Origin of the sequence: Cellulomonas gilvus ATCC 13127 (assembly GCF_000218545.1) — a bacterium.
Taxonomy (GTDB): domain Bacteria; phylum Actinomycetota; class Actinomycetes; order Actinomycetales; family Cellulomonadaceae; genus Cellulomonas; species Cellulomonas gilvus.
The window spans coordinates 114,916-170,598 of the sequence record NC_015671.1; the positions used below are offsets into that span (position 1 = coordinate 114,916).

The following is a 55,683-nucleotide window of genomic DNA, read 5'->3' on the forward strand; positions in this document are numbered from 1 at the left end:
CTCGCTGACCGCGTGGCCCGTGGTCGCCGACGAGCGCGTGCGCGGACGGCGCGTCTCGATCGGCGCGGGCGGGCACGGGGTGGCGGCCACGGTCGACGGCGACGAGCTGGTGCGCGCGCTGGGCGCGACCGTCGCGGACGTCACGCAGGACGCACCCGCCCCCTGACGCGGCACGGGGGCCGCGACCCGTGGTCGCGACCCCCGTGCGTGCTCGTCGGCGTCAGAGCGTCGGCGCCCGGCCGGGCAGCGGCGTGACGATGTGCGACTCGCCCACCGGCGGCACCGCGGAGATCCGCATCTGCGCCCCGTCGATCGGGTAGCGGAACGGCTGCGACCGGCCGACGCAGACCTTGCCCTCCGCGGGGACCTTGGTGGTCACCAGGTAGGTGGTGATCGCCTTGTCCACGCAGCTGGACGTCAGGAACGCGGTGTGGCCCCAGCTGTTGCTGGACAGCAGACGGCTGTTCGGCAGCAGGTCGGCGGCCGCGACCGCACCCGCGTAGTTCGTCGCCGGGTCCCAGTAGTTGCCGACGACGAGCACAGGGTTGGCCGTGACGTGGTCGAACGTGCCGCGGTAGGCGTCCTCGTCGACCGCGGTCCAGGTGCTCGACGCGCACGGGGCCGAGGCCCACGTCCACAGCGGGCCGAAGCCCGGGGCCTTCTTGTCCGCGGCGGCCGCCGCCGACGGCCAGCTCGAGGCGAACCGCGGGTTCAGGCCGTCGGTGCACAGCACCGACTGGAACGCCTCGGGCGAGCTGTCGTACGGGAAGTCGAACGCGCGCGCCAGGCGCTCGGTGCGGGCCTGCGTCGCGGCCTCACGTGCCTCGAACTGCTTGAGGCGCTCGCGGAGCTGCCGCGCGGGGCCGAAGGCCTTCTCGCTCTTCGAGGGCGGGTCGAGCTGCATCGAGCGCAGCGCCCAGATGTCCATGTCGAGCATGTCGGGGCCGTAGTCGGCGTACATCTCGCTGAGGAACATCGAGATGACCAGCGGGTAGTCGATGCGGTAGCCGTCGCCCAGGTCGATCGGCTTCTTCTTGAGCGACGTCGTCATGTCCTTCCAGACCTGCGCCGGCTTGCCGAGGCGGGCGGTGTAGCAGTACTTCTTGCCCGCCGCCGCACACCGCTTGAGCGTCTCCTTGACGGCCTTGGACGCACCCTCACCCGACTTGATGCGCGCCGTCTGCGGGACGTCGGCGGTCGCCGGGCTGCCCTGCCAGCCGTTCGGGTCGAGCACGCCGTCGATCACGATCGCGCGCACGCGGTCGGGGAACATGTTGGCGTAGACGTTGCCCAGGTATGTGCCGTAGGAGAAGCCCAGGTAGGACAGCTGTGCGTCGCCCAGCGTGCGACGCAGCACGTCCATGTCCCGCGCGACGTTCGCGGTCGACATCGACGCCGAGAGCGGCTGGCCGGTGGTCGAGCACTTCTGCCCGAACTTCTTGGCCGACGCGACGAAGTCGGCCTTCTCGATCGTGGTGTCCGGGAACGCCGTCTCGAACGTCGGCAGCAGGTCGTTCGCCTGCTCCCCGAGGTTGTTCCAGCACTTCACGTTGGTGCTGAAGTTCGTGCCGCGCGGGTCGAAGCCGACGACGTCGAACCGCGCCAGGACGGCGGCGGGCAGGAAGTCGGCCGCGTTCGAGGCGATCGAGACGCCCGAGCCGCCGGGTCCGCCGGGGTTGAGGAACAGCGTCCCCACCTTGCGCGACGGGTCGACGACGCGCTGCCGCAGGACCGCGACGCTCGTCGTGGGGCCCGTCGGGTCGTCGTAGTCCAGCGGGAGGTCGACCATGCCGCAGTCGACGCGCGGGCCGACGACGTTCGTACAGTCGAACCAGTCGATCTCCGCGGCTACGGAGTCGACGCGCGCAGCCTCCTCGGGCGACGTCACGTCACCCGCCGTCGCCGCGGGTGCCGCACCGGGTGCGGCGGTGGCCGTGGTCGTGGTCGCGGCCCATGAGACCGCGAGGGCGAGCGCGGTCAGGACCGCTGTCGTGCGTCGTGCGTGCGTGCGTGGTTGCATCCGACACCCCCTGGGTGTGCGCAGCCGTCCGGGCCCCCTGGCCCGACGTCGCCGGTGCGCTGACGCTCACCCTGGCGCGCCGGGCGGCTCGGGCGCAGCAGAACGGCCGGCTGAAGTCGTGAAGATCTGGTGCATCCTGCCGACGCCGGACGCAATGACGGCCTGTCGGCGAGGGCGTGTGGGAGGCGGGCGTTAGCGTCCGGGCCATGCGGTTGCTGCACACCTCCGACTGGCACCTGGGCCGGTCGCTGCACGGGGTCGACCTGCTCGACCACCAGGCGGCGTACCTGGACCACGTGCTCGACGTGGTGCGTGCGGAGCGCGTGGACGCGGTCGTGGTCGCCGGCGACGTGTACGACCGCGCGATCCCGCCCGTCGAGGCCGTCACGCTGCTCTCGGACACGCTCGCGCGGCTCGCGGAGATCACGACCGTCGTGCTCACGTCGGGCAACCACGACTCCGCGACCCGGCTGGGTTTCGGCGCCGGGCTCATGCGGGAGCGCGTGCAGCTGCGCACGCACCTCGCGGGGATCGCCTCGCCCGTGGAGATCCGCGGGGAGGACGACGAGCGGGCGCTCGTGTACGGGCTGCCGTACCTGGACCCGGACACGGTGCGCGGACCGCTCGCGGAGCCCGGTGGCGAGCCCCTCGCACGCTCGCACGAGGCCGTGACGTCCGTGGCGATGGCGCGCGTCCGGGCGGACCTGGCGACGCGCTCGGGTGCCGGTCCCGTGCGGTCGGTGGTCGCGGCGCACGCGTTCGTCGTCGGCGGGCTGACGAGCGAGTCGGAGCGGGACATCCGGGTGGGCGGCGTGGACCACGTGCCCTCCGCAGTGTTCACGGGTGTCGACTACGTCGCGCTCGGCCACCTGCACGGCCCGCAGCGCGTCGCCGGACCGGACGGCACGACGCTGCGCTACTCGGGGTCGCCGCTCGCATACTCGTTCTCCGAGCAGCACCACACCAAGTCGAGCGTCCTGGTGGACCTGGACGCGCGCGGTGTCCGGACCGAGCTGGTCGCTGCGCCCGTGCCGCGCCGGCTCACGGACCTCACCGGACCGCTCGAGGACGTGCTGGGCGCGCTGGGCGAGGCGCACCTGGAGGACTGGGTGCGCGTGGTGGTCACGGACGCGCACCGCCCTGCTGACCTGTACGCGCGCGTCCGCGCGCGGTTCGCGCACGCCCTCGTGGTCCAGCACCGGGCACCCGAGGCCGCAGGCGAGCGCGCGCTGCGCGCGGTGACGTCCGCGCAGGACCCGGTCGAGGTCGCGGGCGACTTCGTCGCGCACGTGACCGGCGCCCGGCCGGACGCGGCCGAGCTCGCGGTGCTGCGTGCCGCGTACGAGCACGTCGCCGATGCCGAGCGGAGCGCCTGATGCAGCTGCACAGCCTCACGCTCCAGGCGATCGGGCCGTTCGCGGCCCGCCACACCGTGGACTTCGCGGCACTCGCCGCGTCGGGCCTGTTCCTGCTCGAGGGGCCCACCGGAGCGGGCAAGTCCACCGTGATCGACGCCGTGGTGTTCGCGCTGTACGGCAAGGTCGCCTCGGCCGACGCGAGCGAGGACCGGCTGCGATCGGCGTACGCAGACCCGGACACCGAGTCGTTCGTGGACCTCACGTTCGAGGTCGGCTCGGGCCGCTACCGCATCCGCCGGGCCCCCGCGTACGACCGGCCCAAGCGGCGTGGTGCGGGCACCGTGAAGCAGCAGGCCTCCGTGCGGCTGTGGCGCCTGGCCGCCGACGACGACGCCGCCGACCCGACCGCGGGTGAGGTGCTCTCGACCCGGCTGGACGAGGTGGGCGCGGAGGTCCAGCGCATCGTGGGCCTGGACCGCAGCCAGTTCGTGCAGACCATCGTGCTGCCGCAGGGCGAGTTCGCGCGGTTCCTGCGCGCCAACCCCGAGGACCGCCGCGGGCTGCTGCAGAAGATCTTCGGCACCGAGGTGTACGAGCGTCTGCAGGCGCGGCTCGCCGAGCTGCGCCGCGAGGCCGAGCGCGCGGGCGGGCAGTCCCGTGCGCTGCTCGACGAGCGCGTGGCGCACCTGGTCGGAGCGGCCGCGCTCACGCCGGACGAGCACGAGACGCTGCGGGCGGCCGTCGCGGCGGTCGCCGGCGGGCCGCGCACGGGTGCGGACGCCCGTGGGCTTGAGCCGGTCGAGCGCGCGGTCGAGGTGCCCCTGGCCGCGCTGGACGCGGCCGCGGGGGTCGCCGAGCAGGCGGCGGCGTCGGCCGCGCAGCGGCACCGGGCGGCCGACGCGCTGCTCGCGCACGAACGCGAAGTCGCCCGGCTCCTGGCGCTGCGGGTCCGGTGGCGCGCCGAGCGCGACGTGCTGGCCCAGGGCGCGGCCGCGCACGCCGAGGGCGTGCAGCGGCTCGAGCTCGCACGCGCGGCGCAGGCCGTGGCACCGCAGCTGCGCGCCGTGGACGCCGCCGTGGTCGCGTCCGACGCCGCGCACAAGGCGCTGACGGCCGCACGCGACCTCGCGCCGACGGACCTGGCGGACCTCGTGCATGAGGACGAGCCCGGACCAGCCCTCGGCGCCCCCGGCGCCATTGCCGACCCGGCGGGTCCTGTCGCCGAGAGCGCCGGACCGGACCTCGCCGCCCTTGCCGGCCCGACGGGTCCGGTCGCGGGGAGCGCCGGACGGGAGCTCGGCGCCCTTGCCGGCCCGGCGGGGCCGGTTGCCGGGGGTGAGTCGGGCACGGCCCGGCGGTACCCGGCCGACGACGCAGGCGGAGTACCCGCGGTGCGGGAGCGGCTCACGTCGGCGCACACGCAGGCCGTGCGGGACGCGGCCGCGCTCGAGCGCACGGTCGAGCTCGAGGCCGGGCTCGGCGCGCTGAGGCTCTCGGTGCGTGAGGCGCGCGGCACGGTCGAGGACCACACCACGGAGATCGCGGCGCACGACGCGTGGCTCGCGGCGCGGCCGGCGCAGGCGACGCTCCTGACCGAACAGCTCGCCACCGCGCGGCAGCTCAGCACGCGGGTCGCGGAGCAGACCCTCGCGGTCCAGGCGGCGCAGCAGCTGGTCGACGCGCACGCCCGGGTGACGGCGCTCGAACCGCGGTGCGCCGACGCGACCGCGCGCGTCGGCGAGCTCACGCGGGCCGCGCGGGATGCGGTGACGCACGAGGCGGCGCTGCGCACCGCGCGCATCGACGGGCTCGCGGGTGAGCTCGCGGGCGGGCTCGTCGCGGGCGACGCGTGCCCCGTGTGCGGGTCGTGCGAGCACCCGGCGCCCGCACGCGTCGCCGCCGACCACGTGACGCCTGAGCAGGTGGACGCCGCCGAGCAGCAGCGCAGGTCCGCCGAGCAGGCGCTGGCCCATGCTCGGGAGGCCCTCGCATCCGTCGAGGCGGACCTGCGCACCGCGCGCGGCCTGACGGACGGCAGCACGCGCGCAGCCGCGGACGACGCGCTCGCGGACGCGCGGACCGCGCTCGACCTGGCGCAGCGCGCTGCGTCCGACGTGGACCGGCTGACCGCCGACCTCGACGCGCACGTCGGGGCCACGCACGCCCGCGAGAGCGCCCGGATCCTCGCGGTGGCCGCACGTGAGGCAGCCGAGCTCGTGGTCGACGCCCGCCAGGCCGAGCTGGTGCGCGCCGAGGCGGAGGTCGAGGCCGCTCGGGCCGGGTACCCGACGGTCGCTGCCCGGCACTCGGCGCTCGTCGAACGTGCCGCGGTCGTCGCCGACCTGCTGGGCGCGTGGGACGCCGTGCGCGAGTCCGGGCGCGATCTGGCACGACGCCGCGCCGAGCTCGGCGCCGCACTCGAGCGCCACGGCTTCGGGGACGACGAGGCCGCACGCGCCGCGACGTTGCCCGACGCGGACGTCGCGGCGCTCGACCGGGCGGTCCGGGAGTACGCCGAGGCGGTGGCGAGGGTGACCGCTGCGCTCGAGGACCCCGACGTGGCCGGTCTGCCCGAGGACGCGACCGCGGACGTCCCGGCCGCGCAGGACCAGGCCGCGCGGGCTGCCGAGGAGGCGCGTCGCCTCTCGGCCGAGGCCGGCGTCGCGCGGTCCCGCGCGACAGCGGCGCTCACCGCGGCCCGGGACGTGCTCGACGCGGCAGCGGCGCACCTGCGTCGCATCGAGGAGGCCGGGCCGGTGCTCCGGCTCGCGGAGCTCACGGGCGGCACGGGCCCGGACAACGAGGCCCGGCTGTCGCTGGCGACCTATGTGCTGGTGCGCCGGTTCGAGGATGTCGTCGCGGCGGCCAACGCGCGCCTGGTCGGGATGTCGGACGGCCGGTACGAGCTGGTGCGCAGCGACCGCAAGGAGGACGTCTCCGCGCGGCGCACGGGCCTGGCGATGCGCGTGGTCGACCACCACACCGAGCAGCAGCGCGACCCGCGCACGCTGTCCGGCGGGGAGACGTTCTACGTCTCGCTGTGCCTGGCGCTGGGGATGGCCGACGTCGTGACGGCGGAGGCGGGCGGGATCGACCTCGGCACGCTGTTCGTCGACGAGGGGTTCGGCTCGCTCGACCCCCACACGCTCGACCAGGTGCTCGGTGAGCTCGACCGACTGCGCGCGGGGGGTCGCGTGGTGGGCGTCGTGTCCCACGTCGAGGCGCTCAAGCAGACGATCGCCGACCGGATCGAGATCCGCCGCACGGCCGCCGGGCCGAGCACGTTGACGGTGCGCGCGGGCTGACCGCGGACACCGACGCGGTCGCGCGCGGTTCGGCCGGGCGTGTGCCGGGTGGGCTACCAGGACCAGCCGCGGGCCGCGAGCTCGACCTCCTGGCGGAAGCGCTCGGCGGGGTCCCCGGGTGCCCAGTGCTCGACCTCGACGCCGGCCAGCAGGCACGCCTCGACCAGCAGCTGGTCGTACGCGCGCTGCGAGGCGATGATCTTCTCCGCCCGCGCGTAGCAGTGCGCGTCGAGCTCGAGGCTGCGCACGTGGTCGGCCACCTTGCCGAGCCGCTCCTGCACCCGCAGCGTGGTGAACGGGTCGTAGGGCGGGTCCTCGTGCCGCCGCAGCCGGTCCGCCCACGTCTCCAACCGGTGGGCCAGGGCCGCACGCCACCGTGGCGCGTCGTCCTCACCCGGGAACAGCGACCACACGAACCCGAACACGAGCGCCGGCGCGACCATGGTGCCGATCATCAGAACCCACGTCATCGGGGTGTCCCTCGTCACGAACCGTTGCCGTCCAGGCTAGGACCGCACCCGGGTCCTGACCAGGTGAATCGGGCGGCGTCCGGCCGCCGGGCGGAAGGCGTCGGTGCCACCTACCGTGAGCGCGTGAGTGCGCGTGGGTGGATGGCCGGGTTCGTGACCGTCGCGGTGCTGGGTGCCGGGGCGGTGGTCGCGGACCGCGTCGCCGCGGACCGCGCCGAGCAGGAGGTGTCCGACGCGATCGTCGCCAACCTCGAGGACGTGCAGGGCGAACCGCAGGTCGACGTCCCCGGCTTCCCGTTCCTGCCGCAGCTGCTGCGCGGCTCGATCGAGGACCTCGACGCCCGGGTGGACGGGGCGACGGTGGGCGGCATCGCGATGACCGACGTCCGCGTCGCCGCACGCGAGACCTCGACGAGCGCGCCGCACGCCATGGGCGAGGCGGTCCTGACGGCCACGGTCCCGACCGCGTCGCTCGAGAAGGCCATCGCCGAGCGCGCGGGCGCCGCGGTCACCGTGACGGTCGACGGGAACCGGCTCGCGATGGCGGGCGACGTGTTCGGGCTCGCGCTCGCGGCCGGGCTGGTGCCCCGCGTCGAGGAGGGCCGGCTGCTCGTGGACGTGGACCGGCTCACGCTCGATGGCGTCCAGGTGGACGTCTCCGCGCTGCCCGAGCAGACCGGAGACCGGCTCACCGACCTCGAGGTGCCGATCGAGGGCCTGCCCGAGGGTCTGACGCTGACCGGTGCAGAGGTGGTCGCGGACGGGCTGCGGGTCACCGCCGCGGGGACCGACGTCGTGCTCCCTGCCAACGCCCCGTGACCACACCCGCATCCCGACCAACCCCGTGCACCCTCGCGGCGGCGCGATCGGACCGCTCCTGCGCGTCCCGACCGCCTGCCGCGTCCTCACCGCGGCGTCAGCGGGCGATCGGTGCTGCGCGGGCCGCTGCGGTCAGACGGTGACGCACGTGTCCAGCGCTGTCTCGAGCGCACTGCGCTCGTCGGGCGTGACGCGCAGCGCGTAGGCGGCCTTCACGCGGATCTGCTGCAACGCGTACCGGCATGCGAAGCCGCTGTTCGGCGGGAGCCACGCGGCGGCGTCCGACGCACCCTTGTCCTGGTTGGTCGGGCCGTCGACGGCCAGCAGGTTCGCCGGGTCGTTGGCGAACTCCAGCCGCAGCGCAGGCGACCAGTCCCGCGCGCCGCTGATCCACGCGTTCTGCAGCGCGACGACGTGGTCGATCTGCACCGCCGCGGAGTCCGCACCGCGGCGGAACGGGGTCCGCGCGCCCGTGTACGGGTCGTCGAGCGTCCCGGACAGGACCGTGCACGCGTCGACGTCCACCACGAGCAGCACGAGGTCGCGCCGCAGCACGTCCTCGCGCGTGCTGCAGCCGTTGCCGTCGACGTCCGCCCACGCCGTGCCGAACCGGTCGCGCTCGTAGTCGTCGGCCGGTGCGGCGGGACCGACCACGAGCGCGCCGAGTGCGGCGCGTCCCGAGGCGAGGTCCACCGCGCGCACGGGGTGGCGCGCGGCGGCGCGCTCGCGCAGCAGCACCGGACCGCCGAGCCCGACCACGAGGGTGAGGACCAGCACCACCCACCAGATCCGCGCACCACCCCGCACCGGGACAGGGTCGTCGTCGGGGCACGGGTGCGGCCGCGCACGTCAGCGCGTTCGCGAGGGTTCGCCCGCCACGCCGGGCTGGGGTCGGATGGGCGTGACCTGAGCGCGTCGGCCTGCCAAGGTGTGCGCATGGATCCGTCGTACGACCTCTGGACCCGCGTCGCGTGCGAGTTCATCGGCACCGCCATCCTCATCATCCTGGGCAACGGCACCGTCGCGAACGTGCACCTCAAGGGCTCCAAGGGGTACCGCGGGGGGTGGTCGCTCATCGCGATGGGCTACGGCTTCGGCGTGATGATCCCGGCGCTCATGTTCGGCGGGATCAGCGGCAACCACATCAACCCGGCGTTCACGGTCGGGCTCGCCGCCTGGGGCCTGTTCCCGTGGGCGGAGGTCGCGCCGTACGTCGTCGCACAGCTGCTGGGCGCCATGGCGGGCCAGCTCGCGATCGTCGCGACGCACAAGCCGTACTACGACCAGACCGACGACCCCGACGACATCCTCGCGACGTTCTCGACCGTCAACGCTGCCCGGTCCCGCCTCAACGGGTTCGCGAACGAGCTGCTCGGCTCGGTGGTGCTGTTCTCCTGCGCGCTCGCGATCGTGCACTCACCGCTCACCGCGAACGAGCCCGGAACCGCGCACCTCGCGCTCGGGTTCCTGGTGTGGGGTCTGGTCGCCGGCCTCGGCGGACCCACCGGGCCCGCGCTCAACCCCGCGCGTGACCTGGGACCGCGCCTGGTGCACGCGATGCTGCCGCTGCGCCACAAGGGCGGCTCGGACTGGGGCTACGCGTGGGTCCCGGTCGCGGCGCCGCTGCTCGCGGGCCTGATCGGCGTCGGCGGCTGGAAGCTGCTCCTAGGCTGAGCGCCCGCGCGGCCAGGCGCGTCAGTCCTGCGGGACCAGCACGAACACCGGGATCACACGGTCGGTCCGCTGCGTGTACGACTCGTAGTCGGGCCACGTCTCGAGCGCCCGCGCCCACCACTCGTCGCGCTCGGCACCCGTCGCCTCGTGCGCCACGTAGTCCTTCTTCGTCGGGCCGTCCTGCAGCTCGACGTGGGGATGCGCGACGAGGTTGTGGTACCAGGCCGGGTGCTCGGGTGCGCCGCCCTTGGACGCGACGACGGCGTACCGGCCCTCGTGCTCGACGCGCATGAGCGCGGTCTTGCGGAGCTTGCCCGAGCGCGCGCCCACGGTGGTCAGGACGATGACGGGCCGCCCGTTGAGCAGCGTGGCCTCGAGGCCGCCCGACTCCTCGTACGTCTCGGCCTGCGTGCGGGCCCAGGCCGACGTGCTCGGTGCGTACTCCCCGGAAAGTGGCATGACCGCGTCAACGACCGGGGCCGCCTCGGGCATTCCCGTGGAGCGGTGAGGCACAATCGTCGGGACCCCGGCGCATCGAGCGCCGGTCGAGTACACGGACGAGGAGCACGCGGATGCACGGCACCGCAGGTTGCGGGGTGGCCACCATGGCCTGCTCAGGCGCACCCGCTGACCGCCGTGCCGACTGACCGTCGTATCTGCTGACCGCCGTACCTGCTGACTGCCGTACCCGCTCACCAGTCCGACGGCCCGGCGCGGCACCACCCGTCCCCGCCCTCGCCGAGCCCCGTGCTCGTGCCTCGTCACCTCCGGCGCGCCCGCGCGCCGCACGCCGCAGACCCGCCCGGGTCCACGGGCGACGGCCGTGTCCCACGACCCGACGTGCCGCCGCGACGTGCCCCGACGAGCCGCGCCCGGCCGGCCCGGCACCCCACCCGGAAGCCCGGAGCCATGGAACCCCTGACCGAGAAGCAGATCCGCGCGTCGTTCGTGAACGCGTCGCGCCGCGAGGCCGCGCAGGCCACCCTCCCCGACCTGACCGCGCTCGGCTGGTCCCGCCTCGACTACGTCGGCTGGCGTGACCGACGCGCACCCCTGCTCGCCTACGCGGTGGTCCCGCTGGACGGCACGCCCACGGGCCTGCTGCTGCGCTCGACCGACGCCAAGCACCGCGTGCGGCGGCGTGCGGTGTGCGCGTGGTGCGAGGACGTCGTCGTGACCGAGGACGTGAGCCTGTACGTCGCGCGCCGCGCGGGAGCCGCCGGGCGGCGCGGGGACACGATCGGGACGCTCATCTGCACCGACTTCATCTGCTCGCGCAACGTGCGCCGGCCACCCACCCGGACCGAGGCGGGCAGCGACCTGGAGCAGGTGCGCGACCAGATGATCGCCCGCCGCATCGAGGGCCTGCGGGAGCGGTCGGCGCGGTTCGTCGCCGAGGTGCTGCGCGACACGGGCGTGGCGCCGACCCCCTGACGTGACCCGGGCGGCCGCACGAGAGCGTCAGCGGCCGCCCGGCGCGTCGGCGGCGAGCGCCTGCGCGCGGAGCAGCACGGCGTCGAGCATCGCCGGGGTCAGCCGCCCGGTGAAGGTGTTCTGCGGGCTCACGTGGAAGCAGCCGAGCAGCGTGAGCGTGCGCTCGCCGCGGGCCACCCGCACCTCGGCCCCGTGCGCGAACCGGGGCGCCGGTCGCGGCACGTCCCAGCCCAGGTCACGCAGCGTCTCGAGCAGCGCGGCCCAGCCGAAGGCGCCGAGCACCACCGCGACCGTGGGGTCGACGAGCTCGATCTCACGCGCGAGGAACGGGGCGCAGGCGCGTCGCTCGTCGGGCGTGGGCTTGTTGGCGGGCGGTGCGCAGCGCACGGGGGCGGTCGCGCGGATCCCCGTGAGCCGCAGCCCGTCGTCGGCGTGCACCGACGTCGGCTGGTTCGCCAGGCCCACGCGGTGCATCGCCGCGAACAGGAAGTCGCCCGAGCGGTCGCCGGTGAACATCCGGCCCGTGCGGTTCGCGCCGTGCGCCGCGGGAGCCAGCCCCACGACGAGGATGCGCGCGCGGGCGTCGCCGAACCCGGGCACCGGACGCGCCCAGTACTCCTGGTCGCGGAACGACGCGCGACGCTCGCGGCCCACCTGCTCCCGCCACGCCACGAGCCGCGGGCAGGCGCGGCACGTCACCACGTCCGCATCGAGGAGCGCCAGTCCGGGCGACCGTGCCGCATCGGGGTCGCCGGGCGGCGCGGCCGGGGTCGTCGGCCCGGGAGGGGGCGCCGGGGTCGTCACTGGAACCGGTCGGGGTCCCCTGCGCCCTCACGGACCACCTCGGGGCTGCCCGACGTCCAGTCGACGACCGTGGTCGGTGTGGTCCCGCAGTCGCCCGCGTCCACCACGGCGTCCAGGTCGTGGTCCAGCTCCTCGCGGATCTGCCACCCCTCGGTCATGGGCCACTCGTGGCCCGGCATGAGCAGCGACGACGAGAGGATCGGCTCGCCCAGCTCACGCACGATCGCGGCGGCCACGGGGTGGTCCGGGATCCGCACGCCCACGGACCGCTTCTTGGCGTGGGCGAGGCGACGCGGCACCTCGGGCGTGGCCTGCAGGATGAACGTGTACGGCCCGGGGGTCGCGGACTTGATCGCGCGGAACGCCGCGTTGTCCAGGTGCACCAGCTGACCCAGCTGCGCGAAGTCCGCGCAGACCAGCGTGAAGTGGTGCCGGTCGTCCAGGTGCCGGAGCCGGCGGATGCGCTCCGCGCCGTCGTGCGAGCCCATCGTCGTGCCCAGCGCGTAGCAGGAGTCCGTGGGGTAGGCGATGACGCCGCCGCCGCGCAGGACCTCCACGGCCTGGGAGATGAGCCGGGGCTGCGGGTCGTGCGGGTGCACGTCCAGGTAGCGGGCCATGCCGTCACCGTAGCGCCGGGTGCCCACGGCCGCGGTCGCAGCGCCCTGACCAGGACTTTCGGCCGTCAGGGCCCCCTGAGTCGCTCCCAGCGCACATTCAGGGTCCGTTCAGGGGGATAACCCCATCGTCAGGGCAGCCCTCCCCCGGGAGGATCGTCGATGTGAACACGCCCGATCCTGCCACCGTCATCGCCTCCGCCCGCGGCCTCGTCAAGACGTACGGCCGCGGTGACACCGCCGTGCACGCACTCGCGGGCATCGACGTCGACTTCGAGCGCGGCAAGCTGACCGCGACCATGGGCCCCTCCGGGTCCGGCAAGTCGACCCTCATGCACTGCATGGCCGGCCTCGACCGCCCGACCGACGGCACGGTCGTCGTCGACGGCGAGGCCGTGTCCGCGATGCCCGAGCGTCGCCTGACCAAGCTGCGCCGCGACCGCCTGGGCTTCGTCTTCCAGGCCTTCAACCTGGTGCCCACCCTCACCGCGCTCGAGAACATCACCCTGCCGCTGGACATCGCCCGGCGGCCCGTGGACCGCGACCACCTCGACGCCGTCGTGCGGGCCGTCGGCCTGCAGGACCGCCTGAGCCACAAGCCCGGCGAGCTGTCCGGTGGTCAGCAGCAGCGCGTGGCCTGCGCGCGCGCCCTGGTCACCCGGCCCGCCGTCGTCTTCGCCGACGAGCCCACCGGCAACCTCGACTCGACGTCCGCGCGCGACGTGCTGGGCTTCCTGCGCCGCAGCGTCGACGAGCTCGGCCAGTCGGTCGTCATGGTCACGCACGACCCCACCGCGGCCTCGTACGCCGACCGCGTGCTGTTCCTCGCCGACGGCCGGATCGTCGACGAGCTGCGCGAGCCCACGCCCGAGCGCGTGCTCGAGCGCCTGGGCGCCCTGACCCGCCGGGTCGAGGACGCCGCGCAGCAGACCGTCGCCGCCTCGGCCGGGCTCGAGGTGCGCTGATGCTGCGCGTCACCCTGCGCGGGGTGCGGGCCCATGCGGTCCGCTTCCTGCTCTCGATCCTGGCCGTGGCGCTCGGCGTCGCGTTCGTCGCGGGCACGTTCAGCCTGCGCACCATGATGTCCAGCACGTTCGACGGCATCGTCGAGGCGTCCGCGCCCGCCGACGCGTACGTCCGTGGCGCCACCGAGGTCGCGGGCGGCGACGACGTGGGTGAGACGCGCAACCCCGTCCCGATCGGGCTCGCCGACGAGGTGTCGGCGCTCGACGGCGTGCGCCTCGCGCTGCCCGACGTGTCCGGCTCCGTGGTGCTCGTCGGGGCGGACGGCACCGCCGTCCAGTCCACGCAGGCGCCGTCCTTCGGCATCGCGTACGACGAGCGCGACCCCAGCCTCACCCTGATCTCCGGGGACATGCCCACGGGCGACGACCAGGTCGCGCTCGAGGAGGCCACGCTCGAGTCGTCCGGACTCGCGATCGGGGACGAGACGCGCCTGGTGATCGGCGGCGACGTCCGGGACGTGACCATCGTCGGCGAGGTCAACGCGGGCGGCCCCATGGCCGGCGCGACGATCGTGCTGCTCGACCCGGCAGCGGCCCAGGCCGTGTTCGCACCCGAGGGCACGGTCGACTCCATCTCCGTGTACGGCGACGAGGGGGTCGAGGAGCAGGCGCTCGCCGACACGATCTCCGCCGCGCTGCCCACGCTCGAGGGCGGTGACGTGGCCTCGGCCGTGACGGGCACCGAGCTGCGGGGCGACCTGCAGTCCGACATCCACGAGATGCTCGGCTTCGTCACCACGTTCCTGCTGATCTTCGCCGTCATCGCGCTGTTCGTCGGCGGCTACATCATCGCCAACACGTTCGCGATGTCCGTGCGTCAGCGGGTCCGGGAGTTCGCGCTGCTGCGCGCCATCGGCGCCTCACCCGCGCAGGTGTTCGGCGTCGTCGTCGGGCAGGCCGCGGTGGTCGGCCTGGTGGGCGCCGCGCTCGGCGTGCTCGGCGGCCTCGGCCTCGTCTCGCTCCTGCGCGTGGTGCTCGCCGGCGTCGGCATGGATCTCGCGTCGGACATCCCGCTCGGCACGTCGACCGTCGTCGGCTGCCTGGTGCTCGGCACGCTCGTGTCCGCGATCGCGTCGGCGTTCCCGGCCCGCACGGCCGCGCTCGTCGCACCCGTGGAGGCCATGCGTGGGGAGATCTCTGTGCGCGAGCGGTCGCTGCGGCTGCGAGCCGTGCTCGGGGGCGCCGTGGTCGCCGCCGGTGCGGCCGGGGTCGTCGCGGCGGCCCTGCGGCCCGACGCGAAGATCGCCGAGTCGATGCTCGGCCTGGGCGCCGCGCTCGTGCTCATCGGCGTCCTGGTCGCCGCGCCCACGCTGGCGCGTGCGGCGATCCGCCTCATGGCCGCGCCGTTCGTCGCGCTGCTCAAGCCCATCGGCAAGCTCGCGCAGGGCAACGTGGTGCGCAACCCGCGCCGCACCGCCAACACCGCGGGTGCGCTGATGATCGGCATGGCGCTCGTCGGGGCCGTGTCCGTGATCGCCGCGACCGCGCAGGCCTCGCTCGCGAGCGTCGTCGAGAGCTCCACGAACGCCGACCTCATCCTGCGGTCCGCCACGTTCGTGATCCCGAAGGGCGCCGTCGACGAGGTCCGCGACCTGCCCGAGGTCGGCAAGGTCGTCGAGATCGCGTTCACCAACGCGGGCGTCTCGCCCGAGCCGGGGGTCGCGCCCACGCCGCAGGACTACGGCGGCGTCCTGTCGCTCGAGCAGGGCGTGCTCGGCAGCACGCTCCTGGTGGAGACCAGCGCGGGCGACACCGACGACCTGGCCGACGACACCGCGCTCCTGAACTCCGACTTCATCGGCGACGGGTGGTCGGTCGGGGACACCGTCAGCATCGTCACCGCGACGGGTTCGCGTGACCTGCGGGTGGCCGGCATCTTCGAGAGCCAGCTGCTCGGGTCCTCCGTGGTGGTCACGCCCCGCGTGCTCGACGAGCTCGCCCCCGGCGAGGCCCAGATGATCGACACCGTCACGCTCGACGCCGCGCCCGGCGTGAGCCAGACCGACCTGCGCTCGGCGGTGACCGCGGCCGTGGCTCCGTTCGTGGTGGTCTCGGTCCAGGACCGGGACCAGTTCGTGGACCAGATCGCCGCGCAGGTGGACCAGCTCCTGGTGATCCTCTACGCGCTGCTCGGGCTGTCGCTCGTGATCGCGGTCCTCGGGATCGTCAACACCCTCGCACTGTCCGTGATCGAGCGGACCCGCGAGATCGGCCTGCTGCGGGCCGTCGGCCTGGGCCGGCTCCAGCTCGCCGGGACCATCACGGTCGAGTCGGTGCTGACCGCGCTGTTCGGGACGCTCGTCGGGCTCGTCGTCGGTGTCGGGCTCGCCTCGGTGCTGCCGTCGATCTACGCCGACGAGGGCCTCGACAAGCTCGTGGTGCCCTGGGGTGGCCTGCTGACCATGGTGATCCTGGCCGTGGTGGTGGGCGTGCTCGCGGCGCTGTGGCCCGCGATCCGGGCGGCGCGCATGCGCGCGCTCGACGCGATCGCCAGCGAGTGACCGCGGCGGTGGGTGGGTCCGACGAGCCCGCCCACCGCGCACGGTCGCGCATGAGACGCGGTGGGGTGGTGGTGCCGGAGGGGGCGCCACCACCCCACCGGGATGTCACCCCCGAGTGGCGCCGCACCGCGGCGCAGCCGATGGTTCTCAGCCTCAGCGGGGTTGCGGCGAACCGGGTCCGTCAGCCCACTTCGGTTGTCGACGCCGTGTCAGTCACTCCCCGGGATGGCGACGTGCCGGGTGTCGGCCCGCGGGACGTCGGTCCATCGGGGGCCGGCCAACGGGGTAGTCAGCGCACGGCGATTCCGGAACTGGGTCTGTCAGCCCAAGCGGGTCGCGGCCCGGTCCGGCGTCCCCGGAGGCTGGCGGATCGGGTCTGTCAGCCGCCCGCGCGGCCCGTCGCGGTCAGGTAGGCCTGCCGGATCACCGCCTCGGCGGGCTTGCCGAACGGGCAGTAGTCGTCGTTGGTCGCCGCGTCGGCCTCGTCGTACAGGTGCGCGGGCCAGTCCCACAGCACGAATCCCTGCACCCACTCCCGGCGCGCACAGGAAGCGAGCATCTCGCGGTACCAGTCCGCCTGCGCCTCGCCGTCGGGCTCGCCGGCCAGACCCCAGTCGTTCGGGAGCGCCGACGAGCCGGTCCTGCTGGGGCAGCCCGCCTCGAGGAAGACGAACGGCTTGCCGTGGGTCGCGACCACGGGCTCGATCCGGTCCAGCTGGTTCTCCCAGTCGCCCAGCGGGTAGTAGCCCGAGGACGAGATGACATCGACCGCGTCCCACCACGTGACGCGGTCCTCCTGGTACTTGTCGCAGTTGTACGTGACCAGGCCGGGGTAGACCTCGCGCACCTGTGCGACCAGGGCGCGCCACTCGTCGGCCCGGCGGTCCGTCTGCACCATCTCGCACCCGACCGAGAACATCTCGCACCCCTCCTCGGCGGCGACCCGGGCGTAGTGGACGACGAACTCGCCGTACGAGCGGAACCAGTCCGACCATTTCGGCTCGCAGGGCACGTCGTGGTCGAAGAAGTTGATGTGCGCACGCCACGTGCCGTCGGCGCAGTTCACCACGGGCTTCAGCAGCACGTGCTGGCCGAGCGCCCGCGCGGCCCGGATCGCGTGCCTGACCTCGTCCTCGGTGACGGTCGGCGCGTCCCGCCAGTGCACGTCCACGGACTGCGCCGTGTCCTGGTACGCCGCGAACGTCACGGCCGTCCAGGTCGTCGCGACCCGGTCCACCATGACCCGCATCGACTCGGCCGCGGCCTCGTCCGTCCACGTCCCGCGCACGCCGGTCCATCCCCAGGTCATCCCGGCGACGTACCCGCCGGGCAGCTCGCCGTCCCGCTCGCCATCCCGTGCCGCGCCCAGACCGTGCACCATGCCACCTACCCCAACCGTCCGCTGTCGCACCCTTGCGACCGGGGCAGCCTAACCCTTACTTCATCCTTTGAAGAAAGTTGCTGACCCGAGCCCGCGACGCCGCCGGGCGGGACACGGCGGGCCGTCCGCGACGTCAGTCGGGCGGGACGCCGCCAGGGGTGTTGTAGGGCGCGCCGCGGCGGTCGCGGAACACGTAGCGCACCGCGGGTGTGGTCGTAGCCGTGGGTGGAGGGGTCTGCCGTGTACGTGTCGGCATGAGGGGCGGCGGCCCGCCGGGCGGCGGTTGCCCTGTATCGCCCGTGGGCGGAGCCGCGCTCCGCGACGGCTCGGTGGATCTCTGCGGTGCTGCTGTGTTCGCGGTCGGGGTGGGCAGCATCGAGGCGCCGGCGCCGGTGTCGGCGTCGAGGTGCGGCGAGGCCGCGACCGGGTCCGGGACGGTCGCTGGTGGGAGGCGTTCGATGTCGAGGTCGAGGCGGTGGACTTCGTGGTGGTGGAAGGTGCAGAGCAGGACGGCGTTGGTCAGGTCGGTGGTGCCGGTGTGGCGGTGCCACCAGGCGATGTGGTGGATCTGGCAGTGGCGTGCGGGTACGGAGCAGCCGTTCCAGGTGCAGTGGCGGTCGCGTGCGGTCACGGCCGTGCGCTGGGCAGGGGTGAACATGCGTCGGGTGCGTCCGACGTCCAGGGGCAGGCCGGCGGCGTTCATCACGGTGCGGGTCATGGCGCAGTCGCACAGGGCGGCGGCGAGCTCGGTCGCGGTGATGGTGGTCCCGTCGTCGGTCGCCGCGGGCGGGACGGCGTGACCGGGCGTCCTGCACGGGTGGGGTGAGGAGCGCTCGCCTGTGCCCGAGACCGCGGGACCGCCATCGGTGAGGTGGCGAGGGTCGCGCACGGGGTCGTTGTCGTCCGATGGCTGACCGGGGTTGGCCGGTATGGCGGGAGTGCTGGCGTCGCTCGAGGTGTCAGAGGCCCTGCGGGCGCCGGTGCGGCGGGCTTGTTGGGTGGTGCGCACGGCGTGCCAGGTCTCGGCTGGCACGAGCAAGGTGATGTGGGCGGCCGGGGCGGACGGGGTGCCATCGGGCAGGTCGACATCTGAGACCGGGTCTGGGTCGGCCGCGCCGGTGACAGCGGCGGCGCCGGGCCGCGGTGACGGCACTTCGAGGTCCTGCGCCTCGACGACCCGACTGGGGCGGTGCCCTGCGGTCAGGGTGTGCTGGGCCAGGGCGGTCAGCGCGTCGGCGCGGGCCTGATCACCCGTGCGGTCCACGTCCGGCCGGTGCCCGGTGGCCTCCAGCGCGCGGGCCAGGACCTGCCCGGCGACCGGGTCCAACCGGCCCCGCAGGAACGTGCCGTCCGGGGCGTGCGACAACGTCAGGAACCGGGCACGGCGCGCGGCCTCCCGCCGGTCCTCGACCCCGTCCGGGTCGTCCTGTGCCGCCAGAGCCGCCAACGACCGGGAGAACTCCCGCGCATCGACACCCCGGGCCAGCTCGACGACCTTCTCCTGACCCGCCGCCGTGCCCCACGCCGCGCTCAGACCCGCGCCCGCGTCCTGCCACGCCCGCGCCAGCACCTGCACATGCCCGACCGGCACCACCCCGCCGGCGACCGCCTCACGCACCACCGGCAACGCCGCCAACGCCCCCGCCGCCGCGACCTGACCCGCCGCCTGCCACCGCGACGCACCCGTGGCCCGGGCCCGCACATCCACGAACCCCCGCTCACCACCAGCCACCGCTGCCGCCGCACGCTGCGAGGCGACCAGCACCGGGGCACGCACCGCCTCCACCACCCCCGGCAAGGCGTCCAACACCCGCAGCACCCGGGCTCGCACCCGCCCGTCCCAGCCCGCCGCACCATCAGCGACCGACACCAACCCCGCCAGACGCGCCGCAACCGCCTCCAGTTCCACCAGCACATCCGCACCCGACGCCAGCTCACTCCCCGGCCGCCCGCCGTCAGCCGGGGCCAGAGACCAGCGGCCAGCCCGCGCGTCCGCGCCGGCGCCGTCCTCGCGCGCGGGGCGAGCGGCGGACGGATCCGCAGGCACGCGCACCGCACCGTCGGTGCGCGGGCGGGACGCGACGAGCGTGGCGGTGGCCTGCGAGCCACCACCGTCCGCCCCTCGCGATTCGAACATGTGTACGATTCTAGGGTGAATCGGACACGAGCGCCAGACCCCGGAAGCGACCGGTGGAAGGCCGAGGGCAGGCCGGACCGCGGTGCCGCGCGACGGCGTCACCGCGACCGGGACGGCCGAGGGCCGAGCCGTCAGCGGGCGCCGGGGTCAGGCCGTGACCAGGTGCTCGGGGCACACCTCGTAGGTCCCGGGCGAGACGGTCAGCTCGGCGCGCCCGCCGGTCAGCGACCGCAGGTCCATCACGTACCGCGTGAGCTCGGACTGCGGCACGTACGCCTCGATCTCCACCAGCCCGTCGTCGCGCGCGGTGGTCGCGGTGATGCGCCCTCGCCGCCCGGACAGGTCGCCCATCACGTCACCCTGGCTCGCGGAGGGCACGACGACGCGCACGTGGTCGATGGGTTCGAGCACCACGGTCCCGGCGGCGGCCAGGGCGTCGCGCAGCCCGTTGGCAGCGGCGGTGCGGAACGCCATGTCGGAGGAGTCGACGGAGTGGGCCTTGCCGTCGTACACCTCGACGCGCAGGTCCACGACGGGGTAGCCGTGCGGTCCGCCGTGCGACATGCCCTCGACGACGCCCTTCTCGACGGCGCCGAGGTAGTTGCGCGGGATGGCGCCGCCGACGACGGAGTCGACGAACTCGAACCCGCCGCCGTGCGGCAGGGGCGCGACGCGCAGGTGGGCGACGGCGAACTGGCCGTGCCCGCCGGACTGCTTCTTGACCTTGCCCTCGGCCTCGACGGTGCGGCGGATGGTCTCGCGGTAGGCGACGGGCACGGGCGAGGTGGTGACGTTGACGCCGAACACGCGCGCGAGGCGTTCGAGCGCGACGGCGAGATGCGTCTCGCCGAGCCCGCGCAGGATGGTCCGGTCGGACGAACGGTCGACGACGAGCGTGGTGTCCTCGGCGGTCAGACGCGCGAGTGCGGCCGAGAGGCGGTCGTCGTCGGACTGGGTCACGGGCGACAGGACGAGCCCGTACACGGGCGGGCGCGGACGTGCGACGGGCGCCGACATCGCGGCGCCCGGTCCGGTCTTCTCTGCCAGCAGCGAGCCGCTGGGGGTGCCCGTCAGCTTCGCGACGGCCACCACCTGACCTGCGACGGCGCCGTCGACGGGCAGGTGCTCCTTGCCGCGCAGACGGAACAGGCCGGGCAGGCGCTCCTCGGTGCGGGTGGCGGTGTTGAGCAGGCGGTCGCCGGGGCGGATGGTCCCGGACAGCACACGCAGGAGCGTGACCTGCCCGACGAACGGGTCGGCGACGGTGCGGAACGCGTGGACCAGGACGGGGCCGGCCGGGTCGGCGGCGACCTCGACGGTGGTGGCGCCTGCGGTGACGCTCGCGGGCCGGTCGCCGGGCGCGGGGCCGAGCTCGCACACCAGGTCGGCGAGGCGGTCCACACCGACCTCGGTGATGCCGGAGACGACCAGCACGGGGAACGCCTCGAGGTCGCGCACCTCGTGCGCGAGCGTGCGCTCGAGGTCGGCCGCGGACGGCTCGTCGCCGGACAGGTACCGCTCGAGCGCCTCGTCGTCGTGCGAGACGATCTCCTCGGTGACCTCGTCGTGCAGGCGGTGCTCCTCGGCGGCGACGTCGTCGGGGACCGCGCACGTGCTGTGCCGGCCGTCGGGCGTGTAGTCGAGGCCCTCCTCGCTGAGCACGTCCGCGACGCCGTGGAACGCGGACTCCTCGCCGAGCGGCAGCTCGAGCGGCACGAACCCGGTGCCGAACGCGGTGCGCAGGTCCTCGAGCACGTGGTGGAAGTCGGCGCGCGCCTTGTCCTCCTTGGTCACGACGACGAGGCGCGGGACACCCGCGGCGGCGGCGGCCCGCCAGGCGGCGTACGTCCCGGCCTGCACGCCGTCGACGGCGGAGACGACCACCACGGCCAGGTCGGCGACGGCCAGAGCGGCGTCGAGCGCGCCCGCGAAGTCGGGCGACCCGGGGGTGTCGAGCAGCGTCACGTCGTACGTCTCGCCGTCGGGCGCGCGCCAGCTCAGCGGGGCCACGCCCAGCGACAGCGAGATTCCGCGCGCGATCTCCTCGGGCTCGTGGTCGGTGACGGTCGAGCCGTCCTCGACGCGCCCGGGGCGCGGGATGGTGCCGGCGCGGTGCAGCAGCGCCTCGGCGAGGGTGGTCTTGCCCGCGCCTGCCGCGCCCACCAGGGCCACGGTGCGGATCCTGGGCGTCGTTGCCTGGTCCATGCTCGTCTCCCCGGCCACCGGTGCGGTGCGAGGGCGGATCCCAGGAGGGCGTCGGCGACCTGTCGCCCACAGTAGCCACGCACCCCCGGTGCCGTCAGGACGTCAGTCCCTGGGCGCCGGGGGTGCGGGTGGAGCGGAGTGCGCGCGGATGCGCGGACGTCAGGCGAACAGGATGTCCACGACGAACACGAGCGTCGAGTTCGGCGGGATCGCGCCCTGCTGCTGGTCCTTGTAGCCCTTCTCCGGCGGCACGACGAGCAGCACCTGGCTGCCGACCTTCTGCCCGACGAGGCCCTCGTTCCAGCCGTCGATGACCTGCGCCTGGCCGACGTTCGCGACCGTGAACGGCGTGCGGCCCTCGCCCCAGCTGGAGTCGAACGCGGTGCCGTCCCACAGGACGCCGGAGTACTGGACCAGCACGTTGTCGCCGGCCTCGACGGTCTTGCCCGTGCCCTCGATGAGCGGCTGGACCACGAGCTCGGTGGGCGCGTCGCCCTTGGCGGGCGTGATGGTGGGTGCGCCGTCCTCGCCGAGCTTGACGGTCGGCAGGCCGTCCTTGGGCGCCACGGCCTTGCCCTCGGCGCGCAGCGGGATGACCCGCAGCGGCTCGACGACGTAGACGGTGGTGGTGTCCTGCGGCAGCGCCATGAGGATCTGCGCACCGAACTTCACGGTGGTCAGCAGGTCGTCCAGCACGGGGAGCGCCGAGCCGACGGTCCACGTGCCCGTGGCCTCGCCGTCGTGCGTGCTGCCCAGGATCTTGCCGTCGGAGCCGTCGACCGCGGTGAGGCCGAGCTCGATGAGGTCGCCGTCCGCGATCGCGTCGCCCGAGCCCTCGTCGACGACGCGGGCGACGTTGGCGGACACGGTGAACGGCTTCTCCGGCAGCGTGATGGTCGGCTGCGTGCCGGGCTTGCCCTCGACCTTGACGGACTCGAGAGCCGCGATGTCCTCGGCGGACGCGGTGGCGGCGGCGGTGGGCGCGGCGGACGGGTCTGCCGAGGGGTCGGCCGACGCGGACGTCGTCGCGTTGGGCTTCGACTCGGTGGACGAGTTGTCGTCACCGCATGCGGCGAGCGTCAGGGCGAGCGCCGCGGCGGCGACGGTCGCGGCGACGCGGTGCGCGCGGGTGCGACGGGTGGTGGTGGCGTGCACGGCAAGGCTCCGTGGGTTCGGTGGACGCGCCGCGTCCACGGCACCCGTGCACGGTACGCGACGGACCTGGCCGCCGTCCCGGCCCTCGACGATTCAGCGTGCGGCTCGGGTGGAGGTTCCGCGGAGGGGTTCAGGTGGACGTGCGCACGGGCGTCCCGACGAGTGCACGGGCGGGCATCCGCCGGTCGACGAGCACGATCAGCAGCCCCAGCAGGAAGAACCCGGTCCCATAGATGAGGACGTTGACGGCCAGGCCGCCCCACCCGTGCTCGTCGAGGTCGATGAAGCCGTACGGGTAGCCGAGGTCCCAGACCGTGCCGCGGATCGTCGTGAACGTGACGTAGGCGAGCAGGTACGTGAGCCACCACCACGCGTACCGCCAGCGCGTGCGGCGGTGCGGGTCCAGCAGCAGGAAGTCCAGCACGGCGAGCACGGGGTTGAGCTGGTGCTCGATCTGCCCGGCGGTGAGCCCGACGGCGCGCACGGGTGCGTCGGCGGCCTCGGGTGCGAGCACGAAGTACGCGACGAGCCCGGTGATCGCCAGGAACAGCGTGACGCCGCCCTTGAGCCACGCGGGCGGCTGGGGCTTGCGCAGCAGCGACGCGATGCCGCCCCAGACCATCACCACGGTCAGCAGCACGCCGGACTGGTTGGTGAAGTAGAGGAGGCCGTCCACCTCGCCCTGCAGCCAGATCTCCTTGGTCCCGGCGAGCGCGAGAGCCGCGACCGCGAATCGGAACACTGCGACGACGACGTTCACCGGGCCTCCCGCCGGACCTGCCGGCGCCTGTGCCGGACGCAGGACAGGCTGCCATCCGCGGCGATGCCTCGGCCACCGGGCGCGGCTGCGTAGTCTCGGGGAGGCCGCCGCCGGGCGGGCTTCTTCGACGACGAGGGGGACGGATGGCTCCGCTGCGGTTCGGGATCGTCGGGAGCGGGTGGCGCGCGGAGTTCTTCGCGCGGATGGCCCGCCTGCTGCCGGAGCAGTTCACGTGCGTGGGTGTGGTGACGCGCACGGCCGAGCGCGGCGCGCAGGTCGAGGCCGCGTGGGGCGTGCCGACGGTGCGGACCGTCGCCGAGCTCGTCGGCGGCTTCCCGCAGAAGCCCGAGCTGGTGGTGGTGTCCGTGCCGTGGCCCGTGACGCCCGTGGTGACGCGGGAGCTGGTCGCGGCCGGTGTCCCCGTGCTGGCCGAGACCCCGCCCGCGCCGGATGCCGACGGGCTGTTCGCTCTCTGGGCGGACGTCGGCGCCTCGGGTCTGGTGCAGGTGGCGGAGCACAGCCCGTCGATGCCCGCGCACGCGGCCCGCCAGGCCGTGGTGGACGCGGGGCTGATCGGGCGGCCCACGCAGGTCCAGGTCTCCTCGACGCACCTGTACCACGCGGTGGGCCTGATCCGGCGGCTGCTCGGGGCCGGCCGGGGCGCGGCCACGGTGCGCTCGGTGCGGTTCGAGGCGCCCCTGCTCGACCCGCTCGCGCGCGACGGCTGGACGGGCGCCACCGAGCCCGCGGCCGCGGGCACGGTCCTGGCGACGCTCGACCTGGGCGAGGGCCGCAGCGCGCTGTACGACTTCACCGACAACCAGTGGCACAACCCGCTGCGCACCAACCGGATCGTCGTGCGGGGTTCGCTGGGCGAGATCGTCGGCGACGAGGTGACGCGCTACGCCGGTCCGCGCACCGTGCTGACGTCCCGCATCGAGCGCCGCACGTCGGGTCTCGAGCAGAACCTGGACGGGTTCGACCTCGAGCACCTGACGCACGAGGGGCACGTGCTGTTCCGCAACCCGTTCGTCGGGGCGCGGCTGGCCGACGACGACATCGCGGTCGCGGGACTGCTCGCGGGGTGCGCGCGCTGGCTGCACGACGACGGCCCCGAGCCGTACCCGCTCGCGGACGGCTGCCACGACCACCTGCTCGGGCTGGCGATCGAGGAGTCGGCCCGCACGGGCGAGGCCGTGCACGTGGCCGCACCGCCGTGGGCGGGCTGAACCCGTGACGCGGGCCGGCTGAACCACCGATTCGCCGTCCCGAACTCGACCGGATGCCCGGGATGTCCGGTTTCCGGCTGCCACCATGGGCGGCGTGACCGGAACGACCGCGCCCTCGCGCGCCCAGACGCGCCGCTGGCGCCAGTACCTGGCCGACGAGCGCGCCGAGGCGGCCGTGTACCGCGACCTGGCGGCGCGTCGCACGGGTGAGGAGCAGGCGATCCTGCTGGCGCTCGCGGATGCGGAGCGCCGCCACGAGCAGCACTGGCTGACCCTGCTGGGCGACGACGTGGGCAAGCCGCTGCGCGGGGACTTCCGCACGCGCACGCTCGGCTGGCTCGCCCGCCGCTTCGGGTCGGTGTTCGTCCTGGCGCTCGCGCAGCGGGCCGAGGCACGCTCGTCGTACGACGACGACGCGGACGCGACCGCGCAGATGGCCGCCGACGAACGGATCCACGAGGAGGTGGTGCGCGGCCTGGCGACCCGCGGCCGCAACCGGATCTCCGGGACGTTCCGCGCGGCGGTGTTCGGCGCCAACGACGGCCTGGTCAGCAACCTCGCGCTGGTGCTCGGCATCGGTGCGAGCGGCGCGAGCAACGGCACCATCCTGCTGACCGGGCTCGCCGGGCTGCTGGCGGGCGCGCTGTCGATGGGGGCCGGCGAGTACGTCTCGGTCCGCTCGCAGCGTGAGCTGCTCGAGGCGTCACGCCCCGGCCCGCGGGCGCGCACCGCGCTCGCCCACCTGGACGTGGACGCCAACGAGCTCGCGCTGGTCTACCGCGCCCGCGGGATGGATCCCGGTGAGGCCGACGAGCGCGCGCGGACCGTGCTGACGTCGCTCGAGCAGTTCGCCGGCTCCGCGCCGTTCCTGGTGGCGACGGACGACGAGGCCGCCGAGGTGCCCGTCGAGGAGGTCGACGAGCACGAGACCATCGGCACGGCCGTCGGCGCTGCCGTCGCCAGCTTCTGCTTCTTCGCGACGGGCGCCGCCGTGCCCGTGCTGCCCTACCTGCTGGGTGCGAGCGGCTGGACGGCCGTGGGCTGGTCGGCAGGGCTCGTCGGGCTCGCGCTGCTGGGGACTGGCGCGACCGTCGGCGTGCTGTCCGGTGCCTCGCCGGGCCGCCGTGCGCTGCGGCAGCTCGCGATCGGGTGGGGCGCCGCGATGGCGACGTACCTGCTGGGTCTCGCGTTCGGCACGGGTGTCGCGTGACGGACGCCTCTTGATGAGGTAAGCCTTGCCTGCCTACAGTGCTCCGGTGACCGCGACCCAGACCGAGCCGCAGCCGTCCTCGACCGCCACCAGCACCGAGCAGAGCCAGGCGCCCGCCGCGCAGCCGTTCCGCGCCTTCGCGGTCACGGTCGCCGCCATCCAGCGCGTGTGCCCGAGCGTGCTGCGCGTGACGTTCACGGGTGAGGACCTGGACCGGTTCGCCGACAACGGGTTCGACCAGCGCATCAAGTTCTTCCTGCCGCTCGAGTGCGGCTACGGCGAGCTGCTGGACCTCACCGCGAGCGGCGACTGGTACGGCCGTTGGCGGGAGCTGCCCGACGAGCGCCGGCACCCGATCCGCACCTACACCGCCCGCACCGTGCGCCCGCACGCCCGGGAGCTGGACGTGGACATCGTCCTGCACGGCGACCACGGGCCCGCGTCCCGGTGGGCGCTGCAGGCCCGCCCCGGCTCCGAGCTGGTCATCCTGGGCCCGAACGCCGACGCCGTGGGCCCGCACGGCGGCGTCGACTTCGTCCCCCCGCTGCGCACCGACCAGTTCCTGCTGGCCGGCGACGAGACCGCGCTGCCCGCGATCGCCGCGATCCTCGAGCGCATGCCCGCCGACGCGTGCGGCGAGGCCCTCATCGAGATGCCGCACCCCGAGGACCGCATGGACCTGGGCGCACCCGCGGGCGTGACCGTCCACTGGCTCGGCCGCGACGGCGCCCCCCACGGCTCCCTCCTGGACCCGGCGGTGCGCGCTGCTGCGGCACGCGTCCTGCCCCGCGGTGACGGCGGCGAGCTCGTGGACGTTCCCTGGACCCACGCCTCCGACGACGACGTGTGGGAGGTGCCCGTGGACTACAGCACCTACAGCGCGCTGCGCGAGACCGCGCCCGTCTACGCCTGGCTCGCCGGGGAGTCCGGCGTGATCCGCGGGCTGCGGCGTCACCTGGTCACCGAGCTCGGCATCGACCGCAAGTCCGTCGCCTTCATGGGCTACTGGCGCCAGGGCCGCTCCGAAGCCAACTGAACCGTGTTGCTGACGCCCTGTGCGGATGCTCCAAATCGCACCTTGTGACAACGCGTGACGAAGTGACCGCCCCACGCTCGGTGGTTGACAGGTGGATCGGCCGAGGTCTCGGTATGTGAGATGTCGCCGATCCGCGTGCCCGCGACGTCAGTGCGTCACGCGCGTTGGAAGCCGCGGGTCCTGCAGCGGCAGGATCCCGAGCATGAGGCACGCCGAACCCGAACCATGGCGCGCCGCCGCCGCGGCCAGTCAGCTCAGGTCGCGGGCCAGCCGCTGGATCGGGTGCAGCCCGGCGCCGAACCTGGCGATGGCTTCACGGTTGGCAGCAAGTTCGCCGTACGGCAGGTAACGCAGGTGAAGATCGGCAACCGGGCTGAAGGCCGGTCTCCTGAGCTGGGCGCGCACCTCGTGCTCGCGCTCGTCGGGTGCCACCAGGTACAGCCCTGTGACCACGCGCCCGTCACCGGACAGTGCGAGGTCGAGCATGCGGACGATGCCCGAGTAGATGGACGTCGTGTGCTCGACCTCGAACGCCGCCACCACCGAGCCTTCGCCGTCGAGCCACAGCGCGTCGATGAGCCGGATAGCGTCGCCCGCCGGGCCGGCCACGAGGGCATCGGGCAGTGCTGCCAGACACCCGTCGGCCAGCCGGCCGCCGGCGTAGGGCCGGCTCCGGTCGTTGCTCGCGATCCACACGTCGAACCCCAACGCATGCCCGAGGTCACGCAGCCACCCCTGCACCTCGGTGTGGGTGGTGTCCTGCCGGGTCGCTGCGGTGAGCGCGGAGTCCTCGCTGAGTGAGCCGACGCGCTGCAGCTGCTCGCGCCACGCGGTCAGCGCTGCGGTGGCGTCCTGCCCGGGGAGCGGTGGGGCGGTGATGCGGCCAGCGCCGATGTCGAAGAGCAACCCAGCGACCGCCCCGAGGTCGTTGGACAAGAGGTCGCGCAGCTGCTCGTTGAGCTCGAGGATCCCCGCCCTCATGGCGAGGAAGTCGTCCCAACGTCCGAGCCGGACGCGCGCTCCGGTTAGCGCGTTGTAGCCGCGGACGATCGCCGTGTTGAACGGTGGGACGATCGTGGGGTGCAGGAAGTACAGCAGGTTCGCCGCTGCGGGACCCAGGCCGCGGATTCCCCGGCCTGCGAAGGCACCGATCGCGGCTAGGACCTGCGCCTCGGTGGTGCAGCATCGGCAGGTCTCGAGGAGGCGACCGAAGGCGAGCTGGTTGTCACGGTCCTCGTAGATGTCGGGGATGCGGAGCTTCGGCTTCCAGTGGAACGGATGATCGGCCCCCTTGAACAGCTGCCGCTGCTCCGCGATGCCGCGAACGACCGTCTCGAGTGACGACTCCTTGTAGGAGTTCCCGAACGTGCCCGCCTCGATGTCTGCGCTGACCCGCTCGATGCCGCGGCGGAGCGACCGGAAGTTCTTGACTCGCTCCGGCCACAGGAACCAGGTCCGGTAGGTGCTGCCCGGATCCTCTCGCCACGCCGTGACGAGGTCCCGCGTCGCGGCCCAGTCGAGGGACAGTGTCGTAGCGGTCATGGCGGCGTCACTGGACCGGCTCATGCCGGCCATTATCCGAGTGCAGGCGATCCTCAGAAGGGGACCAACGAACTGAGTCGGCGGACGGCGGTCGGGCTCCGTGTTCCGCCTCATCTGCGCCCGAGGGCCGTGGCCAGCATCTCTTCGCGCGGCACGACCTTGATCCGCTCACGACTGTGCGGCTCGCCGAGCTGCTGCTCGTGCGCGTCGAGCAACTCCCGGCCGGACCAGTCGACGACTTCGACGCCGCGCTGCTCGAGGAAGTCCAGCACCGCCTGCGGGTCGCGCTCGGTCGTTCGGCACCGGACGCTTGACCCCGACCCACTTCCGGACGAAGTCCGAAATGGCCCCGAACGGGCAGACGGCGACGAGGACACACCGTGACGGCATCTGTCCAGCGCGAGAGCCCGATGCCCGAGTTGAGAGCCCTGGGCCGTGTCGGCGACTTCGCGTCTTTCCAGCGTTCAGCCGAGACGGCGGCGCCCGGCACGTCGTGATGCTGGACATAGACCTGCTGGCCAATGGTCAGGACGTGCCAGCTTCTTTCATCGCCTCGACAGCGCTCTTGTACTCCCAGTGCCACGGTTCGTAGTAGCCCGAACCGCCCTTGCGGGCCCACTCAGGGTTCTCCCACCCGAAGGTGGCGGCATTCGCCCACAGCCAGTCGCCACGTTCTCCCGCATAGGTTTCACTGCAGAAGTCGACGGCCAAGCCCCAACCGTGGTTCGACAGCCCTGCAGGAGCCGCGATTCCGCCCTTCTTTCTGCGGAGCGCAGCCTGTTCCTCGTACGAGCGGTACCCGGACGACAGGCACATGGGCTCGCCGAACCGTGCGACATAGAGGGCGTTCAGGGAGAACAGCGACTCGGCCGCGTCAGCTCTGTCTCGGTACGGCCGCTGCCACAGGTCACACAGCTCAGAATCGGGCACCCGTCCGTTCGTGCGGGTCTGCCGCACGAGTAGGTGACACCCACGTGTGGTGCCGGGAGGCGCCGCTGGAAGGATGTGCACCGTGCCCAGGCCCTATCCCAAGGAGTTCCGCGAGGACGTCGTGGCCGTGGCTCGCCGCGGGGACGCTCCGATCAAGCAGATCGCGGCGGACTTCGGCATCGCCGAGTCGTGTCTGCGGAACTGGCTGCGTGATGCCGACGTCGCGGACGGCAACCGCCCCGGGGTGACTCGGACCGAGTCGGCCGAGCTGCGAGAGGCGAACCGGCGTATCCGTCTGCTGGAGCAGGAGAACGAGGTCCTGCGCCGCGCGGCCGCGTATCTGTCCCAGGCGCATCTGCCGGGAAAAGGCTCTACCCGCTCGTGAGTGAGCTCGCCGCCGACGGGGTGCCCGTCGCGGTGACGTGCCGGGTTCTTAAGCTCGCAAGGCAGCCCTACTACCGGTGGCTCGCTGAGCCCGTCGGCGCGCGGGAGGTCGCCCGGGCGCACCTCGCTAACGCGTTGTTCGACGCCCACCGTGACGACCCGGAGTTCGGGCACCGGCTCCTGGCCGACGAGGCCGCCCGCGCCGGACTGATCGCCTGCGACCGCACGGTCTGGCGGATCTGTCGGGACAACCAGTGGTGGTCGGTGTTCGGCAAGAAGCGCTCGAAGAACGGGAAGAAGGCCGCTCCGCCGGCCCATGAGGACCTCGTGCTGCGGGTGTTCACCGCCGATGCGCCGAACAGGTTGTGGCTCTGGGACATCACCGAGCACCCGACCGCCGAGGGCAAGGTCTACCTCTGCGCGATCAAGGACGTGTTCTCCAACCGGATCGTCGGATACTCGATCAGCGACCGCATGACGTCCCAGATCGCAGTAGACGCTCTGGTCAGCGCGGTGCAGCGGCGCGGGGATGTCGCCGGCTGCGTGGTCCACAGCGATCGTGGCAGCCAGTTCCGAAGCAGGAAGGTGGCCCGTGTCCTGGCCCGCCACGACCTCGCTGGGTCGATGGGGCAGGTCGCCTCCGCCGGGGACAACGCCGCTATGGAGAGCTTCTTCTCGCTGCTGCAGAAGAACGTCCTGGACCGCCGCCGCTGGGCCACCCGTGACGAGCTGCGCCTGGCGATCATCACCTGGATCGAACGGACCTACCACCGCCGCAGACGCCAGGTCCGCCTCGGCCGCCTGACCCCCATCGAGTACGAGACGATCATGACCACTCAGGTCGCACTCGCCGCCTGAGTTTCGCTGTCACCTACTCGTGCAGCAGACCCTGCCGGGGTTCGTGACGACTCCGTCGCAGTCGGGCGTGGCGTCTGCCTGGCTCTCTAGCCGACTTGCCGACCGCGACGCCTGTTCTTGTCGAACCACCCGTTCAGCGGCACCTGGCGCGACCAGTGATGGTGGAGGGGTCAGGTCAGTCGCCGTGGCAGTCAGCGCCTCGACGGTCGACGGGCCAGCGTCCGCCGTCGAAGCGGGTGTGGATGCGGGACTCCGGTCAACGAGCGCGAACGCGGTCGTCGCGAGGACCATCGCGATTAGCGTTGTGATCCGAACGGGCCACACACGGAGTCGGTAGCGGGCGCTGTTGCCCGAAGCATTCCGGCGGACTCGACGGCCAGTTTGTCGGCGCGGCGGAGATACCTCTGCGGCGTGACGTCCCATGTTCTCTCTCCGGTGAGCGCCCGCGGCGCGGTGGCGCGACCAAGTGGCGATGGCGGCTCGGTACCCGGTCAGTCCCTTCTGCTCGAGCCGCGCGTCAGCTCATGTCGTGCTTGACGGCGCGTGGGATCGATGCGCTGGTGAACACACCGCAGCCTCCGGACGCGGTGAGGAGTCCGGCGGCCTGCCGTCAGCCTGACGTAGCGACGATCAACGTCTGACGCCGGAACAATGAAGGCTCGCTTGACTTCGGGCGCCTGGCGGCGGGGCTGCTCGGTACCGCGTCTCAGTGGTGCTGGTCATGGTCGGCGGGGGCGCTCGGCGTCACCTCGGACGGGACCCCGTCGCCGCTGATCATCGGGCCGATCACGGTCGTCGAGACGACGAAGGCTGCCGCGAAGGCGAGCAGCGCCAGCCCGGGCGCCCACCAGGTTCTCGAACGTCGGCGCAACCGAACGAGCATCGGAAGGGCAGCGATGAGCCCTACGAGTCCGAACAGTGCCTGCCCGCCGACACCGGCGACGAGGGCGGTGCCGACGAGCGGACCGATGTGGTGCAACACGTGCGGCGCGAGGCCGACGACCGTGCCTGTCGCCGCGGTAACGGCGGACCCGACTGTCCTCAGCGGTCGGCGTCGCGCGGCCACGACGTGACCGCCGGCGACTGTGAGCTCGGGTGCATGCTGCACTGTCATGACGACATCGTGCGCGTTGGGCTGTTGCTGTCTGATCGAGGCCGGATGAAGATCCCGCGAAGCGGACGGCTGGGGCGCGTCGTGGTGGCGCTCGTCGACGCGCCCAGTTAGAGCAACAGGTCGACGAGGAACTGCTGGCGGACGCCGAGGGCGAAAGCGGCGAGGACGCCAAGCGCGCATGCGAACCGGGTCGTTCGACTGGAGACCACGAGATCGACGACGAGCCAACGGTGGGCTGCGAACCCAAGCGTTGCGCGGAGTGCCATGGCCGCCACCCCGATGACGGCAAGCGGCCCCAGGGGGTTGTAGAACCACGCCTTCGACCACTGACCGGTCACCGTGAAGTAGGCCGCACGCGTTCCCCCGCACAGGGGATCCATGATTCCGAGACGGTGCAAGGGCCCGTGCAGATCCACTGGTGGAAGCCCCCAGAGCGCGAGCGCCCCTGCGGCCACTGCCCCCATGACTGCGAGCCATGTCAGGTGGGGGTACGGGTCTGTTCCAACCCACCTGAGGGGTGCTCGCCGCTGTCTTGTGCGCCGCGCGAGTGGCCGACGGTCCGGGTCATCGTTGCCGTCCGCCCGGCCCGACGTCCATCGTCGACGTCCCTGCCCGGCGCGCACCGGAACGCGCCGGGCAGGTGGACCGTCGTCTCCAGGCACCTGCGTCATGTCGTCCTCGACGCGCGGCTCGCGCGGTCAGTGCGTGGTAGCTGGGTGCCCGTACCGGTGAGGGTCGGCGTCGAAGGCGGCGGCGCAGCCGGGGCTGCAGAAGTAGAACGTGACGCCGTCGTGCTCCCTCGTGGCAGCCGCACTGCTCGGGTCGACGCTCATGCCACAGACCGGGTCGATCGACGCCGAGGACGAGTGCTGGTGGTGCTGGTGGTGGGACATGGTGTTCTCCGCTTCTTCGTGGTCGTGTCCGAGCTCGACCACCGGTTCGGTGGTCCGTACGAGGGGAGCCACCGACGTCGTCGAGGCCGTGGGGGTGAAGCGACGCAGCCGGTTGGCGTTGGCGACCACCGACAGCGACGACAGCGCCATCGCGAGGGCCGCGAGCATCGGGCTGAGCAACAGCCCGAACGCGGGGTACAGCACGCCGGCGGCGATCGGGATGCCGATCGCGTTGTACCCGAACGCGAAGACGAGGTTCTGGCGGATGTTGCGCATCGTCGCCCGCGACAGGTCGATCGCGGTCACCAGGCCGCCGAGGTTCCCCGAGATCAAAGTGATGTCGGAGGACTCGATGGCGACGTCTGTGCCGGTGCCGATCGCCGAACCTACGTCTGCCTGTGCCAGGGCGGGTGCGTCGTTGATGCCGTCGCCGACCATTCCGACGACCCGGCCCTCGGCCTGCAGTCGTCTGACCTCGCGGGCCTTGTGCTCCGGCATCACTTCCGCGACAACTCTGGCGATTCCGACCTGCCGGGCGATCGAGCGGGCAGTCTCGCGGTTGTCGCCGGTCATCATGACGACGTCGATGCCGCGGGCCGTCAGGTCTGCGACGGCGGCGGCAGATCCGTCCTTGAGCGTGTCAGCCACGCCGATCACGCCCGCGGCTCGGCCGTTGACGGCGACGAGCATCGGTGTCTTGCCGTCCGCGGCCAGCCGGTCCAGGTCCCCAGTGAGCTGCGCGGGGTCGGCACCGTGTTCCGTGAGCAGCCGCACGTTGCCGACCACGACCTGCGTTCCTTCGACGCGCGCCAGCACGCCCTGGCCGGTGACCGACTCGAACGCCGATGCGGTCGGCACCTGCAGGCCGCGTTCTGTCGCGCCGGTGACGATCGCGAGGGCGAGTGGGTGCTCCGAGTCGCGTTCGGCCGCGGCGACCAGCGTCAGCAGCTCGTCGGCGACGAACCCGGGAGCGGGCAGCACGTCGGTGAGGGCCGGCCGGCCCTGCGTGATCGTGCCGGTCTTGTCCAGCACGACGGTGTCGAGCCGATGTGCGGTCTCGAGCGCCTCCGCTGAGCGGATCAGGACGCCCGCGGTCGCGCCCTTCCCGGTTCCGACTGTGATCGACAGCGGGGTCGCCAGGCCCAAGGCGCACGGGCACGCGATGATCAGGACGGAAACTGCGGCCACCAGGGCATACACACCTGCGGGCGGCGGGCCGACGAGCCACCAGACGACGAACGTCCATACCGCGATCGCGATCACGGCCGGCACGAAGTAGCTGGACACCTTGTCCGCGAGTCTCTGGATAGGCGCCTTGGAGCCCTGAGCCTCGCGGACGAGGGCGATGATCTGGGCGAGCATCGTGTCCGCGCCGACCTTGGTCGCGGCGTAGCGGAACGAGCCGGTCTGGTTGATCGTCGCGCCGATGACCGTGTCGCCGAGCCGCTTGACGACGGGGATCGGCTCGCCGGTGACCATCGACTCGTCCACGAGGGACGCGCCCGCGATCACCTGTCCGTCGACCGGGAGCTTCTCGCCTGGTCGGATCACTACGGTGTCGCCGACGACGACCGTGTCCACATCGACGTCGACCTCAGTCCCGCCACGCACGACGCGAGCTGTTCGTGGCTGCAGGCCGATCAGGGCTCGGATCGCCTCACCGGTGCCGGCCTTGGCCTTCGTCTCGAGCAACCGTCCCAGGAGGATCAGGGTCAGGATGACGCCGACGGCCTCGTAGTACACCTCGCGGTGGTCGGCGGGCAGCAGACCGGGTGCGACGGTGGCGACGAGACTGAACCCGAATGCGGCGAGCGTCCCGAGTGTGATCAGCGAGTTCATCTCAGCGGTTCGGTGCGACAGCGCCAGCCAGCCGGTGCGATGGATCGGCCAGCCCGTGTAGACCATCACGGGTGTGATGAGCAGCAGCTGGAACCAGGGTTCCAGCAGCAGCGCCGGTACCCAGGTGGCGGCGAGCAGCGTCTCGGCCATCACTGCGACGAGCACCGGGAGTGTGAGGACGGCGCCGACGATCACCCTGCGGCGCAGGTCGACGATCTCGGCGGAGCGTTCTGCGGCCTCCACGTCGGCTGCCGCGCCTGCGGCTTGTGTGGCGGGCGCCGCAGGTCTTGAGGCTCCAGGGCTCCTGTCGTTGCGGTGGGAGTCGTGGATCCGCGAGGACGTCGACGTACCGCCGTCGGCGTCCTGGTCGCCTGCGAGTGAGCCGCGTCCACGTGCAGACGGGACGACCTTGAGCGTGCCGTGCAGCATGTTCATCCCGCAGGCGAACCCGAACTCCCCGGCCTGCCGCGGGGTGAAGTCCACGGCTGTGGTCGCGTATGCCGGCAGGGTCTGGTTCACCTTGAAGTCGGGGAACACCACGCGCGAGGAGCAGTCGCCGGCCTCTTGGCGGTCGAAGAGCAGCCGCACGGGCATGCCTTGTTCTACCTCGATGACGTTCGGGCTGTACCCGCCCTTGACTGCGACGGTGAGCACCTGCACGCCGTTCTCGACGCCGGCGCGAGCCGATGCGCGAGGTCCGAAGAAGTACCAGCCCAGTGCCGCCGTCAGTGTGACCGCGACTGCTACGACCAAAGCGTCCATGGCGCTCAGACCTCCCACTCCATCGTCTGCCGATAGCTGCCGTCGGGCGGTGCCGCAGTGGCCCGGTGATCCGCAGCCTCAGTTGGTCCAACCGGATACCCCCTAGGGGTATTCCGACGACCGACGGGCGCCCCCGGGGATCGTGCCGGGCATCCGTCAGCCGGAAGGCGTCAGTCGATGCGTTCGTGGTTGTCGCGGGTCAACGGCGCGCTGGGCCCCGACGCGGCGACGGCGCCGTTCTCCTGCCCGTGGGGCTCCGTGTCGGGTTTCTGTGTCGGCACGTGAGTCTGGCCGTGCTGATGGCCGCCGCTCTGGGTGTTGCCGCCCATGGCCTTCATCATGAACAGCATGCCGACGGGGCAGGCCAAGGCCACCGCAAGGGGCAGCGCACGGCCGATGTCAACCTGGAAGATCACTAGTGCCGCGAGGACTGCGCCGCCGGCGATGAGCATGTGCTTGAGGTGGTGCTTCATCGAAGTCCTTCCGTCCTGACCTGCGAGCGGTTCTCGAGCAGGTCGTGCAGCCGCTGATAGCTGTCCATGTCGATCTCTCCCGACGCGAGGCGGGCATCGAGGATCGTGAACGCATCGCGGTCTGGCTGCGCGGGAAACAGTCGGCACACCGTCCAGATCGCCAGTCCGACGACGGCGGCCCAGCCCGCGATCATCACGACCCAGCTCGCGCCGCTCATTGAGCTGCACCACAGACCCATTGCACGACCTCCTCGCCTCGGGTTGGCGGCATCGGGCCGCCTGAAACCACGTTCGGTCACGCGAGTCAACTTCCGGGTCGCGAACGATGAAGCCTCTCTGAAGATCGGCAGCATGCGACACGGACGACGAGTTGCGGAGCCCGTCGGGTGCGCGCGACCCCGCCGGTCCACCGGCCGTCGAGGTGCCGGCGACAAGAGAGGCAATCTCCATCGGATCTTCATCGCGGCACGAACGACATCGGCACGTGCCGTCGATATCCTGGTGATACCCCCTGGGGGTATCGGGCGGGATGTCCGGACGTTGCCCGGCGATGACCGCCCTCGTCGACGGAGGGAGCCCGCGATGTCCGTCCCGCTGACGGGTCCGGTTGCCCCCGCCCGCTTCCGGCGCGATCGAGCCGAGCGGGGCGCGCGCGCCCGGCCGACGTCCCGGGTGCGCACCCATGGCCGGAGAGGATCAGGTGTCCCGGTCGCCGGCCGGTTCCTCACGGCGCGTCCGGCGCGCACCGCGGCGGGGGCCGCGGGCATCGGTCTCGCCTTGAGCTGATGCTGCTGCTGGCCGGCCTCTGGGCGGGCGTCCAGCAGGCTGTGACCACCTACGAGGACCACCTCGCCGTCGACCTGGTCGTGCTGCCCACCGGCAGCCGCCACCTGTTCGCCGATCCAGGTCTGCTCCCGGCTACGACGGTCGACGCTGTCGCGCGGACACCCGGCGTCGCACAGACCGCACCCCTGCGCACCCTCTACGAAATCCTCGAGCTGCCGCATGGGAAGGCCGCCGTCGCGGCGGTCGCGTACGACCCCGCCAGCCGCCTCGGTGGTCCGTGGGACCTCGCTGGCGGCCGCAGCCCCGCGACGGGTGACGAGATCGCGGTCGACGCCGTCTGAGCCGCGCAGCACGACGTCGCGATCGGCGACCGGCTGCCGGTCCTCGGACACCCGATGCGTGTGGTCGGACTGACAGACGACACGGACTTGTTCATGACGCCACTGGTCTTCACCACCATGACCGGGATGGATCAGATGCTGCGGGCCACCGGTACCACGGGCGCGGTGCTCGTGACCACAGCAGACCCCCAGGGTGTGGCAGCACGGCTCGAGGACGCCGGCTACACCGTCCGCAGTCCGGCCCAGCTGCACGAGACGTCGCTGCGGCTCGCCACTGACATCTACGGGCCTCCCATGCGGCTCATGGTCGGGGTCGCCTTCGCGGCCGGCACCCTCGTCGTGGCGCTCGTGGCCTACACCCGGATCAACGAGCAGCAGCGCGACCTCGGAGTCCTCAAGGCGCTCGGAGCGACGCCGGGACGTCTGCGCAGGGTCGCCGTCGCGGAGACCATGGCACTGACAGCGTTGGGCACCTTGGCAGCGATCGTCCTGCTGGTCGTCGCCCGCGAGCTCCTTGCGTGGTGGCGGCCCTCGTTCCCGGTCCTGCTGACCACAGGCACGATCACGCGAACCGCATCGGCGGCCGTTGGGATGGCACTGCTTGCCGCGTGGCTGCCGGCTCGCCGTCTCGGCCGGCTCGACGCTGCATCCGCGTTCCGGAGCGGACGATGACCACGGACACGGTGCGCCGACCCCGCGCCACGCATCAGGCCAACCCGACACGGGCCGTGCCGCTGGGACGTCGCTTCCTGTTTGCCGACCGGCGCCGTGCCGCATTGACCGTCCTCGGCGTTGCGGCCTCGCTGCTCCTGGTCCTCCTCCTCGACGGCATCTTCGCCGGGGCTGTGGACCGGGTCACCTACTACATCCGGACCTCGCCGGCAGACGTCTTCGTCGCCCAGTCCGGGGTGCGCACGATGCACATGTCCGCATCCGCACTCCCGGCCGACACCCCCGACCGCGTCGCCGACGTGCCTGGTGTCGCCTGGGCCGCGCCGATCGCGTTCGCCTCCGGCACGATCGCCGGGCCACGAGGGCGAGAGCTCTCGTACCTGATCGGTTACGACACCGGCACCGGCCGGGGAGGACCCGCTCGCCTTGTCGACGGGCGGGCGCCGGGCGCCGGCGAAGCCGTCATGGACGAGCAGGCCTCGGATCGGCTCGGCGTCGGGGTCGGCGACCTGCTCACGGCCATGGGGGCGTCACTGCGCGTCGTCGGGCTCTCGACCGGAGGAAGCAGCATCACGAACACCACCGTGTTCGTCGACCTCGCCGAGTTCCGCCGGATCCGCGGCGACCGTGTGTCCTACGTGCTCGCTGGCCTCGACGCGGGCGTCGATGCGAGCGCCGGGGCACATCGGATCGGGGCCACAGTCGGCGGGGTGACGGTGCAGACCCGGCAGCAGTTCGCTGACTCGGAGGCGCGTGTCGTCCGGGACATGAGCGCCGACCTCCTGCGCCTGATGTCCACCATCGGGCTCGTCATCGCACTGGCCGTGATCGCGCTCGGTCTGATGAGCGCCACACTGAACCGACTCCGCGACTTCGCCGTGCTCAAGGCTCTTGGCGGTCGCACGCCGCACCTTGCCGCTGTCGTGACATTCCAGGTCGTGCTGACAGTCGTCCTTGCCTCGGTCGTCGCCTCTGCGGCAGCGCTGGCGGTGGCATGGCTGGTACTGCTCGCGGAGCCGTCGGTCGAGATCTCGGTCACCGCTTCGGCGGTGACACAGACCACGGCTCGAGCGCTCGTGGTCGGCATGCTCGGTGGCCTGTGGCCGCTTCGCCGTATCGCCGTGCTCGACGCGGCGTCCGCATTCCGGAGGTCACGATGAGAAGAGCAGCAGGCACCTCGTCCACGACCGGCGCGCTCCCCGGCCCGCCTGCGCCGCCTGCCGGTGACTCGCATCCGCGTGCGTCCTCAGAGACGCGGGTGCTCACGGTTCGAGGGCTGTCCATGACCTACGGCTCGGGCGTAGTCGCCGTCGACGCCGTCCGTGCGATCGACCTCGACGTGGAAGCCGGTGAGGTCCTGCTCGTGATGGGTCCGTCCGGGTCGGGGAAGACGACGCTGCTGCTGATGCTCGGCGCCCTGCTCCGACCGACGTCGGGCTCGATCGCCGTCACGATCAGCGACGGCCACAGCGTGGACGTCGCAGCTGCACCCGAGAAGCAGCTCCCGGCGCTGCGGTCTCGCACCTTCGGGTTCGTCTTCCAGGACTACGCCCTCCTCGACGCGCTCACCGCGGCCGAGAACATCGCCGTCGCCGCCAACCTCGCCGGCACGACCGGGGCCAACGCCCACCGGTGCGCCCGCGAGCTGCTCGACCGTGTCGGCCTGACGCACCGGTCGACCGCACGACCGAACCAGATGTCCGGCGGCGAGCAGCAGCGGGTCGCGGTGGCCCGCGCACTGGCCAACGACCCGCCCGTCCTGCTCGCCGACGAGCCGACCGCCAATCTCGACGCGTCCCGCGGCCGCGACCTGGCCCGCCTTCTTCGTAGGCTCGCAGACGAGGATCGCCGCGCCATCGTGATCGTGAGCCACGACGAACGACTCCGCGAGATCGCCGACCGCGTGCTCTGGTTGGAGGACGGCGAGTTCCGCCAGATCGCCGCGATGGTGATCGACCCGGTGTGCCGCATGCAGGTCGAGCCGACAGGCCCAGGTGCGACCTGGAGCGGCGACCAGTGGTCGTTCTGCTCCGACGCATGCCGGCGCGAGTTCCTCACCGAGCCCGAGCGTTTCATCCCTCGCGGATCACCCGGGGCAACGGATCGCGAGCGGTGAAGCTTCGCGGTGAAGTTTGGTCTCAGACGGCAAGGTCGACGACGAACGACGCGCCACGGCCCGGGCCGGCGCTGAGGGCCGATATCGAGCCGTCGTGCGCCTCCACGAGGGCCTTGGCGATCGCCAGGCCGATCCCCGAGCCGCCGTGCCCGCGGTCGCGGGCCGCGTCCGCCCGGTAGAAGCGCTCGAACACGTGCGGCAAGTGCTCGGCGGCGATGCCCTCGCCCGTGTCGGTCACGGTGAACCGCACGCCGACGTCGGTGCGTTGCGCCGCGAGGGAGACAGTCCCGCCCGGCGGGGTGTGGCGGATCGCATTGTCGAGCAGGTTGCCCAGCACCTGCCCGAGCCGGTCGACGTCGACCCAAAGCTCGGGGAGGTCCGGCTCCGGCATCGCGACGAGTTCAAGACCGGCGTCGTCGGCGCGCGTGCGCGCCGCGGCGACCGCGCGTTCGACCAGTGCGTCGGGTGTGATCTCGCGCGGCTCCAGGCGGAGCGCACCGCTCTCGGCCTGGGTGACCGCCGCCAGGTCCGTGGACAACCTGGTCAGCCGGGCGGCTTGTGCGTGCAGCACCTCGACGGTCCGCGGGCCCAGCTCTTCGACGCCATCCTCGATGGCGTCGATGTACGCGGCGATGGTGGCCACCGGCGTGCGCAGCTCGTGCGCCACGTCAGACATCAAACGGCGGCGCAACGCTTCGTCGCGCTCGAGCCGGCCGGCCATGGCGTTGAACGCGTCGGCTAGGTCGTCGAACTCGACCCCGACGTGCGGTTGCTCGAGGCGGATGTCGAACCGGCCGGCGGCGACCTGTCCGGCGGCAGCGGACAGGCTGCCCAAGGACGCGCCGATGCGTCGTGCGAGCACCACGGAGGCGAAGAGCGCGGTGAGCAGCGAAACGGTCAGCGCGACCGCGACGGTGACCGTGCTGGCCGCGGCGAACGCCTTCTCGGCGTGCTCGATCGCGTCGCCTGGCGAGTTCGCGGCCGCTTCCATGTGGTGGTGGAAGAGGCCGGGGCCGACCGCGCCGGCCACGAGCCAGGCCGCCGCCGCAGCCGAGATGAGCACGAGTGCCATCGCGACCATGAGCCGCGCGGCGATGCCACCCCGCGCGGGGCCCTTCTCGCTCACTCGCCGGACCCCATGCGGTACCCGACACCGCGCACGGTGCGCACGAACCGTTGCTGGCTCGCCGTGTCACCGAGCTTGCGACGAACGTGCAGAAGGTGGACGTCCACCAGGTGCTCATCGCCCACATACCCGTCGCCCCACACCGCCGTGATGAGCGCCCGGCGGCTGAACACCCGCTGCGGGGCGGCGGCCAACGCGGACAGCAGGTCGAACTCGGTGCGGGTCAACGGGACCGGCTCGCCGTCGAGGCGCACCTCGCGAGCGTCAGGGCTGATGCTCAACGCCCCCACAGTCATCACGGTGGCTGGAGCGGCGGCTGCCTCGGTATGCAGGCCTCGAGGCCGTCGCAGCAGCGCTGCGATGCGCGCGACAAGCTCGCGGGGCCGGAACGGCTTGGTCACGTAGTCGTCGGCACCGACCGACAGCCCGATCAATGTGTCGACCTCGTCGGCGCGCGCGGTCAGCATGACCACGTACGCGTCGGAGAACGTGCGCACCTGCCGGCACACCTCGACCCCGTCCAGACCCGGCAGCCCGAGGTCGAGAACGATCACGTGGGGGTCGCGTTCCTGCGCCAGGCGCACGCCGGTGGGTCCGTCGAACGCGAGGTCGACCTCGAATCCCTCACGCTCCAGGTAACCCGCGACGAGGCGTGCCAGCGCCTCCTCGTCGTCGACGACAAGGGCGCGCCGTTGCGGCGTGGTGACGGTGTTCATGGCGCCAGTGTCTCCGCACACGGCCCGTCCGGACAGCGCGATCGCGCAGGCCGCACCGGTCTTCATCGTTTCTTGAGCGAACCGATACCGGCAGCCCAGGGGACCGTGCCGAAGATCGTGATGTCAGTTCGGCGCGGGCACGTCCGTGCGCACGCGCCGCAGAAGATGTTCGGAGGTCCCTCGTGCAAGCAACATCCTCGGGCACGGTCGTCATCACCGTCGTGCCCACTCCAGCGTGCCACTTCTGTGAGGACGCCGAGCAGGCACTGACGGCCCTGGCGGACACGTTCGACTTCGAGCTGGACCTGGTGCCCTTCGACAGCGCCCACGGGGCGCGTCTCATCGCCGAGCATCGCCCGGCACTCAACCCGCTCGTCCTGGTCGACGGCGCCTTCTTCAGCGCCGGACGGCTCCCACGCAAGAAGCTCATCAAGCTCCTGACCACGCGAGGCGCAGGTCGGTTCGCGGCCACGGAGGCGGGGGCTCGACGTGGGTAGCGAACTGCTGACCACCGGGAGCGTCATCGCGGCGTTCCTCGCCGGCGGCGTCGCCCTGTTCGCGCCGTGCTGCATCGTCTTCCTCGCCCCGAGCTACCTTGCGGCAGCGGTGAAGAGCCGACGCTGGCGGCTGCTGCCGTTGACGTTCGTCTTCGCTGCGGGCCTTGCACTGGTCATGCTTCCGCTGACCCTGGGGGCCAGCGTCCTCGCCGGAGCGATCGCGAAGTACCACCAGCCGCTGTACATCGCGGGTGGGCTGCTGATGATCGCGCTGGGCGTGTTTGCACTCTCGGGACGGATGTGGTCGCTGCCCTCGTTCGTGCGCGCCCCGGACACCGCCCGCGCGGACACTGGGAGCTTCTTCGCGCTCGGGGTGTTCTCCGGCATCGCCTCCGCCTGTTGCGCGCCCGTTCTCGTCGGCGTGATGACCCTGTCGGCCCTGTCGGCCAACCCCGCAGGTGGGTTCGTCCTCGGTGTCGCCTATGTGTTCGGGATGGTGTTCCCGCTGTTCGTCATGGCCCTGCTGTGGGACAAGGCGCGGCTCAACGAGCGCCAGTTCCTGCGCGCACGACCGGTGCGGCTCCGCGTCGCCGGGCGCGTGATCGCCACGAACACCGTCAATCTGGTCGTAGCCGTGGGCTTCTTCGCCATGGGCATCGCGATCATCGGCCTGGCGAACCAGTCGGACATGTCCCGAGGCACCGCAGCACAGTCCTGGGCCTCCGAGCGCCTGACCGACGCCTTCCTTCGCATCCAGGACTGGGCGGCCCCCGTGCCGGAGGTCGTCCAGGCGCTGCTGCTCTTCCTCGTCGTCGGCGGGCTGGTCGCGGCCACCCTGACCGGACGGCGCCGCGGGGTCGTCGCCGTTCCCCCTGACGTCGACGACCCCGCACCGCGCCCCGACGCTCGACTCGCAGAAGCTCAACCCGAAGCCGTCGAGGGGCACCCGTCCCACACCGACGCCGACGCCACCCCGTCGTGCCACCAGCACCCGGCAGCAAGGACCCACTGATGACCTCCGGATCGGCCACACAGCGCGCCAAGGAACGCCAGGAAGCGCTCGAGAGCGTCCGTGCGGACCAACACGCACAGCAGCAGCGCCGCCGCCTCCTGATTGGGGGCGCGTGGGGCGCGGTCGCCCTACTCGTCGTCGGACTGATCGCCGCGGCCCTGTGGTCCGCGCGACCGCAGACGTCCGACGCCACGCGAGTCGCCCCCGACTTCACGCTGTCCGACTCCGAGGGCGGATCCGTGACCCTGTCCGACCTGCGCGGCGCGCCCGTCCTGCTCTACTTCAACGAGGGCGCCGGCTGCGACGCCTGCATCCAGCAGCAGACCCAGATCGAGGCCGAGCCCGGCTTCGAGCAGGCCGGCATCACCGTCCTGCCGATCGTGATGAACACCGCCGAGCAGATCAACGCCGACCGCGAACGCCTCGGCGCCACGACCCCGTTCCTGCTCGACGACGGCACCGTCTCCGAGGAGTACGGCACCCTCGGTACGGGCATGCACGAAGGCCTTCCCGGCCACGGCTTCGTGCTCATCGACGCCGACGGCAACCAGGTCTGGCAGGGCGACTACCCCTCCATGTGGATCGAACCCTCCGAGCTGCTCGACATCGTGAAGAACGAGCTCTGACACCCCCGAAGGAGCACCAACCATGTCTGACACCTGCTGCCGAAGCACCGGCATCGCCGACCCTGCGCCGGAGACCGAGCACCACTGCGCCTGCAACCGGGACGTGGCGGACAGCGGCCACGGCGAGTCACGCCACCTGACCCTCGCCGCACCAGCGGGCGCCGACCCTGACGACGGACCCATCAGCGCCTGACCCCACGCGGGCAGGACGCCGGAAGGGAAGACTTCCATGCAACCCGTGCTGTTCTCAGTCTTCGGCTTCGACGTGCAGTCCTACGGCGTCAGCAAGGCAGCGGCCGCACTGCTCGCCGCCTACCTGCTCGGCCGCGCGTTCCAGCGTCACGGCCTGAGGAAGGAGGACGCCCACTCCCTCGTCATGTGGGCGACGATCTGGGGCTTCGTCGCAGCCAAGGTGTACTTCCTGCTCGAACACGCCGATCAGTTCACCTGGCACCACCTCGGGGGCTCAGGGTTCACCTGGTACGGCGGGCTGATCGGCGGCGTCGTCACGTTCCTCGTGATGATCCGGCGCCGCCGGCTCCCGGCCCAGCTCGTCGTCGGCGCCGCAGCGATCCCGCTCACGCTGGCGTACGGCGTCGGCCGCCTCGGCTGCTGGCTGTCGGGTGACGGCACCTACGGCAAGCCCACCGACCTGCCCTGGGGGCAGTCGTTCCCTGACGGGATGGTCGCCACTGACGTATCGGTGCACCCCACGCCGCTCTACGAGGCGCTCGCCGCTGTACTCATCGCAGCCGCGCTGTGGGCGTTGCAGCGACGGGCATGGCGGCCGCTCCAGGTGTTCGGTGCCTACCTGATCCTTTCGGGGCTGTCGCGGTTCCTTGTGGAGTACCTCCGGATCAACGAGCCTGCGCTGCTCGGCCTCACCCAACCGCAGCTGTGGGCCATCGCCAGTGTGGCTGCCGGCGGGGTGCTCCTCTGGCGCGACGGTGTGCGTGCCCGGCGCACCGAACAACTCCGGGCGAGCTCCGACGAGAGTCGGGTCTCGGCTCACACCTTCATCAAAGCTTGATCGTTTCGCAGCCGTTTTCCGCATTTGGGAGCAGCAGCGTAGGACCAAGGTCCCAAGGTGATTGAGCCTGCGACCACCCGACTGACCATTGAGGAGAACCAAGTGCGCCGACGAGTCACCGTCGCCATCATCGCTTCGACAACCGCCGCGGGACTGCTTCTGGCCGGCTGCTCGAGTACCGCCACACCAGCAGACCCAGCCGCCACGGCTTCCGAGACGGTCGCAGCGCCGTTCAACGACTCCGACGTCACGTTCGCCCAGATGATGGTCGTCCACCACGAGGGCGCCATCGAGATGGCCGACCTCGCCGTCGAACGAGGCACGAACCCCGAGGTCCAGGCGCTCGGCAAGGCGATCTCGGCAGCGCAGGGACCCGAGATCGAGCAGATGACGAGCTGGCTCGAGAGCTGGGGTGAGCCGACGGCCGACGACATGATGGACATGGACGGCATGGACCATGGGGGCATGGACATGGACGGGATGGATCAGGCCGGCGCGATGGCGGACCTCGACTCGCTGTCCGGCACCGAGTTCGACCGCCGCTTCCTCGAGCTGATGACCGCACACCACCAGGGCGCAATCGAGATGTCCGAGCAGGAGCTGGCCGACGGCGAGAACGCCGACGCGCTCGCGCTCGCCCGTCGGATCATCGATGCCCAGAACGCCGAGATCGTGGAGATGACGAACATGCTCGGCGGGCTCTGATCTTCCTCCCGGGCGGGCGCCGGACCCTCAACGAGGGTCCGGCGCTTCGCCGCGAAGCTACCCTCATCGGACCTTCATGATTCCTGAGCCGAGACTCAATGAACTCTCGGGACAGTGGTCGCGCGCGCTGGAGAGCCCGGCGCCTTGATCGGAGGTACGTCGTGGTCGCCACCGCTCCTGAGGTCTCACGCGGCACGGAAGGTCCCGGAACGCCCAGCGGCCGAGCGGGCCTCAGGCTCGCCGCCGTCATCGCCGTCAGCGTGGCGATCGGGATCGTCGCACTCCTGCTGCCTGCCTGGCCGGCCGGCGAGGACATGGGGTCGACGCACTACATGGGCCTGCTCGCCGCGAACCAGCCGTGGAACCTGCTGATCTTCATGGCGATCCCGGTCATCTGCGCCGAGACGGTCGCGGTCACCGAGCTCGTCATCCTGTTCAGCCCGCAGCGTGCCGGCCGGACCGTGAGGGCGTTGAACCGCTACGTCGGCCTGTTCGCCGGGTTCTACTTCCTCGGGATCTTCGTCTACCTGCTCGACAACGCGGTCGTCCCGCTCACCCAGTCCGGGGGCTGGCGTGGCCCGGCCGACGTTATCGCCGTCGGGTTCTACCTGCTTGGTGTCGTGCCGCTCTACGGGATGAGCCTTCTCGAGACGCGCGTGCTGGGCGCCGGGTGGGACGAGCAGCACCGCCTGAAGATCCACGCCACCTTCGTGGGCATCTTCCTCGTGGTCGCTCACATCGCGATGATCGCGGGCATGCTCGACCCGACCGTCGCCGGCTGGGACCCCACCCACGAGATGGACGACGGGTCGCAGATGGAGGGCATGACCCACTGATCGCCGCGACATGATCCGGCATCGCCTGTCGCTCCCCAGCTCGTCGGGGTGGGGACCTCCGAAACCGTGCCCAGTCTATACCCCCCAGGGGTATAGACTGGGCACGGTTGTCTCACCGTGAACCTGTATCGGAGTTCCATGGCCCTGCCTGCGTCGTGCCACGACCAGTCCCTCGGAGCGACCCGGTCGCCCGGGGAGCGTGGTCGTCCTGCGTCACGCCGGGTTCCCGGTCTGACCGTGTGCGGGACCTGCGCGGGCGAGTCGCTCGGTGGTCCCGACGACGGCGCGCGCGACGAGCAGATGCGCGTGCTGCGTGACCTCGCCGGCGAGCTCGGCGTCGCGCTGACCGTCGTCGATTGCCTTGACGCGTGCGAGCGCGGCGACGTTGTCGTCGTGCGGCCGTCGGCGGCGGGCCGAGCGATCGGCGCGGCGCCGGTCTGGCTTCAGCGGATGGCGGGGCCCAGCGCGATGGGGGAGCTCCGTGACTGGCTCGCCGCCGGCGGTCCTGGAGTGGCTGCCGAACCCTCTGGGCTTGAGCGGCACCGCCTCGTCGACCCCGACGCGCGGGTCTGCTGCACGGATAGGTGACAGTTCGTCTCAGGCGGCGAGTGCGACCTGAGTGGTCATGATGGTCTCGAACTCGACTGGTGTCATCCGACCGAGGCGGGCTTGCCTGCGGCGGCGGTGGTAGGTCCGTTCGATCCAGGTGATGATCGCCAGGCGCAGATCCTCGCGGGTGGCCCAGCGGCGCCGGTCCAGGACGTTCTTCTGCAGCAGGGAGAAGAAGCTCTCCATGGCGGCGTTGTCCCCGGCCGAGGCGACCTGGCCCATGGACCCGAGCAGGCCGTGACGGTGCAGCTCGCGCAACACCTTCCTGCTTCGAAACTGGCTGCCTCGGTCCGGATGGACCACGCACCCGGCCACGTCACCGCGGCGTTGCACGGCGCTGAACAGGGCGTTTACCGCGATCCGGGACGTCATTCGGTCGCTGATCGAGTACCCGACGATGCGGTTGGAGTGCACGTCCTTGATCGCGCACAGGTACAGCTTGCCCTCGCCCGTGGGGTGTTCGGTGATGTCCCAGAGCCACAACCGGTTCGGGCCATCCGCGCGGAAGATCCGCAGCACGCGGTCGTCGTGCGCTGGCGGGCCGGCCTTCTTGCCGTTCTTGGCGCGCTTCTTGCCGAACACCGACCACCACCGGTTGTCCCGGCAGATCCGCCACACGGTGCGGTCGCAGGCGACCTGCCCGGCGCGGGCCGCCTCGTCGGCCAGCAGCCGGTGCCCGAACTCCGGGCCGTCGCGGTGGGCGTCGAACAGGACGTTGGCCAGATACGCCTCCTCGAGGTCGTGCCTGGTCACGGGTGCAGCGAGCCAGCGGTAGTAGGGCTGTCTGGCGAGCTTCAGGACCCGGCACGTCACCGCGACGGGGACCCCGTCGGCGGCGAGCTCACTCACGAGCGGGTAGGTCATTTTCCCGGCAGATGCGCCTGAGCGAAGTACGCAGCGGCTCGGCGAAGGACCTCGTTCTCCTGCTCCAGGAGCCGCACACGCTTCTTGGCCTCGCGCAGCTCGGCCGATTCCGAGGCCGTCACGCCGGGCCGGTCGCCGTCCTCGACGTCGGCGGCATGCATCCAGTTGCGCAGGCACGAGTCGCTGATGCCGAAGTCCTTGGCGATCTGAGACACAGGGGCATCACCGCGACGGGCGATGGCCACGACGTCGTCGCGGAACTCCTTGGGGTGGGGTCTGGGCACGGTGCACATCCTTCCAGCGGTGCCCCAGGCGCCACAGGTCAGGTGTCACCTATCCGTGCAGCAGACCCGAGCGTACGAAATCTCATCTCCGCAGACCCTCGGCACCGTGTGACGGGGGAGGCCTCCCGTGCGTACCGTCGTCGCGGTACTGGCCGATGCCTCAGAGCGAACCCGGTCACGAACCCCTGAACAGGCCGCTCGCCCCACGGGGTCGTTTTCCGGGCCTGGAGCCAGGACTGACGCGGCTCAGCCAGGAAAGTGCTCGGCGCAGCTCAGCTTGCTCGTCGCGCGCCGGTAGCGTCCCGACCATGCTCTCCGCACGACGTCATGGTGGCCACGACGAAGAGGGCGACCGGCCACGCGACACAGGAATGCCAAGCAGGCGTGAACCCGCGTGGTGGTCCGCGTGGCGACGAAGGGCGGGTACGAGGAATGCTGCTGACCCCGGCCGTGCAGGGCTCCCGGCAGCTGATCCGAAACGGGCCGACGAGCTACGAGACGGATCTTCCCCGAGTGCCGTCGACGTCAAGCGCGTGCTCGGGGTCCTCTCGCCGCCGCCATCGGCTTACACCGAGAGCGCCATCTTTCTCCACCCTGGCGGGGGCGCCGAGCTGCGGACCATCTACGAGCGGAGCGGCTCGATGTATTCGGGTGGTCTTCGGTTCGATGGCGTGCGCGCGTACAGGTTTCGTGCCGAGGGCCACTGCACTGCTTGGCATAGTGAAGACGCGTACAACACCCTCGTCGAGGTTGAGCATTCGGCTTGGATCGCTGAGCTCCTGGCCGCCCAGGCGAGCGAGTGGCGGGGTCGATGGAAGATTCGACACTTCCTGATCTACGTCGATGACTCAGGTGCCTTCGAGGTCGCTGCTGAGGGTTATGAGTGGCTTCCGGAGGAAGGTGCGTCGTGACCTTTGCCGGGGTGCGGTCCAGGCGTGGGGCATCCGGGGAGTAGCGTGCCCGCCACGGCTCGCGAACTGCGGTCGGCGACCGGGGGGTTTCGGGAGTGTGGTCGCACCTGTTCGGGGGCGTGTCGATCCGTGCCATGTCGCGGTCCGTCCTGGCGGAAGGTCCGGGTGGAGTCGACGCCCACGGTCTCCTCGCCGACAGGTCGCAGGGCTCGGGGTCTGGCGTTGCTCCTGATGTGCGCTGTCGTCGCGGGTGCGTGCGCGGGTCCTGAGCGGGACGTCCGGGAGGGACTGCCGGCGGAGTGGCGGGACAGCGTCAGACCTGCGGAGCCGATGGCGCTCCGACTCGAGCGCGATGGGACCGCCTGGCTCGAGAACGTCCCGCTGTGGGACGGGTCGGGCAGCTGTGAGGGCGCCGGCCCCGTGCGCTACACCGGGACCGCGACCTGGACGTGGGAGCGCGGGTTCCTCCTCGACCCTGGACCCCGCGGTGCGCGCTGCTGCGGCACGCGTCCTGCCCCGCGGTGACGGCGGCGAGCTCGTGGACGTCCCCTGGACCCACGCCTCCGACGACGACGTGTGGGAGGTGCCCGTGGACTACAGCACCTACAGCGCGCTGCGGGACAACGCACCCGTCTACGCGTGGCTCGCGGGTGAGTCCGGCGTGATCCGCGGGCTGCGGCGCCACCTGGTCACCGAGCTCGGCATCGACCGCAAGTCCGTCGCCTTCATGGGCTACTGGCGTCAGGGCCGCTCCGAAGCCAACTGACCCGTGTGACGGGGTGCCGACGGGCAGCGGTCTCTAGAGGTTCGGCGTCACTCTGGAGGTTCTGGAGATCGCGACCCGTCCGGTGCCGAACTCTGGAAGTGGTGCCGACGGCTAGGTGCTCTGCCCGGGCGGTATCAGCACGTGGCTACCCACGCTCGTGCGGCTGCTGGGTACAGCGTGGTCGGGCCTCCCTCGGCCGTCAGGTCCTGAAGGGCTCCTCGCTGCGCAGCCAGCCCACGCTGTGCTGAGGGACGGCGCCCGGGGGTGCGGGGTGGCACGACCGCGGCGGAGCATCGCGCGACTACCGTGCCACCCGTGAGCGAACCAGGCGCGGACGACTTCAGTGTCTCTGTCGACCTCGCTGATGGCGCGGTTGCACGGGGTCTGATGGACCCAAGGCCGATGCTCGAGATCCACGGAACAGCTCCGATCGTCCTACTTCGTGGCAATCGTGAGAGTGCAGCTGAAGCGGCGTGGGGGTGGGGGGAAGCAGGCCTGACGACACGGCTCGTTCGCGGTCGGAAGATGCGGAACGTGAGCACGCTCTTTGACGAGGTCTCCGCCGCACTGCAGTTCCCCTACTACTTCGGCGAGAACTGGGGCGCGTTCGACGAGTGCCTGGCCGATATGGACTGGCTGCCGTTGCAGGTGGGCGTCGTGATCGTTGTTGTCGATGCAGTCGAGGTGCTGTCCGACGACCTCGCGGCTCAACTGGCCACTCTGGTGCGGGTGATCACACGTGCCTCGGAGACCTACGCGGAACCGATCGACTCAGGTGAGTGGTGGGACCGCCCGCCGCTGCCCTTTCACGTGGTCCTGCAGGTCCGGGAGGACGAAGAGGCGCTGTTGCGCAGACGCTGGGGCGCGTCGGGCGCGGCGCTCTCCGTGCTCGGCTGAGGGCGGCCTCGCGCGTTGGGAAGGGCGAAGTGATCGAAGACGTCGAGCGGAACGGTCAGTGCATCGCGGTGAACGGACACCACCGGCTCGCGGCGGCCAGGAGAGCTGGTCGTGAAGTGCGTTACGAGGTGGAACCGCGGTCCAGCCTCGTCGGCCGCGGCAGTGGGGTTCGGTCGATGAGCACCCTCCGCGACGCTGCCTCGGTCGGACCGGACCGCATCCGATGACGCCTGAGCTGATCGTGTCCGCCTTCGTGCGGGAGCTCCGTGCGTGTACGCAGGCACTGCGCGTGCAGTTCGTGGGGGCCTGGCGGGCTGAGGTCGTGGAGCCTCTGATGCTTCGACCAGCCGGGGGCGGCCCCGGGCAGCGCTCGGGTCGTCTCGATGGTGTGGGTGACTTCCAGGTACACGGGCTGGGCTGCCGCGTTGAGCTCGATTCTGGAGCGATTGTCGATTTCGACTGGGACGAAGACATGCGGGAGGTGTTCGACGGCTGGCGACTTCAGAACTTCGCCGAGTCGCTCGGTGACTCCGGCGTCGCCGCGAGTGCCCTGGTCGACGCGGCGCGTCGCGACCCGTGCCTCCGTGAGACCACGAGCGGATGGTTCACGTGCACAAGTCCCTGAACAGGTCATTCGCACTCAACCCGGCGAAGCGGCCGTCCCCAAAGGGGTCGACGTCCGCGGCCTGGTCGCCGAGAGGTCGCAGGGCTCGGGGTCTGGCGTTGCTCCTGATGTGCGCTGTCGTCGCGGGTGCGTGCGCGGGTCCTGAGCGGGACGTCCGGAGCGGACTGCCGGCGGAGTGGCGGGACAGCGTCAGACCCGCCGAGCCGATGTCGCTTCGGCTGGAGCGCGACGGAAGCGCGTGGCTCGAGGACGTCCCGCTGTGGGACGGGCAGGCACCTGCGAGGGTGCCCGACCCGTGCCTTACACGGGGACCGCGACCTGGACGTGGGAGCGCGGGTTCGTCCTCGACGTCCCCGACGGACGGAGCGCCGTCGTGCTGCCGAGGGCGAGTTTCGGCGAGCTGCTCTGGAACGAGGTCGGCGTGATGATCTGCGGCCGTGAGTCGTCGCCCGACCGGGTCCACTTCCTGCTCGGCGGGGGGCCGGACGGAGAGCTGGAGGACCCGCTCGACCCATAGCCGCCGGGTGGGCCTTCGCCGATCACGCGGAGATGGCGCTTCCGTCGAACGGGTGATCTGTGGGCCCGGGTGGTGCGCGCACGACGAGTCGGGCGCAGGCTGACGTCCTGGTGGAGCACACGACGAGGTGGGCAGACACATGGCAGAGCTGGAGCGGTCCGAGGACGTCCTGCTGACACCGGGTGAGGTCGCGGCCTTGTTCCGGGTGGACCCGAAGACGGTCGCGCGGTGGGCCGGCGCCGGGCGGCTGACGCCGATACGCACGCCGGGCGGGCACCGGCGCTACCGCGAGGCCGAGGTGCTCTCGCTGCGCGTCGGGAGGCGCATCTACCACCGCAAGGCTTGAGCTGGTCGGCCCGCCCGCGGTTGCCGGGGGAAACCCGCAGTCCTACGGTCGGAGAAGGTCTGGCAGACGGCCGCACCACGACGCCGTGGGGGGCGCACATGCGAGAGCAGGCACCGGCACCGCCGCTGGGCGGGCGGTTCGTCGTGGACCTCACCACCGACTCGTGGTGGTGGAGCGACGGGCTGTACCGGCTGCTCGGGTACCAGGCGGACGGTGTGACGCCGGGTGCCGACCGGTTGCTCGCGCACACGGACCGGGCCGCGCGGGCGTGGTGGGCGGACGCGTTCGCCCGGTGGCGCGGGGGTGAGGTGGCGGTGCTGGGCACCGTCGCGATGCAGGACCGCCAGGGCAGGTCGTTCGAGGCGGTGGTGGCGGGCGGGGTGCAGGACGCGCCGGTGGGTGCCACGGGCGTCGTCGTCGACGGCTGGGTGCTGCGGACGCCGGACCTGGGTGCGGATGCGCTGGTGGTGGAGGAGCGCATCGCCGCGGAGGTGCGGACGCGGGAGACCATCGACGAGGCGAAGGGCATCGTCGCGGCCGCGCTCGGAACCGACCCCGGGACCGGGTTCGACCTGCTGCGGGAGGCGGCGACGCGCCGCGCCGTGCCGGTGCGGGTGCTCGCGCAGCACATCGTGCGCAAGGCGCCGTCGGTGGAGGTCGCGTCGCTCGAGGAGTGGCTGCGGGACCTGATGGAGATGGCCGCGCGGGGTGACGCGGGTCAGCGCCACCCCGACGCGGCCGACGAACCGGCGGCCAGCCCTCAGTAGGTGAACGTGGCGACCTGCTCGCGCAGCTCGCGGGAGAGGCCCGCGAGCTCGGCCACCTGGCCGGAGACCGAGCCGATCGCCTGCGTGCTGGAGGACGCGGCCGACGCCACGCCCGTGATGTTGTGCGCGATCTCCCCCGAGCCGGTGGCGGCCTCGGCCACGCTGCGCGACATCTCGTTGGTGGTGGCGGTCTGCTCCTCCACGGCGGAGGCGATGGTCAGCTGGTAGTCGTTGATCGAGGCGATGATCGAGCCGATCTCGCCGATCGCGGCCACCGCCCCGGTGGTGTCGTGCTGGATGGCCTCGACGCGGCGCGCGATGTCCTCGGTCGCCTTGGCGGTCTCGTTGGCGAGCTCCTTGACCTCACCGGCGACGACCGCGAAGCCCTTGCCGGCCTCACCGGCGCGTGCGGCCTCGATCGTCGCGTTGAGGGCCAGCAGGTTGGTCTGCTCGGCGATCGTCGTGATGAGCTTGACGACGTTGCCGATCTCGGCCGAGGACGTGCCCAGGCGCGAGACCGTGTCGTTCGCGGCCGCGGCCACGCCCGTCGCGGTCGAGGCGACCTTGGCGGCCTCGGTCGCGTTCTGCGCGATCTCCCGGATCGAGGCACCCATCTGCTCGGCACCGGCCGCGACGGCCTGCACGTTGCGGGACACCTGCTCCGCGGCGGCCGCGACCACACCGGCCTGGGTGGACGTCTCCTCCGAGCCGGCGGCCACCTGGGTCGATGCTGCGGAGAGCTCCTCGGAGCTCGCGGCCACGGCCGCGGCGGTGCGGACCACACCGGCGAGCGTCGCGCCGACTGCCTCTTGCGCGGTGGTCAGCGACGCGGCCATCTGGCCCAGCTCGTCGGACGAGCGGACCTCGGCGCGCACCGTGAGGTCGCCGCGTGCGAGCGCGTCGACGGCCACCTGGAGGGAGACGACCGCGCGGCGCAGCGTCGCGGTCAGCCAGAGCCCGAGCGCGACCAGCACCGCGATCCCGACGGCGAGGGTCACGGCGATCTGCACGAGCGCGGCCGCGGCGGCGTCGTCCGCGTCCGCGGCGAGCGCCGTGAGGTCGCCCGCGACGTGCTCCTCGACCGCGCCGAGGTCGTCGAGCATCTCCGCTCCCACGTCGGCCAGGCCGTCGCGGGCCGCCTGGAACGCCTCGCGGTCACCGGTGCGGGCGACGGCCACCAGCTTCTGCTCGACGCCCGCCCGGTAGGTGTCGAGCGACTGCTCGAAGCCCGCGAAGTCGTCAGGGAGCACCGCGCCGCTCTGCGCGTAGGCCTCGTCGAACGTGTCGATCGCGTCGTCCAGCGCGGCGCTCGCGTCGGAGTACGCGCTGATCTTCGGGTCCACGTCGCCCCCGACGAAGATGCCGATCACCGACACCGAGTTCCGCACCGTCCACAGCGCGTCCTTGAGCGCCTGGAGCGAGGCCGAGACGGACGTCTGCGTGCGGGCCATCTCGGCCGTCGTCGAGCGCAGGCCCGTGGTCGAGGTGAGCGCGAGAAGGCCGATGCCGAGCGCGACGACGACAGCTGCGCCGACGATGCCCAGCACCTTGGTGCGGACGGAGATCCGGATGGGGGGTTTGGCCTGGGACATGGTCGACTCCGCGGACGAAGGGGCGCGGCTGGGGCTGCCGCTCATCGACCCCATCGGCAGCGCGGCGCCGGTGTGATGCCGGACACAGTGTGAGGTGGATCACGAAACCGCAGGTCAGAGCGCTGATTCGGGTGCGCGCGCACCGGTCGTCGGGACCTTGGCCCCTGGCGGACCACGGTGTGCGGACGCTTACGGTCGAGGAGACGACCCGCGGATCCGGAGCGACGATGACCAGCATCAAGGACGCAGCCGAGACGTTCCTCGACAGCCGCCGCATCGCGGTGACGGGGGTGTCCCGCACACCGGCCAGCCACGGGGGCAACGTGGTCTACCGCCGCCTGCGTGAGCTGGGCTACCAGGTCTTCGCGGTCAACCCGAACGCCGACGAGGTCGAGGGCGACCGCGCGTACGCGGACCTGGCGGCGATCCCCGGAGGCGTCGACGCGGTCGTCGTCGCGACCCGGCCCGAGCACGCGGTGGGCGCGGTGCGCCAGGCCGTCGACCTGGGCGTGACGCAGGTGTGGATGCACCGCTCGGTGGACGGCGGCTCGGTGGACCCCGAGGCGACCCGGCTGGGCCGCGAGCACGGGCTCACGGTGATCGACGGCGGCTGCCCCCTGATGTACGGCCCCGACGCCGACCGCGGGCACCGGGTGATGTGCCGGCTCATGACCTTGACGCGGCGGATCCCCCGCCAGGTGTAGCCGACGCGCGCCGCCCTATGATCGCGTCGCCGGCCGATCGGCCGGGCACGGCGACGACGCCGGAGGTGCTGCGTGGCGCGAGCGGACGACGCGCGGCCGCACGTGGTGGTGGTCGGTTCCGGGTTCGGCGGCTCGGTGGCCGCGCTGCGCCTGTCCGAGAAGGGCTACCGCGTCACGGTCCTGGAGGCCGGACGGCGGTTCACGCCCGAGACCCTGCCGCGCACGTCGTGGGACGTGCGGCGGTTCCTGTGGGCACCCCGGCTGGGCTGCCGCGGCATCCAGCGCATCCACGTGCTGCCGGACGTCGTGGTCCTCGCGGGTGCGGGGGTCGGGGGCGGCTCGCTGGTCTACGCCAACACGCTCTACGAGCCGACGTCGGACGCGTTCTGGGGCGACCCGCAGTGGG

General features: G+C 72.2%; 55 protein-coding genes (2 of these 55 cut by a window edge). 32 read left to right on the forward strand and 23 right to left on the reverse strand.

What is annotated here, in order from left to right:
- On the forward strand, window positions 1-166 hold the 3' portion of the coding sequence (locus CELGI_RS00500) for an aminoacyl-tRNA deacylase (protein WP_013882161.1). It extends 326 nt beyond the left edge of the window; the window shows 166 of its 492 coding nt (coding positions 327-492); its start codon lies off the left edge, out of view; the stop codon is at window positions 164-166.
- A gap of 54 nt (window positions 167-220) precedes the next feature.
- Here the strand turns inward: CELGI_RS00500 and CELGI_RS00505 are convergent, their stop codons facing one another.
- Window positions 221-2,020, reverse strand: coding sequence for an alpha/beta hydrolase (locus CELGI_RS00505; protein WP_013882162.1), 1,800 nt, complete (start codon window positions 2,018-2,020; stop codon window positions 221-223).
- A 206-nt stretch (window positions 2,021-2,226) separates the two neighbouring features.
- Here CELGI_RS00505 and CELGI_RS00510 point away from each other — a divergent pair, with 206 nt between their 5' ends.
- The gene (locus CELGI_RS00510; RefSeq protein WP_041574029.1) at window positions 2,227-3,396 is read left to right on the forward strand and encodes an exonuclease SbcCD subunit D; all 1,170 of its coding nucleotides are present in this window, start codon (window positions 2,227-2,229) and stop codon (window positions 3,394-3,396) included.
- Window positions 3,396-6,683 carry an AAA family ATPase gene (locus tag CELGI_RS00515; protein WP_013882164.1) on the forward strand — a complete coding sequence of 1,096 codons (3,288 nt, stop codon included), beginning with the start codon at window positions 3,396-3,398 and terminating at the stop codon, window positions 6,681-6,683. Before CELGI_RS00510 ends, CELGI_RS00515 begins: the two co-directional genes overlap by 1 nt.
- Window positions 6,684-6,736: 53 nt before the next feature.
- On the opposite strand, the gene CELGI_RS00520 is transcribed toward CELGI_RS00515, so the two are convergent.
- Window positions 6,737-7,153, reverse strand: coding sequence for a hypothetical protein (locus CELGI_RS00520; RefSeq protein WP_013882165.1), 417 nt, complete (start codon window positions 7,151-7,153; stop codon window positions 6,737-6,739).
- A 123-nt stretch (window positions 7,154-7,276) separates the two neighbouring features.
- On the opposite strand from CELGI_RS00520, the gene CELGI_RS00525 reads away from it, so the two are divergent.
- Window positions 7,277-7,972 carry an LmeA family phospholipid-binding protein gene (locus CELGI_RS00525; RefSeq protein ID WP_245528130.1) on the forward strand — a complete coding sequence of 232 codons (696 nt, stop codon included), beginning with the start codon at window positions 7,277-7,279 and terminating at the stop codon, window positions 7,970-7,972.
- Between the two features lie 132 nt (window positions 7,973-8,104).
- Here the strand turns inward: CELGI_RS00525 and CELGI_RS00530 are convergent, their stop codons facing one another.
- Window positions 8,105-8,779 carry an HNH endonuclease family protein gene (locus CELGI_RS00530; RefSeq protein WP_049785488.1) on the reverse strand — a complete coding sequence of 225 codons (675 nt, stop codon included), beginning with the start codon at window positions 8,777-8,779 and terminating at the stop codon, window positions 8,105-8,107.
- A 129-nt stretch (window positions 8,780-8,908) separates the two neighbouring features.
- Between CELGI_RS00530 and CELGI_RS00535 the strand changes: the two genes are divergently transcribed.
- Window positions 8,909-9,646, forward strand: a complete 738-nt coding sequence (locus CELGI_RS00535) for an MIP/aquaporin family protein (protein ID WP_013882168.1) — start codon at window positions 8,909-8,911, stop codon at window positions 9,644-9,646.
- 21 nt (window positions 9,647-9,667) lie between these two features.
- On the opposite strand, the gene CELGI_RS00540 is transcribed toward CELGI_RS00535, so the two are convergent.
- Complete coding sequence (locus tag CELGI_RS00540) at window positions 9,668-10,105, reverse strand: nitroreductase family deazaflavin-dependent oxidoreductase (RefSeq protein ID WP_041574276.1); 438 nt, start codon at window positions 10,103-10,105, stop codon at window positions 9,668-9,670.
- Between the two features lie 450 nt (window positions 10,106-10,555).
- On the opposite strand from CELGI_RS00540, the gene CELGI_RS00545 reads away from it, so the two are divergent.
- The gene (locus CELGI_RS00545; protein WP_013882170.1) at window positions 10,556-11,080 is read left to right on the forward strand and encodes an FBP domain-containing protein; all 525 of its coding nucleotides are present in this window, start codon (window positions 10,556-10,558) and stop codon (window positions 11,078-11,080) included.
- A gap of 27 nt (window positions 11,081-11,107) precedes the next feature.
- Here the strand turns inward: CELGI_RS00545 and CELGI_RS00550 are convergent, their stop codons facing one another.
- The gene (locus CELGI_RS00550) at window positions 11,108-11,884 is read right to left on the reverse strand and encodes a uracil-DNA glycosylase (protein WP_013882171.1); all 777 of its coding nucleotides are present in this window, start codon (window positions 11,882-11,884) and stop codon (window positions 11,108-11,110) included.
- On the reverse strand, window positions 11,881-12,501 hold the full coding sequence (locus tag CELGI_RS00555; RefSeq protein WP_041574277.1) for an L-threonylcarbamoyladenylate synthase: 621 nt from the start codon (window positions 12,499-12,501) through the stop codon (window positions 11,881-11,883). The genes CELGI_RS00550 and CELGI_RS00555 overlap by 4 nt, the downstream gene beginning before the upstream one ends.
- Window positions 12,502-12,662: 161 nt before the next feature.
- On the opposite strand from CELGI_RS00555, the gene CELGI_RS00560 reads away from it, so the two are divergent.
- Together CELGI_RS00560 and CELGI_RS00565 are read left to right on the forward strand one after the other, a co-directional pair.
- A complete protein-coding gene (locus CELGI_RS00560; RefSeq protein ID WP_013882173.1) occupies window positions 12,663-13,463 on the forward strand; it encodes an ABC transporter ATP-binding protein in 801 nt (266 codons plus the stop codon).
- Entirely contained in the window at window positions 13,463-16,024 is a 2,562-nt protein-coding gene (locus tag CELGI_RS00565) for an ABC transporter permease (protein WP_013882174.1), read from the forward strand. The genes CELGI_RS00560 and CELGI_RS00565 overlap by 1 nt, the downstream gene beginning before the upstream one ends.
- Window positions 16,025-16,403: 379 nt before the next feature.
- On the opposite strand, the gene CELGI_RS00570 is transcribed toward CELGI_RS00565, so the two are convergent.
- From CELGI_RS00570 to CELGI_RS00590, 5 genes are all read right to left on the reverse strand, one after another.
- Window positions 16,404-17,405 (reverse strand): glycoside hydrolase family 113, encoded by a 1,002-nt coding sequence (locus tag CELGI_RS00570; protein ID WP_321572171.1) that lies wholly within the window; start codon window positions 17,403-17,405, stop codon window positions 16,404-16,406.
- Between the two features lie 133 nt (window positions 17,406-17,538).
- Window positions 17,539-19,542, reverse strand: coding sequence for an HNH endonuclease (locus tag CELGI_RS00575; RefSeq protein ID WP_041574030.1), 2,004 nt, complete (start codon window positions 19,540-19,542; stop codon window positions 17,539-17,541).
- Between the two features lie 147 nt (window positions 19,543-19,689).
- Complete coding sequence (locus CELGI_RS00580) at window positions 19,690-21,747, reverse strand: elongation factor G (RefSeq protein ID WP_013882177.1); 2,058 nt, start codon at window positions 21,745-21,747, stop codon at window positions 19,690-19,692.
- A 159-nt stretch (window positions 21,748-21,906) separates the two neighbouring features.
- Window positions 21,907-22,902 (reverse strand): FKBP-type peptidyl-prolyl cis-trans isomerase, encoded by a 996-nt coding sequence (locus CELGI_RS00585; RefSeq protein ID WP_013882178.1) that lies wholly within the window; start codon window positions 22,900-22,902, stop codon window positions 21,907-21,909.
- Between the two features lie 130 nt (window positions 22,903-23,032).
- Window positions 23,033-23,662, reverse strand: a complete 630-nt coding sequence (locus tag CELGI_RS00590) for a Pr6Pr family membrane protein (RefSeq protein ID WP_013882179.1) — start codon at window positions 23,660-23,662, stop codon at window positions 23,033-23,035.
- A gap of 143 nt (window positions 23,663-23,805) precedes the next feature.
- On the opposite strand from CELGI_RS00590, the gene CELGI_RS00595 reads away from it, so the two are divergent.
- The 3 genes from CELGI_RS00595 to CELGI_RS00605 all read left to right on the forward strand — a co-directional run bounded on the left by CELGI_RS00595 (window position 23,806) and on the right by CELGI_RS00605 (window position 27,137).
- On the forward strand, window positions 23,806-24,891 hold the full coding sequence (locus CELGI_RS00595; RefSeq protein WP_013882180.1) for a Gfo/Idh/MocA family protein: 1,086 nt from the start codon (window positions 23,806-23,808) through the stop codon (window positions 24,889-24,891).
- Between the two features lie 85 nt (window positions 24,892-24,976).
- Window positions 24,977-26,101 (forward strand): VIT1/CCC1 transporter family protein, encoded by a 1,125-nt coding sequence (locus CELGI_RS00600; protein ID WP_013882181.1) that lies wholly within the window; start codon window positions 24,977-24,979, stop codon window positions 26,099-26,101.
- 46 nt (window positions 26,102-26,147) lie between these two features.
- Complete coding sequence (locus CELGI_RS00605; protein WP_041574031.1) at window positions 26,148-27,137, forward strand: siderophore-interacting protein; 990 nt, start codon at window positions 26,148-26,150, stop codon at window positions 27,135-27,137.
- Between the two features lie 249 nt (window positions 27,138-27,386).
- On the opposite strand, the gene CELGI_RS00610 is transcribed toward CELGI_RS00605, so the two are convergent.
- From CELGI_RS00610 to CELGI_RS00615, 3 genes are all read right to left on the reverse strand, one after another.
- On the reverse strand, window positions 27,387-28,712 hold the full coding sequence (locus CELGI_RS00610; protein WP_211206543.1) for a type II restriction endonuclease: 1,326 nt from the start codon (window positions 28,710-28,712) through the stop codon (window positions 27,387-27,389).
- A 77-nt stretch (window positions 28,713-28,789) separates the two neighbouring features.
- Window positions 28,790-28,951, reverse strand: a complete 162-nt coding sequence (locus CELGI_RS17005) for a hypothetical protein (protein ID WP_245528131.1) — start codon at window positions 28,949-28,951, stop codon at window positions 28,790-28,792.
- 253 nt (window positions 28,952-29,204) lie between these two features.
- Entirely contained in the window at window positions 29,205-29,609 is a 405-nt protein-coding gene (locus CELGI_RS00615; protein WP_049785489.1) for a M15 family metallopeptidase, read from the reverse strand.
- A gap of 82 nt (window positions 29,610-29,691) precedes the next feature.
- Here CELGI_RS00615 and CELGI_RS00625 point away from each other — a divergent pair.
- Window positions 29,692-30,851, forward strand: a protein-coding gene (locus CELGI_RS00625; RefSeq protein WP_169315122.1) for an IS3 family transposase whose coding sequence is annotated in 2 segments (ribosomal slippage) — window positions 29,692-29,970 and window positions 29,973-30,851 — 1,158 coding nt in all. Because the reading frame shifts where the segments join, the coding sequence is not laid out codon by codon here.
- Window positions 30,852-31,557: 706 nt separating this feature from the next.
- Here the strand turns inward: CELGI_RS00625 and CELGI_RS00630 are convergent.
- The 5 genes from CELGI_RS00630 to CELGI_RS00650 all read right to left on the reverse strand — a co-directional run bounded on the left by CELGI_RS00630 (window position 31,558) and on the right by CELGI_RS00650 (window position 36,150).
- The gene (locus CELGI_RS00630) at window positions 31,558-31,965 is read right to left on the reverse strand and encodes a hypothetical protein (protein ID WP_013882187.1); all 408 of its coding nucleotides are present in this window, start codon (window positions 31,963-31,965) and stop codon (window positions 31,558-31,560) included.
- 107 nt (window positions 31,966-32,072) lie between these two features.
- Window positions 32,073-32,345 (reverse strand): DUF2752 domain-containing protein, encoded by a 273-nt coding sequence (locus tag CELGI_RS17240; protein WP_013882188.1) that lies wholly within the window; start codon window positions 32,343-32,345, stop codon window positions 32,073-32,075.
- A gap of 318 nt (window positions 32,346-32,663) precedes the next feature.
- A complete protein-coding gene (locus CELGI_RS00640; protein WP_013882189.1) occupies window positions 32,664-35,459 on the reverse strand; it encodes a heavy metal translocating P-type ATPase in 2,796 nt (931 codons plus the stop codon).
- A 170-nt stretch (window positions 35,460-35,629) separates the two neighbouring features.
- Window positions 35,630-35,932, reverse strand: coding sequence for a DUF2933 domain-containing protein (locus CELGI_RS00645; RefSeq protein WP_013882190.1), 303 nt, complete (start codon window positions 35,930-35,932; stop codon window positions 35,630-35,632).
- Window positions 35,929-36,150 (reverse strand): hypothetical protein, encoded by a 222-nt coding sequence (locus CELGI_RS00650; RefSeq protein WP_150104621.1) that lies wholly within the window; start codon window positions 36,148-36,150, stop codon window positions 35,929-35,931. Before CELGI_RS00650 ends, CELGI_RS00645 begins: the two co-directional genes overlap by 4 nt.
- Before the next feature lie 567 nt (window positions 36,151-36,717).
- Here CELGI_RS00650 and CELGI_RS00655 point away from each other — a divergent pair.
- The 4 genes from CELGI_RS00655 to CELGI_RS00670 all read left to right on the forward strand — a co-directional run bounded on the left by CELGI_RS00655 (window position 36,718) and on the right by CELGI_RS00670 (window position 39,847).
- Window positions 36,718-37,059, forward strand: a complete 342-nt coding sequence (locus tag CELGI_RS00655; protein ID WP_041574032.1) for a hypothetical protein — start codon at window positions 36,718-36,720, stop codon at window positions 37,057-37,059.
- A gap of 93 nt (window positions 37,060-37,152) precedes the next feature.
- Window positions 37,153-37,731, forward strand: coding sequence for an ABC transporter permease (locus tag CELGI_RS16185; RefSeq protein WP_169315123.1), 579 nt, complete (start codon window positions 37,153-37,155; stop codon window positions 37,729-37,731).
- Entirely contained in the window at window positions 37,728-38,891 is a 1,164-nt protein-coding gene (locus tag CELGI_RS00665) for an ABC transporter permease (RefSeq protein WP_013882193.1), read from the forward strand. The genes CELGI_RS16185 and CELGI_RS00665 overlap by 4 nt, the downstream gene beginning before the upstream one ends.
- Window positions 38,831-39,847, forward strand: a complete 1,017-nt coding sequence (locus tag CELGI_RS00670) for an ATP-binding cassette domain-containing protein (RefSeq protein WP_211206544.1) — start codon at window positions 38,831-38,833, stop codon at window positions 39,845-39,847. Before CELGI_RS00665 ends, CELGI_RS00670 begins: the two co-directional genes overlap by 61 nt.
- Window positions 39,848-39,869: 22 nt before the next feature.
- Here CELGI_RS00670 and CELGI_RS00675 read toward each other — a convergent pair whose 3' ends face one another.
- Window positions 39,870-40,919 carry a HAMP domain-containing sensor histidine kinase gene (locus CELGI_RS00675; protein ID WP_245528133.1) on the reverse strand — a complete coding sequence of 350 codons (1,050 nt, stop codon included), beginning with the start codon at window positions 40,917-40,919 and terminating at the stop codon, window positions 39,870-39,872.
- 50 nt (window positions 40,920-40,969) lie between these two features.
- The gene (locus CELGI_RS00680; protein WP_041574035.1) at window positions 40,970-41,689 is read right to left on the reverse strand and encodes a response regulator transcription factor; all 720 of its coding nucleotides are present in this window, start codon (window positions 41,687-41,689) and stop codon (window positions 40,970-40,972) included.
- A 182-nt stretch (window positions 41,690-41,871) separates the two neighbouring features.
- Between CELGI_RS00680 and CELGI_RS00685 the strand changes: the two genes are divergently transcribed.
- The 7 genes from CELGI_RS00685 to CELGI_RS16190 all read left to right on the forward strand — a co-directional run bounded on the left by CELGI_RS00685 (window position 41,872) and on the right by CELGI_RS16190 (window position 46,983).
- Window positions 41,872-42,186, forward strand: a complete 315-nt coding sequence (locus CELGI_RS00685) for a glutaredoxin (protein WP_013882197.1) — start codon at window positions 41,872-41,874, stop codon at window positions 42,184-42,186.
- Complete coding sequence (locus CELGI_RS00690; RefSeq protein WP_013882198.1) at window positions 42,179-43,198, forward strand: cytochrome c biogenesis CcdA family protein; 1,020 nt, start codon at window positions 42,179-42,181, stop codon at window positions 43,196-43,198. The genes CELGI_RS00685 and CELGI_RS00690 overlap by 8 nt, the downstream gene beginning before the upstream one ends.
- Window positions 43,198-43,824, forward strand: a complete 627-nt coding sequence (locus tag CELGI_RS00695; RefSeq protein ID WP_013882199.1) for a peroxiredoxin family protein — start codon at window positions 43,198-43,200, stop codon at window positions 43,822-43,824. The genes CELGI_RS00690 and CELGI_RS00695 overlap by 1 nt, the downstream gene beginning before the upstream one ends.
- Window positions 43,825-44,053: 229 nt before the next feature.
- Window positions 44,054-44,854: a prolipoprotein diacylglyceryl transferase gene (locus CELGI_RS00700; protein WP_013882201.1), complete on the forward strand. Its 801-nt coding sequence runs from the start codon at window positions 44,054-44,056 to the stop codon at window positions 44,852-44,854.
- A 57-nt stretch (window positions 44,855-44,911) separates the two neighbouring features.
- Window positions 44,912-45,559 (forward strand): DUF305 domain-containing protein, encoded by a 648-nt coding sequence (locus tag CELGI_RS00705; RefSeq protein ID WP_245528135.1) that lies wholly within the window; start codon window positions 44,912-44,914, stop codon window positions 45,557-45,559.
- Between the two features lie 260 nt (window positions 45,560-45,819).
- Complete coding sequence (locus CELGI_RS00710) at window positions 45,820-46,395, forward strand: DUF6803 family protein (RefSeq protein ID WP_245528136.1); 576 nt, start codon at window positions 45,820-45,822, stop codon at window positions 46,393-46,395.
- Window positions 46,396-46,533: 138 nt separating this feature from the next.
- Window positions 46,534-46,983, forward strand: a complete 450-nt coding sequence (locus tag CELGI_RS16190) for a thioredoxin domain-containing protein (protein WP_169315124.1) — start codon at window positions 46,534-46,536, stop codon at window positions 46,981-46,983.
- Between the two features lie 9 nt (window positions 46,984-46,992).
- Here CELGI_RS16190 and CELGI_RS00720 read toward each other — a convergent pair.
- Window positions 46,993-48,152 (reverse strand): IS3 family transposase gene (locus CELGI_RS00720; RefSeq protein WP_169315125.1). Its coding sequence is split into 2 segments (ribosomal slippage): window positions 46,993-47,871 and window positions 47,874-48,152, totalling 1,158 coding nucleotides; the frame shifts between segments, so codons are not numbered across the junction.
- Between the two features lie 533 nt (window positions 48,153-48,685).
- Between CELGI_RS00720 and CELGI_RS00730 the strand changes: the two genes are divergently transcribed.
- The 7 genes from CELGI_RS00730 (at window position 48,686) to CELGI_RS00765 (ending at window position 52,981) form a co-directional block, all read left to right on the forward strand.
- On the forward strand, window positions 48,686-49,063 hold the full coding sequence (locus CELGI_RS00730; protein ID WP_041574036.1) for a hypothetical protein: 378 nt from the start codon (window positions 48,686-48,688) through the stop codon (window positions 49,061-49,063).
- Window positions 49,064-49,550: 487 nt separating this feature from the next.
- Window positions 49,551-49,829 (forward strand): SIP domain-containing protein, encoded by a 279-nt coding sequence (locus CELGI_RS00740; RefSeq protein ID WP_041574038.1) that lies wholly within the window; start codon window positions 49,551-49,553, stop codon window positions 49,827-49,829.
- 402 nt (window positions 49,830-50,231) lie between these two features.
- Window positions 50,232-50,726, forward strand: coding sequence for a barstar family protein (locus CELGI_RS17245; RefSeq protein WP_265338698.1), 495 nt, complete (start codon window positions 50,232-50,234; stop codon window positions 50,724-50,726).
- A gap of 223 nt (window positions 50,727-50,949) precedes the next feature.
- On the forward strand, window positions 50,950-51,351 hold the full coding sequence (locus tag CELGI_RS00750; protein ID WP_013882206.1) for a DUF6896 domain-containing protein: 402 nt from the start codon (window positions 50,950-50,952) through the stop codon (window positions 51,349-51,351).
- A gap of 295 nt (window positions 51,352-51,646) precedes the next feature.
- A complete protein-coding gene (locus CELGI_RS00755; protein ID WP_013882207.1) occupies window positions 51,647-51,868 on the forward strand; it encodes a hypothetical protein in 222 nt (73 codons plus the stop codon).
- A gap of 139 nt (window positions 51,869-52,007) precedes the next feature.
- Window positions 52,008-52,214, forward strand: a complete 207-nt coding sequence (locus CELGI_RS00760) for a BldC family transcriptional regulator (RefSeq protein WP_013882208.1) — start codon at window positions 52,008-52,010, stop codon at window positions 52,212-52,214.
- A 98-nt stretch (window positions 52,215-52,312) separates the two neighbouring features.
- Window positions 52,313-52,981: an ANTAR domain-containing protein gene (locus tag CELGI_RS00765; RefSeq protein ID WP_013882209.1), complete on the forward strand. Its 669-nt coding sequence runs from the start codon at window positions 52,313-52,315 to the stop codon at window positions 52,979-52,981.
- Here the strand turns inward: CELGI_RS00765 and CELGI_RS00770 are convergent.
- Entirely contained in the window at window positions 52,975-54,573 is a 1,599-nt protein-coding gene (locus CELGI_RS00770; RefSeq protein WP_013882210.1) for a methyl-accepting chemotaxis protein, read from the reverse strand. The two genes, CELGI_RS00765 and CELGI_RS00770, sit on opposite strands and share 7 nt — an antisense overlap.
- Before the next feature lie 227 nt (window positions 54,574-54,800).
- On the opposite strand from CELGI_RS00770, the gene CELGI_RS00775 reads away from it, so the two are divergent.
- Window positions 54,801-55,277: a CoA-binding protein gene (locus CELGI_RS00775; RefSeq protein WP_013882211.1), complete on the forward strand. Its 477-nt coding sequence runs from the start codon at window positions 54,801-54,803 to the stop codon at window positions 55,275-55,277.
- Between the two features lie 72 nt (window positions 55,278-55,349).
- On the forward strand, window positions 55,350-55,683 hold the beginning of the coding sequence (locus tag CELGI_RS00780; protein WP_013882212.1) for a GMC family oxidoreductase. Its footprint extends 1,385 nt past the window's final position; only the first 334 of its 1,719 coding nucleotides appear in the window; the start codon lies at window positions 55,350-55,352; its stop codon lies beyond the right edge, outside the window.

Excerpts from the sequence above, each read along its gene's own strand:
- CELGI_RS00505 (WP_013882162.1), bottom strand. The coding sequence starts at position 2,020 with ATGCAACCACGCACGCACGCACGACGCACGACAGCGGTCCTGACCGCG.
- CELGI_RS00510 (WP_041574029.1), top strand. The coding sequence starts at position 2,227 with ATGCGGTTGCTGCACACCTCCGACTGGCACCTGGGCCGGTCGCTGCAC.
- CELGI_RS00515 (WP_013882164.1), top strand. The coding sequence starts at position 3,396 with ATGCAGCTGCACAGCCTCACGCTCCAGGCGATCGGGCCGTTCGCGGCC.
- CELGI_RS00520 (WP_013882165.1), bottom strand. The coding sequence starts at position 7,153 with ATGACGTGGGTTCTGATGATCGGCACCATGGTCGCGCCGGCGCTCGTG.
- CELGI_RS00535 (WP_013882168.1), top strand. The coding sequence starts at position 8,909 with ATGGATCCGTCGTACGACCTCTGGACCCGCGTCGCGTGCGAGTTCATC.
- CELGI_RS00540 (WP_041574276.1), bottom strand. The coding sequence starts at position 10,105 with ATGCCACTTTCCGGGGAGTACGCACCGAGCACGTCGGCCTGGGCCCGC.
- CELGI_RS00545 (WP_013882170.1), top strand. The coding sequence starts at position 10,556 with ATGGAACCCCTGACCGAGAAGCAGATCCGCGCGTCGTTCGTGAACGCG.
- CELGI_RS00555 (WP_041574277.1), bottom strand. The coding sequence starts at position 12,501 with ATGGCCCGCTACCTGGACGTGCACCCGCACGACCCGCAGCCCCGGCTC.
- CELGI_RS00565 (WP_013882174.1), top strand. The coding sequence starts at position 13,463 with ATGCTGCGCGTCACCCTGCGCGGGGTGCGGGCCCATGCGGTCCGCTTC.
- CELGI_RS00570 (WP_321572171.1), bottom strand. The coding sequence starts at position 17,405 with ATGGTGCACGGTCTGGGCGCGGCACGGGATGGCGAGCGGGACGGCGAG.
- CELGI_RS00575 (WP_041574030.1), bottom strand. The coding sequence starts at position 19,542 with ATGTTCGAATCGCGAGGGGCGGACGGTGGTGGCTCGCAGGCCACCGCC.
- CELGI_RS00580 (WP_013882177.1), bottom strand. The coding sequence starts at position 21,747 with ATGGACCAGGCAACGACGCCCAGGATCCGCACCGTGGCCCTGGTGGGC.
- CELGI_RS00595 (WP_013882180.1), top strand. The coding sequence starts at position 23,806 with ATGGCTCCGCTGCGGTTCGGGATCGTCGGGAGCGGGTGGCGCGCGGAG.
- CELGI_RS00600 (WP_013882181.1), top strand. The coding sequence starts at position 24,977 with ATGGGCGGCGTGACCGGAACGACCGCGCCCTCGCGCGCCCAGACGCGC.
- CELGI_RS00610 (WP_211206543.1), bottom strand. The coding sequence starts at position 28,712 with ATGGCCGGCATGAGCCGGTCCAGTGACGCCGCCATGACCGCTACGACA.
- CELGI_RS00630 (WP_013882187.1), bottom strand. The coding sequence starts at position 31,965 with ATGACAGTGCAGCATGCACCCGAGCTCACAGTCGCCGGCGGTCACGTC.
- CELGI_RS17240 (WP_013882188.1), bottom strand. The coding sequence starts at position 32,345 with ATGGATCCCCTGTGCGGGGGAACGCGTGCGGCCTACTTCACGGTGACC.
- CELGI_RS00640 (WP_013882189.1), bottom strand. The coding sequence starts at position 35,459 with ATGGACGCTTTGGTCGTAGCAGTCGCGGTCACACTGACGGCGGCACTG.
- CELGI_RS00645 (WP_013882190.1), bottom strand. The coding sequence starts at position 35,932 with ATGAAGCACCACCTCAAGCACATGCTCATCGCCGGCGGCGCAGTCCTC.
- CELGI_RS00650 (WP_150104621.1), bottom strand. The coding sequence starts at position 36,150 with ATGAGCGGCGCGAGCTGGGTCGTGATGATCGCGGGCTGGGCCGCCGTC.
- CELGI_RS00655 (WP_041574032.1), top strand. The coding sequence starts at position 36,718 with ATGCTGCTGCTGGCCGGCCTCTGGGCGGGCGTCCAGCAGGCTGTGACC.
- CELGI_RS16185 (WP_169315123.1), top strand. The coding sequence starts at position 37,153 with ATGACGCCACTGGTCTTCACCACCATGACCGGGATGGATCAGATGCTG.
- CELGI_RS00665 (WP_013882193.1), top strand. The coding sequence starts at position 37,728 with ATGACCACGGACACGGTGCGCCGACCCCGCGCCACGCATCAGGCCAAC.
- CELGI_RS00675 (WP_245528133.1), bottom strand. The coding sequence starts at position 40,919 with ATGGCACTCGTGCTCATCTCGGCTGCGGCGGCGGCCTGGCTCGTGGCC.
- CELGI_RS00680 (WP_041574035.1), bottom strand. The coding sequence starts at position 41,689 with ATGAACACCGTCACCACGCCGCAACGGCGCGCCCTTGTCGTCGACGAC.
- CELGI_RS00695 (WP_013882199.1), top strand. The coding sequence starts at position 43,198 with ATGACCTCCGGATCGGCCACACAGCGCGCCAAGGAACGCCAGGAAGCG.
- CELGI_RS00700 (WP_013882201.1), top strand. The coding sequence starts at position 44,054 with ATGCAACCCGTGCTGTTCTCAGTCTTCGGCTTCGACGTGCAGTCCTAC.
- CELGI_RS16190 (WP_169315124.1), top strand. The coding sequence starts at position 46,534 with ATGGCCCTGCCTGCGTCGTGCCACGACCAGTCCCTCGGAGCGACCCGG.
- CELGI_RS17245 (WP_265338698.1), top strand. The coding sequence starts at position 50,232 with ATGCTCGAGATCCACGGAACAGCTCCGATCGTCCTACTTCGTGGCAAT.
- CELGI_RS00750 (WP_013882206.1), top strand. The coding sequence starts at position 50,950 with ATGACGCCTGAGCTGATCGTGTCCGCCTTCGTGCGGGAGCTCCGTGCG.
- CELGI_RS00760 (WP_013882208.1), top strand. The coding sequence starts at position 52,008 with ATGGCAGAGCTGGAGCGGTCCGAGGACGTCCTGCTGACACCGGGTGAG.
- CELGI_RS00765 (WP_013882209.1), top strand. The coding sequence starts at position 52,313 with ATGCGAGAGCAGGCACCGGCACCGCCGCTGGGCGGGCGGTTCGTCGTG.
- CELGI_RS00770 (WP_013882210.1), bottom strand. The coding sequence starts at position 54,573 with ATGTCCCAGGCCAAACCCCCCATCCGGATCTCCGTCCGCACCAAGGTG.
- CELGI_RS00775 (WP_013882211.1), top strand. The coding sequence starts at position 54,801 with ATGACCAGCATCAAGGACGCAGCCGAGACGTTCCTCGACAGCCGCCGC.